The sequence below is a fragment of the Mucilaginibacter sp. genome (genome assembly GCF_039925265.1).
GTDB lineage: Bacteria > Bacteroidota > Bacteroidia > Sphingobacteriales > Sphingobacteriaceae > Mucilaginibacter.
The window spans coordinates 1-52,439 of the sequence record NZ_JBDSZG010000061.1; the positions used below are offsets into that span (position 1 = coordinate 1).

Below are 52,439 nucleotides of genomic sequence, written 5' to 3' on the forward strand. Positions count from 1 at the left end.
TGGAGATTCTGATGAACCAGACCACCTGATTCCGGGGCAAGCTGACCACCAATTCCGGGGCAAACTGACCAGGGGATTCCGGGACAAACTGACCACCCTCGACGTGTAGCAAATGCTGTAGAAGCAACCATCTTTCGGAGGCAACATATACCTCCAAACATGGCCAATTCGACGATCAGCATGAGTAAGATTAGAAAGATTTTGAGGATGTACAGCCAGCAGCGGCCCATTATGACCATCGCTGCCCAGACTGATGCATCTCGGAATACAGTAAAGAAGTACCTGGCAGCCTTTAAAGCCAGCGGCTTTACCTTTGAAGAGATCGATGCCCTTAACGATAAGGAACTCGAAGATCTCTTCGGTAAAAGCAAAGAACACCCGCCTACCAGCCGTATGCAGTCCATGCAGCGCTGTTTCCCCCACGTAGATAAAGAACTCAAACGCACCGGTGTCAACCGTTATATGCTATGGGAAGCCTACCGCAAAGAGTTTCCTGATGGCTATCAGTACAGCCAATTCTGCTTTTATTACACACAGTGGAAAGCCAGGGTCAACCCGACCATGCACATGGATCACAAAGTCGGCGATAAGCTTTATGTGGACTTTGCAGGTGAAAAGCTAAGTTATGCCGATAAAGATACAGGTGAAGTTATTAACGTAGAAGTCTTTGTGGCTATACTTGGGGCCAGCCAGCTCACTTATGTAGAGGCTGTTATGAGCCAGCAAAAGGAAGACTTTATTGCAGCCTGCGAGAATACGCTGCACTTTATCGGCGGCGTTCCTGCCGCTATTGTACCTGATAACCTGAAGGCAGCAGTAACCAAAAGCAGCCGTTATGAACCCACCCTGAACGAAACGTTTGAGGACTTTGCAGAGCATTACGGTACAACCATACTACCAGCGCGGGCGTACCGCCCGCGTGATAAAGCATTGGTAGAAGGTGCTGTTAAGATCATTTATACCAAGGTCTATGCACCTATCAACCGGGTTACCTATCATTCTTTAAAAGAACTGAATACGGCCATCTGGGAAGCATTGGAAACCCATAACAGCCAGTTGCTTAAAGGACGTAACTACAGCCGCAGGCTACAGTTTGAAGAGATCGAGAGGCATACCCTGATGCCGCTGCCTGTCCTGCTTTATCAGTTCAAAAAGCACTTCTATGCTAAAGTAATCAAGAACGGCCATGTCAATCTCGGCCCTGATAAACACTATTACAGTGTGCCGTACCGCTTCATCGGCAAGCGGGTTAAGCTGTTGTATTCCCGCACTATCGTTGAGATCTATTCTAACTATGAACGTATCGCTTTACATAAACGAGCAAAGAACCCCTACGGTTATACGACCGATAAAGATCACATGGCCACTACGCACCGCTTTGTAACGGACTGGACACCTGATAAGTTCCTGGATTGGGCTGCATCTATCCATGAGGATGTGAGGCTGTATATCCTTAAGATCCTTGACCGGAAGCAACACCCGGAACAAGCCTATAAGTCCTGCCTGGGTGTGCTTGGCTTCGCCAAGAAAGCAGGGAATGAAAGGCTAACGATGGCTTGCCAGCGTGCACTCAGCTACGGCCTTCATAACTATAAAACGATACAAACCATTCTGGAAAACAAGATGGACGGCTATGAAGAAAGCCTCTTTGCCGATGAGCTGCCTATGCCCAATCACGATAATATCAGAGGAAAAGACTATTACAAATAACCATTAACAACAATAATAACATGAACACAAGTACATTAGACAAACTGCGGAAGATGAAGTTCTTCGGCATGTTCCATGCCTTCAAAAGCAGCATGGAAACGGGTAAAACGAATGATTACACAGCGGATGAACTGCTGGCTCACCTGGTAGATGCCGAGTGGGATGACCGACAAAACAGGCGTATCGAACGGCAGATCCTTTATGCCAAGTTCCGCTATAAAGCCTCTGTAGAGGACGTTCATTACCATGCTGACCGAAGTATCGACCGTAACCAGATCATGCGCCTGGCGGACTGTACCTTCATTGACCGCAATGAAAACATACTGGTTACCGGCAGTACCGGTATCGGTAAAAGCTATGTGGCTTCTGCTATCGGCTATCAGGCCTGTATGCTCGGCTACAGGGTATTTTATGCCAGTACACCTAAGCTATTCGCTAAACTGAAGATGGCTAAGGCAGACGGCTCCTACATGAAAGAACTGGCTAAGATCGAACGGCAGCAACTGCTTATACTGGATGATTTCGGTATCCAGCCCTTTGATGCGCAAAGCAGGGCTGCCCTGATGGAGATCATTGAAGACCGGCATGGCAAGACCTCACTGATCATTACCTCACAGTTACCGGTGAGCAAATGGTTTGAAGTCATTGGTGAAAAAACGATTGCTGATGCGATCCTGGACCGGATCGTTCATGATGCGCACCGCATCGAACTGAAGGGAGAATCTATGAGAAGAAAACGTAACGTTGAACCGGAAACCAGCTACTAATGAAAATACCTTTTAAATAACTATTTTTGTACACGCTTTTATAGCGTTTGCTGCACGCCCCACGTCAGCTAATTGCCTGGTCAGTTTGGCCCGGAATCAGGTGGTCAACATCTCCATAACATACACTATAGCAATGTTAGAACTATTTATCGAGTTAACCAACCAAATATTTTGGGAGGGTTATGCCCAGCAACTGGCACAGGAGCAACCTGCACTATACCAGTACGAACTGGCAGAGTTTATCCATAACTATAATACATAGGTGATGGACGATACGATTTTTTTACTGGTGAAAGTAACGATAGCGACCACGCACCGCAATGTGCGGGAAGCGGTTACTGAATTGCAACAGCAATCTACCTGCACCATTAAGAACACCCGAAAAGTAAGGGTAAAGAGAACCGAGTTGATGGACTACAAATTAAAATCTTAAAGACATGGCACACGATATTAATTATAATGAGCAAACGCAGCAACACAGTTTTTTCAGCGTGAAGGAAAAAGCCTGGCATAACTTAGGGCAAATCATTGAGCAGTACCCGACGAGCGCGGAAGCTATCGAACATGCGGGGCTGAATTTCGAGGTATTAAAACGCCCGAATATCCACCCGCTGCCAAGCGGGCTAAACATCATATCAGATAACAGTTATTTCACTTTCCGCACGGATAACGAGGCGGTTTTAGGTGATAAGATCGGCAGCGATTACGAAGTGGTACAGAATACCGAGGCGTTCAGCTTTTTTGACAGCATCGTTGGCGGTAAGGATGGCATCCTCTACGAGACGGCGGGAGCGTTGGGCAATGGCGAGATTATATTTATTACCGCCAAACTACCCGATTATATCCGTGTCGGGCGTAACGACTGCATTGAAAAATATTTGTTCCTGACCTCATCACATGACGGCACAGGCAGTATTACGATCGCTTTTACACCTGTGCGGGTCGTTTGCCGTAACACCTTAAACGCAGCGATGCGCAACCAAATAAACTGTATTAAAATACGGCATACCGCCAGCGCTGGGGACAAACTGAAAGAGGCCTATAAACTCTTAGGTATCACCAACCAGTTATCGGTAGAAATGGAAGCCATTTATAACCGCTGGGCGAGGGTAAGGATATCAGACCCCGAATTAAAAAAGCTGATACAACGGGCGATGGTGCCCAACAGGGAGGTATTGGAGAAATTAAGAACGGGCAAGGAGGAAGAATTAAGCAGCCATTTTACCAATATGGTGAGCAGTGTTTTTGATTATGCCATGACCAGCCCGACCCAGCAGGAGGACACCACCAAAGGGACTTTGTTTGGTGCTTACAATGCGGTTACGGGCTACTTTCAAAATGTGCGCAATTTCAAAACGGACGAGAGCAAATTCAAATCCATCATGTACGGGACAGGGTTCGACCGTTCGCAAACGGCTTTTAACCTGTGTGCGGATTTTGCGAAGGAAGGCAGCAGCGCCTTATTATTCAATTGAAGTTTAACAGGCAGGTGCGCAAGGGCCTGCTTTAATTTTAGGTTATGGCGAACTGGTGTTCAAATATCGTGAGTTTCAAGGGCGATAAGCAAAGTTCCCTGCAAATCACCAAGCTGTTTAATCAATTGATGGCGCAGGAAAAAGCGCAGGAGCGGGGGCAATTGCCCGAATTTATTACCGACGAAGACGGTTATATGTTCGAAATATGGCGCATCGCCAACGTGGTGACCTATGAGACCCGCTGGTCGCCTAACACGGCGATTGTCAAAGCGATTGCCGACCATTTTCAGGTTGATTTTATCTATGAATATGTAGAACCCATGAACAGCATACACGGTAAATTATCTTATAGCAACGGGGAACTTAAAACCCTTAAATAATTAAAAATGGAATTTAAATCAGCAAATCCCGATAAGGTATATTCAAAAATCACCTATAACGGGACACATAGTTTAGTGAATGTGCAGGATGTTTCAGGCGAGACCATCAAGCAGGTGATGGAATTATGTGATAATAATCATTTAAACACGAATGCGGGTTTCAAGTGCAGACGGGTTTATTATCTGCGTGGCGGACGTAACCAAGCCCCTTATGAACAGGTATTGGTCGGCTTTTGGAAGCCGATATTTTGCCTGCCGAATTATTTGAGATTGTGCATTGCCTGTCATTTTGGAATCAGGAAGCGCAGAAAATGTTTGCCATCAACGATGAAAAAGGCGAAACCATGCGACAATTCGTTTTGCGTTGTATCGCCGCTGATTGCAGGGCGTTTGTTAAACCGCATAGTGATTTGTTTATGACCGGACGGGATGAAAGACAGGTTTGGGTTTCGCATGGGGAAACCGAAGAAAGAATTTTATTAAATCAATTTACGGAGGAAAAGATATGAGCTTTATTGTGATTGAAACACATGGCGGTGCGGAATATGCCGCCATTGTAACCGATGAGGACGGGAATAATTTGGTATTTGACGAGTGTGACGAAGCCGAGGCGGAAGCTTCGGATTGCCAGGCTGGGTTAGTAGTTGAGTTATAGAACAGGTTATTATTTTATAGAATGTTTAAAGTCCCGAAAGGGACTTTTTTGTGCGGCAACTTCTGATAACTCTCGATAGCTTTTGCCAAGTGATTTGGTAATTTTTTCAGAGCCCAATGATAGCACAAGGCGGTCGATATGGAAATTTCAAGGACTAGTAAAAATTATTCGATCTTAAATGATATAATAGAACGAAAAGTTAAAAAATGTATTTGCCGACACTGGCGCCTTTGTAAAAAATGCTAAAAATAAAAAAAATGAGTTTTTTCCGGGATTTTCCGGAATTGAAAATAGATTTTTAGTTATGTCATTAAGAACGGATAAATAAAAGGAATTTCATTTTTAAACTTAAAACCATGCTAAATATTCAAGAAGGTGTTTTACTCATAATAGGCTTCGGTGCCGTTTTGAAATTAATTGTTTGGTATGTCCACAAAAGACATGGGACAAAGACCGATGCATTCCTTATTGCGAGTAGGAATGTTTCCAGTTTTAGAGGGTCCCTAAGTATTTCTGCTGCTTGGATCTGGGCTCCCGCAGTGTTTATAGTTTGCCAAAAAGCTTATGAACAAGGCATTGCAGGAGTATTCTGGTTAACTGCACCCAAACATCCTTTGTTTCTTCATTTTTGCGCCTTTCGCGGTTCGACTTAGAAAATATATACCTAACGGATATTCCTTCCCTGATTACATTTATTATAGATATAATAGTAAAGCACTGCATATCGCTTCATTATTTGTTTACATGGGCTACCAGCTTGGTGCGATAATTATCAATTCAACGGCAGGTGGTATTTTGCTTAGCTTACTTACCGGGCGGCCATATCCTTTGTCTGTCCTTTTAATGGCTGGAGTTGCATTAAGTTACACCTTAATAAGTGGATTAAGGGCGAGCGTGTTGACGGATGTTATTCAAATGTTTCTGATTTTATCAATTGCATTCGTTCTTGTTCCATGGGTAACATCGGTTTCCGGCGAATTTCATATGATCAGTGATCATTTAGGCGGTGTAACCGGAAAATATACGGACATGTTTAATCCAACCTATAGCAGGCGACCTGCTATAGTAAAATTGCCAAAGTACGTCATCAAGAACATGATAGAAACAGCCTGAGACCCCAAACAACTGGTGGATTTTAATAGCAGTTTGCTATAATTGTTCAGACAGAAGAATGTAAATCGGTAAAAAAATTAAAAGTTTCAACACCTAACTAACTTTTTGTCCTTTATGCAATCGTAACTATTTGAGTGTCAGCTACGGTTACTTTCTGTCCTGGAAGTGAAAAAAAATATCATTTAAAGATTTGATATTCAAACTATTATGCGTAGTTTAGGTGATTGTCCCCTATTTGACCCCGATGTAAATAATCAAACTGAAAATCAAATGACTTCACTTTCTGTATCGGCAAATAACCGATGTAACTAATTAATAATCAATTATTTATGAATTAAAAACAGAAAATAGAAATCGCCGTTTTAATTTCTTAAATCTCATGATATCAGGCCTTTGTAATAAAAACAATCGGTAAATTTATGTTTTTTGTTACTATTAGAAAGTAAATTCGTTGCTTTTTTGGTTCTCAGATTATCTTTTGTTCCTCATTTTTCGGTTACTTATAAATCGTTGTAACTATAGGTAACTAAATAGCACTAAACGATACTAAATGCCACAAAAGACTACAATTTAGGGAGAAACAACAACGGATATCGTTGTGATAATTTTCTTGGGGTGAGTGTTAATGTGGATAATTAGATTGTGGAAATTTTAAATATATGAGTTCAAATTTCACGATCTAAAGATAATGTGTTGCAACTTATCGATCAGGTTTTTGGTGAGGTGGCTTGCAACGGCTGGTATAAAAAAAATATAACATTCCATGGCTTAACATACTTACGCAAACTTTCAGCTTGAATTTGGATGCTGAAAGTGTAGTTATCAACCGCTTAATAATGAGTAAAGTATTTACCGTTAACAAGAAAAAGACTGCTTTACTTTGATACCATTACGGCAGCTACGAATTCAACTTTGCACTTAATTTTCTTAAAAATATTTTTTTCATTGAGCTCTGCGACTAAGGGTGAACTATATCTCGGTGTACTCCTTTATGTGCGTGTGTAATACCTCTGCCTCGCCAGGTAGATAGCTAACACAAGTACATTATTTAGATTCTTGGAAATTTTACTCAAACTCAATTTAAAATGAAAAAAAGATTTACTGAACTTTATTTAGTCCTGGTAGCCATTGCTTCCATCTTGGCCTCGTGCTCAAAAACGGGCGATAATTACTACTATAAAAATATGTCCACATCATTGGAATTGCCAGTTGCCGCTCACGCCGGCCCTGCTATGTTTGATAACGGGGGCTTTAAATTCAATATAGCTAAAAGCATTAGCGATACCCCGCAGCCCCTTGTTACCACAGTGCTTTTATCTGCTACAAAGCCGCTTACTAAAGATTTAACAGTTACCCTAAATGTTGACAATGGATCAGTAACGGCCTTAAATGCCATGCATAAAGCGCTTTATACAACGGATAGTTTGGCTGCTGTAAAAGCTGACACGGATTTGCCAAGTTCGGCAGATTTTAAATATGAGATATATCAAAGCCTCCCGGCCGATGCTTACAGTTTATCTGGTACAACGGTAACTATCCCGGCAGGGCAAACTGCTGCTGATTATATTATAAATATAATTACCTCTAAATTAACGCTTGGAGTTAAATATATGCTGCCGGTAGCCATTACGGATGCCCAGGGAGAAAAGATTAACTACTATAATAAAGTATATTATATAGTAGGCATAAAAAGTGAATATGAAGGCGAGGCTAAGGCTAATGGTTCAATTGCTTTTCCCGACCCATCAGTTGACCGGTCATGGACGGACAGGACGAAAACTTTGACGACTGTAAACGGCAACATTATTCGTACAGAGGCGGCTGACTTAGGGGGGAGCAATTACTTTATGTGGTTAATAGTAAATCCCGACAATTCTGTAACTGTGATCTCTGCACCTGGTAGCGCTAATCCAAGTATTCAAAGTAATGGCAACTGTACTTTTGACCCGGCCACACGAACTTTCTACCTCAATTATAAATATGTAGGCGGTACGGGAGACAGAAGAATAACGGAAACCATCAAACTCAATTAATTTCGAAAAAAATATTAAGAGCTGCTTCAATTTGAAGCGGCTTTTTTCGTGAAATGATCTTTACATCCGGTATTGAGCAATATTTTTGCTCGTTAGGCCAAAACGGCAATAAAAACAACATATTGTTAAGAAATTATTAATAATTTAGTGGAAACATTGCCATGTCTGATGAAAACTAATGTGCAGCTAACTGATATCGAGTTACTTGAACTTTTTACTACAGGTAATGATGGTGCGTTTTCTGAAATTTATAACAGATATTGGAAAAAACTCATTGCGCTATCATACAGCTATACAAAGGATAAATTTGCGGCCGAGGAGATTGTCCAGGAGGTCTTCGTTAGTCTTTGGAACAGAAGGGGCGTTTTAAAAGTTGAGACACTTAGTTCTTATTTGGCAACCGCCATTAAATTTTCTGTATTCAAATCTGTTTACACCAAAAATCGGCACGAAAAACTGTTGGAGTATATGCCGGGCAATTCGCCGGCAGAACTGCCCGAAGACTTGGTTCATGCTAAATTCCTGGAAGAATATGTAAACGGGCTTGTTGAACAACTACCCGAAAAATGCCGCCTGGTTTACCAGTATAGCAGGCAAAAAGGTTTCTCACCTCAAGAGATAGCCGACGAAATGAACATTGCCAAAAAAACTGTTGAAGCGCATCTCACCAAAGCGCTTAAGATGCTCCGCTTTAATCTTAAAGAAATGATGGTGCTCCTTATCGTTCTTAAACAACTTTAAAAGCATTGCCAATCGGTGCGGCCAAATAAAAAACAACCATTTCAATTTTCTTGCATATAAACTAAGGGTGTAACCTTGTTTATGGTACTTCTTATTAATTGCGCTTAAAATGGACGAATTAAGACAAAACTATTTAATTAAAAAATATATCGACGGCACAGCCACCCCGGCCGAGAGGGAAGAGCTGTTGTTATGGTATCGCCAAAAAGGTGATGAAGACGGTTCATGGCCTTATATAAGTGAGCCGGAAGAAAGTGAAGCAAAAGCGCGGATATTTAAACAAATAAAACAACAGGTAAACAGTACCGGAATTAAACCCGGTCGCATTCGCAATCTTTTTTATAAGATGGCCGTAGCGGCTTCAGTAGTTGGAGTGGTTTGCTCAATTGTTTTGTGGCGCCTTAATACAAAGGAGACGTTGCCCGAATTGGTTACAGTGAGTACAAGAGCAGGCGAAAGCAAGAAACTTGAACTAACTGATGGGTCTGTGATATGGCTAAGTGCAAAAAGTACGCTTACTTACCCAGCAAGTTTTAAAGGAGCAACCCGCGATATTAATTTTTCAGGAGAGGCTTTTTTTGATATCGCTAAAGATAAAGAACACCCCTTTATTGTTCACACTGGTAATACCAGCACCCGTGTGTTAGGCACCAGCTTTAATATTACAGCAATAAAAGAACACGATAACATTACCGTAGCCCTAATTACAGGTAAGGTTATCTTCACAGGCAGCAAAGCCCCAATAAACTTGTTGCCTAACAACCAAATTGTTTATAATAAGGAAACCAAAGAAGCCAGGTTATTACCCATCCCTGATGTTGATGCGGTAGTTGGCCGGCATAATGGTTATTATGAATATAGAAATATCCCGGTTAAGTATGTGGCTGAAGATCTGAGCCGTTTGTATGGTATGAATATAAAGGTGGTTGGTAACGTAAAGAATTGCACTTTTTTTGGTCGGATAAAGCCAGGAGAAAGCCCTGTTCGGTTCTTAAAAAAGATGGCGTTTATAGTTAATGCAGAAGTAACCGCAAGAGATAGTTTATGGATCATTAAAGGAGGAGGGTGTAATTTGAATTAACGATACCCGCTCATCTAAAGATCAGTAACGCCCCGTGCGAAGGGGCGCCAACTGAATCAAAAAACATCACAGTAAACAGCTATACCTCAATGGAGTGGAACCCAGGGTACCTGCTAATTTTTAACGTTTTATCGAAGTGAATATATGAAAAATAATGTATCCCGCAATAAGGGACGCAAGTATATGCTTTTTATGAAGATAAGCACCCTCATACTAATAATAATAAGCAGTTCAACCATCTTAATGGCAGCGCGTCCTGCAGATGCACAGGATGTATTAAAAAAGCACATTACTGTTAATTTAAAAAACAGTTTATTGGTAAAAGCTCTTGATGATATTTCGGCGGCTTCTGGCGTAAAATTCACCTATAATGGTGCCGTTACCAACAGCAAAACCCGAATATCTGTAAAAGTTGTAGACCAGGAACTTGGCAGGGTTTTAAACAAGGCCCTAAGTAACACCTCCTATAATTTCGTAGTTCTTGATGACGAGATCCTGATCAGGTACGAGGAAAAAATTCCTGTTGCCAAGCCCAAAGCTGTGCAACGAATTGTAACCGGTAAAGTGGTTGATGAAAAGGGCGAGGCTTTACCCGGTGTTACCATAAGAGTTAAGAACACTACTCGTGGAGGTATTACTGATGTTTCAGGAAAGTACCAGATACAGATCAACGATGACGCCGAAACGCTGACATTCGCTTTTATTGGCTATCAAAGCCAGGAGGTAGTGGTTAACGATGCCAAAATTATTGATATCAAAATGGTACCCAACCCGCAAAATGAGCTGAAAGAGGTTGCAATTGTAGCTTACGGTACCCAGCGTAAAGTTAGTTTGGTTGGTGCACAATCTACCATTGATGTAGGCGAATTAAAGCAACCTGTTGCCAATATATCAACCTTACTGGCAGGCAGGTTATCAGGTATTGTTGGTGTGCAACGTTCTGGCGAGCCCGGCGGAAATAGCGCCGATATCTGGATCCGCGGTATCTCTACTTTTACTAATAATGCCACCGGCCCACTGGTATTGGTGGATGGGGTTACACGATCTATAAACAATCTCGATCCACAGGATATTCAATCTTTCACCATTCTAAAAGACGCATCTGCGACTGCAGTTTATGGTGTAAGAGGTGCTAACGGTGTTATATTGGTACAAACCAAACGCGGAAAAGCCGGCAAGCCAAAAATTGATGCCGATTATTACGAAGGTTTTACCTCTTTTACCCGCGTACCAGAAATGGCGGATGGTATTACTTTCATGAACGCCGTTAACGAGGCGAATACCACGAGGGGAGGGGTGCCTAAGTATTCTCAGCAATACATCCAAAACACGCAGAACAATGTGGACCCGCTGCTATATCCGAACATTAACTGGATGGATGCTGTGTTTAAAAACACAAGCCGTAACAGAAGGGCAAACGTTAATATTAATGGTGGCGCGCCCAATGCCAGGTATTACGTATCGGCAAGTTATTACAACGAGGGCGGCCTTTTAAAAACCGACAGGCTATCTACGTATAATTCAAACATTGATTATAGCCGCTATAATTTTACCAGCAACATTGATCTGGATGTTACCAAAAGCACTAAGGTGGCTTTAGGCGTGCAGGGTTATGTAGGCAAGGGGAATTATCCTGCTGTATCATCAGGCGATATTTTCCAACAGGCAATGATCGTATCTCCGGTGGTATTCCCGCTCGAATATCCGGGTGGTTTTGTACCGGGTGTAAACCCCAACGGCGATCAGCGTAATCCTTATGCCGATCTCACCCGCAGAGGCTATCGTACTAATTTTGAGAACCAGCTTTACTCTAACATCCGGGTTACGCAAGATTTGGGCTCTATTATAAAAGGGTTAACTTTTAACACTTTGTTTGCATTTGATGCCTTTAATTCAAATAGCATTACCCGCTCAAAACGCGAAGATACCTGGTATCCGGATCAAAACACGCCATATAAAATAGATGGCACCTTAAACCTGGTTAGAACATATACGGGGCAGGGCAACTACCTTAATTACGGCGCCGGGGCCGGTGGCCGTAACAAGGTTTACACGGAGTCATCTTTAAACTACGATCGCGCGTTTAGTAAGCACCGCATTGGTGGGCTATTGTTGTTTAACCAGGAAGATGAATCACGCTTCCCGGCCGGCGACTTTACCACTTCTATTCCTTACCGTTTACGCAGCCTGGCCGGCAGGTTTACTTATTCTTACGATGATAAATACTTTGCCGAATTTAACGTGGGCTACAATGGTTCTGAGAACTTTGCGCCGGATAAACGGTATGGCTATTTCCCTGCATTTGGTTTAGGTTGGTTAGTATCTCAGGAGAAATTTTTCGAGCCGCTTAAAAGCACGATATCCTTCTTTAAGATCCGGTACAGCAACGGTATTGTAGGCAGTGCGGATATTGGTCTGGGCCGCAGATTTGGTTATTTAACCCTGTTGTCTGATGGCGCATCAGGTTACACTTACGGCCTTAACAACACCAACGGAATAGGAGGCATCAATATTACCGATTACGGTGTTGATGTAACCTGGTCCAGATCGCACAAACAGGATCTTGGTATAGACATCCGTGCGTTTCACGAAAGCTTCTCTTTAACATTCGATTTGTTTAAAGAGCACCGCAGTGGCATATTCTTACAAAGGGCAGCTGTACCAGGTTACGTAGGTTTATCATCTGCGCCATACGCCAACCTTGGTATTGTTGAAAACAAGGGTTTCGACGCGACTATAGAACAACGCCTTAACATAGGTGAAACGGTAGTTAACTTGCGTGGTAACGTTACTTACAATAAAGACGTTGTAATTGAGAACGATCAGCCGTCTCCCAAGTATCCGTGGAATGATCAGCGCGGGCACAATATCCTGGCTGACTTTGGGTACATAGCAGAAGGGTTATTTACAAGCCAGGAGGAGATAAACAGCAGCGCTGTACCAGGTTCAAAAGAGAGTATTCGCCCGGGTGATATTAAATACCGCGATTTAAACGATGACGGAATTATCAACGCTTATGACAAGACCGAGATAAGCAGGGGAGATGTGCCGTTCTTAACATACGGTGTGGGCTTTAACGTTGCTTACAAAGGATTTAATCTTGGTGCGTTTTTCCAGGGTACCGGCAGTGCATCACGTTACATATCAGGTAATGCTATACAGCCATTTGCAACTAATGGCGGTATCAGTAACGCTTACGCCAACATCACCGACAGGTGGACAGAGGAAAACCCAAGCCAGGATGTGTTTTATCCGCGTTTAGCTTACGGCGACGGCGACAATACCAATAACACACAACATAGTTCATGGTGGGTTAAAGATGTGCAGTTCATACGCTTAAAAACGCTTGATATTGGTTATACTTTCCCTAAAGTGACGTTCGCCAAAATAGGGATGAGCAATGCCCGAATTTATATAATGGGCTACAACCTATTCACCATCAGTAACTTTAAGTTATGGGACCCGGAACTAAACACCGGCAATGGCACCACTTATCCTAACGTAAAAACGATTTCCTTAGGCATTAGCGCCCAGTTTAATTAACGGACAAACATTATTTAAAGCAATAAAATGAAACGAATTGTAATAGCAGCCCTTGTGACATGCATGTTAACATTTAGCCTTTCATGCAAAAAAGGTTTCTTAGACCAGGTACCAGATGATCGCCTTACGTTGGAGGAAACATTCAGGAACCGCAACTCCGCAGAAAAATTCCTGGCAAACGTTTACTCGACCATACCGGATGAGGCTTCACAAAGATTTCCTGGATCGGACAATAATATAGGTGAGTGGACCGGCGGTTCCGATGAGGCAGAGTACGACTGGGGATTTGTAGCAACACAAAATATTAATAATGGTACCTACGATGCATCAAGCGGTTTTGTAAGCGGTTTTTGGACAACTTACTATCGCGGCATCCGCTCTGCGGGCATTTTTATAGATAACGTTGATAAAGTATCCGATTTGCCAAGCTCATTAAAAGTACAGTATAAGGCCGAAGCAAAAGCATTAAGAGCCATTTATTACTTTTGGCTAATGCGCATTTACGGCCCGGTTGTAATAATCGGCGATAAAGCTATTAACCCTGATGCGTCATTTGCAGATGTACAATTACCCCGCAGTTCGTTTGATGAGTGCGTTACCTACGTAATAGGGGAACTGGATGCTGCAATGGCCGATTTGCCTTTAAAGGCATCAAACGCCAACAACTACGGCCGTATAAACAGGGCTTATGCAATGGCTATAAAATCGCAGGTTTTGCTATATGCTGCCAGCCCGTTATTTAACGGCAACAGCGATTATAGCTCTATGATTAACACTGATGGTAAAAAGCTTATCAACGACCAGTACGATGCAGCTAAATGGAAAAGAGCGGCAGATGCTGCTAAAGCATTCATTGATCAGTTTGTTCCTTCGCAATTTGACCTTTACCGGGTAAACGATGCAAGTGGAAATTATAGCCCATACCTTTCAACCCGTGATGTGATGCTGGTGGACTGGAACAAGGAAGTTATTTACGCACGCATTGATGCTGGTATAACCAACAGGGCCTATGAGCTGGCACCATACCACTCGGGTTATGCCGATGAAGTAAGGGGAAGCGGTGGCTTAGGTGCTACCCAAACAATGGTGGATGCTTATTTTATGGCCAACGGGCGGTCCATTGATGACCCTGCTTCCGGCTACGTAAAAACAGGGTTCTCTGACTTTCAGGCACCGTATGATGATAAGGCAAGACGTACCTACAACCAATGGACAAACCGCGAACCGCGCTTTTATGTAGGTATTACCTATAACGGCAGCAAATGGTTAAACACAAACAGCGGCGAAGTAATTACAGAAACATATAATACTGGTAACTCCGGCAAACAAACCGGCGGTAACGATTACTCGCCAACCGGCTACATAGTACGCAAAAATATAGTAACCGGCGATTGGAGACAAGGCGGGAGATCATGGATAATGCTAAGGCTTGCCGAGATCTACCTAAACTACGCGGAAGCTTTAAATGAAGCAGAGCCGGGCAATGCCGATGTGTTAAAGTATGTAAATCTGATTAGAAACAGAGCAGGTGTACCGGAATATGGTAGCGCCGATCTGCAGCTGCCGACTGGACAGGCTGTCATGCGCGAGGCTATCCGTAAAGAGCGCAGGGTAGAACTTGCTTTTGAGAATAGTCGTTTTTTTGATACTCGTCGCTGGAAAATTGCGGAAACTACCGATAATGGCCCGTTCAAAGCGCTAAACATCAGCGCCAACTTACCCGAGTTTTACAATTTGGTAACCTTTGAGAACCGCGTGTTTACAAAAAGGCATTATCTATACCCAATTCCTCAGAAAGATGTTGATAGTGATAAACAACTAATTCAAAATACCGGCTGGTAAACACCTTTTAAAGTTGGGGGGCAGTTAAGTGCCCCTCAACTTTAAATACTATTAACCTACGCTGCCCCTAAAGGCGGGGTATGCAAACATCCCTTTATATGACTTTAAAAATAGGTTTAGCACTGTGTGCAGTACTTTTTGCTGCTGTGATAGAAAATTCGTGCAGTGAAACGCGACTTGAACGCCGTAATGCAGCACTCGCATCGGCAGATACTGCTAAAACAGGTGTGCCGCCCTTAAAATGGAAAGAGCATTGGTTTGAGCATGATTTAACCATTTCAAGAACCTTTTACGATAACAACGCCGCTATTTACTACGATGATAATATGCCGCGCAACGTTACCTGGCCTAATAAAGTAATATCTGAGGCCTGGGCTTATGTGAAAAAAACCTACGGTAATTTTGGCGATTCTACCAGGATCTATGCAATCTTTCATAAGGTGGTTAACGGAAAATTAGGCGGCGGGCATCCTGCATCATATTTTGACGAAAGCCATGATTACCGTAATGTTATTGATTGCGGCCTTGACGATTGGACAAACCCCACCGGGCAGCAAATAGGGATGCCTATTCATGAACTCGGGCATATTGTATGTGGAGCCAGCCACGGAGTAAAAGGTTCTCCATCAGACGCTTTGTGGGGCGATAGTAAGTTCATGGAAATATTTATTTATGATGTGTACCAGCATATTGGTTATGAAGCTGAAGCCGCTAAGGTATTTGAAGAGATGCAAAGCAAACGCGACAGTTTCCCGGCAGCTAACACCCAGTGGTTTAAAAATTGGTTCTATCCAATTTATGATAAGCACGGTAAAGCGGCCGTGTTAAATAAATATTTTGAACTGCTTGCAAAATACTACCCTAAAAAGAACGGTAACGAATTTGATCATGACCTTAACTGGGGAGAGTTTGTTCATTTCTGGAGCGGTGCCGCAGGCGCGGACCTAAAAGCCCAGGCTACTAAAGCATTTGGCTGGAAGGATAAATGGGAAGCGCAATACAAAAAGGCGCAAAAAGATTTCCCGGCCCTGAAGTATTGATACAAGCTAATTATACAAACTCTACATCTACCTATGAAAACATTTAACAGAATAACAGGCATCGCAAGTTTAGCCATCATGTTGCCGTTTTTAATAAAAGCGCAGTCGCCTAATTTCAAGCTATCGGGCAAAATCGGCAACCTTAGTAAGCCCGCAATGGTATACCTCGATTATATGGATAATGGCAAAAGCCATGAAGATTCTACTGAATTGGTAAACGGCTCATTCAGTTTTTCGGGCAACATACTGGATATAGCTACAGCAAGAATGGCATTAGCACCAAACGGCGGCGGCAAGCAATTCGCCATTTACAGAGGCGGCGATGCTATTTATTTTTACTTCGGGAAAGAACAGATTGTAATGGCATCTAAAGATTCATTAAGTAATGCCACTGTTACCGGCTCAAAAATTTACGATGAATTTACTGCTTATACCAAAACCGTTGGCGGCTCTATTATGGCGCTCACCAAAGCCGTAAACCTCGATTTTTCCAGTGGTACACCCGAGCAGCGAAACGATACCAATTATGTAAAAGCAGTGGATGCACGTTTTAGGAGGGCCATAGCCGCCAGGAATGATAAGCAGCTAAAGTTTGCTAAAGAAAACCCTAATTCCTACTTCGCCCTGGTGGCACTATCGGAAGCGGCTGGTACCAAAGTAGATTTAGCTGTAGTGGAACCCATATACAAAGCGTTGAACAGTAAATACAAACAAACAGATATGGGTTTAGAACTGGCTCAACGAATAAAAGCGGCCAGCACCATTGTAGTAGGCAACCAGACACCTTTGTTTACGCAAAATGATGTAAGCGGCAAGCCTCTCGCACTATCCGCATTGAGAGGTAAGGTAATTCTGATCGATTTTTGGGCAAGCTGGTGTGCACCATGTCGCGCAGAAAACCCTAACCTCGCAAAACAATATCAATTATATAAAGACAAAGGCTTTGAGATACTGTCTGTTTCGTTAGATAGCGAGAAAAAGAATTGGGTAAGCGCTATACAGCAGGATGGGATGCCATGGAAGCATGTATCCGATCTGAAAGGGTGGAACAATGTGATTGGCCGCTTATACGGTATACGGGCTGTACCGGCCTGTTTCCTTGTAGATGCTGAAGGTAAAATAATAGCTACTGATGTAAGGGGCAAAACACTTAACGCCAAACTTGCCGAAATCTTTAATAAATAACTATAGAGCGGTAAAGCCGCGTTTTAATAAAAATACAATGTTTAAACTTAGGGCCCTTGGCTTAATACTCTTTGCTTCAATTTCATTAAATTTAAAGGCACAGCTGGCACCTAAAGAGCCGGTAAATACCCTTGCCCAATTACAACAGGATTTTGTCGACCTGCGTTTTGGAATGTTTATACACTTCAATATCCCTACTTATATGAATCAGGACTGGGCCGATCCGGAAGCATCGCCCGCCTTGTTCAATCCAACTAAACTCAATTGCGATCAGTGGGCTAAAGCCGCCAAATCTGCCAATATGAGTTATGGTTGTATCACCACCAAACATCATAGCGGCTTTTGCATCTGGGATACCAAAACAACTGATTACAATGTGATGAACAGTCCATTAAAAAAAGACGTAGTTAAGGAGTATGCAGACGCTTTTAGAGCCAACGGGCTTAAAGTATTCCTTTATTATTCGATATTAGATACACACCATAAGCTACGGCCGAATGCGATTACTCCTAAGCATATCGATATGGTTAAGGCCCAAATTACCGAGCTTATGACCAAATACGGCAAGGTTGATGCATTGATCATTGATGGCTGGGATGCGCCGTGGTCGCGCATTAGTTATGACGATGTGCCATTTGAGGAAATATATCGGCTTATCAAATTTCTACAGCCCAACTGCCTGGTGATGGATCTTAACGGAGCTAAATATCCTGCGGAGGGAATGTATTACACCGATATAAAAACTTACGAAATGGGCGCCGGGCAACGCGTAGCTACAGATAACAATAGGATGCCAGCCCTCGCTTGCCTCCCTTTGCAATACAACTGGTTTTGGGAAACCAACCACCCAACGGATGCTGTAAAAGCGCCTGCTAAAATTGTGAATGATATACTTATACCACTAAATAACGTGAGCTGCAATTTTATTTTAAACGTGGCGCCAAACCGCGACGGCCTTTTCGACGATAACGCATTGGTTGCGCTAAAGGAAATTGGCGTGCTATGGAAAAACGCAGGTCCAGGCGCAAAACTTCCGGTAATAGATGCGCCTATTATATCGCACAACTTCGCCAGAAAGGCATTTGCTAATTCCAGCTGGAGCGATGACTCCGCCATTATGGACTATGCTAACGACGATGACTTTGGTACTTCTTGGGTTTCTAACCCAACCGTTAAGGCACCATGGTACGAGGTGACCCTGAAAAAGGGGCAGGTTTTTAACGCAGTGGTTGTTGCAGAGCAGATAGCAAATATATCCGACTACAGCATAGATTATTTCGCAAACGGTACCTGGATAACTTTATTTAACGGGGAAAATACCAATAGGATTAAAGTGCACCGCTTTACTGCTGTAAAGGGCGATAAAGTAAGAATCTCTATCAGGAAAGCGAGCAGCCAGGTCTCGATAGCCGAATTTCAGGTTTACAACGAAAAGAAGTAACACTGAAAGTGCGTCGGCATGTAATCGCAACAAACATTTACGAACAATCAATCAGTTCTCATAGTTAATTACCCGAAGCCGGCTTGTTACCGGCTTCATTTTCATAAAGTCTTCGGTATGAATAAATGCCAGGTGTTACTAATTGCTGCAGTTCAATCTCTGGCAGTTTCAGCAGCATACACACAACCAAAAGGATCAATTGCTAACGAACTTTCTGGCTATGTATCAGGAGCTGTGGCAAAAGGCTATAAAGCGTCGGTTTTGATGTGGGAGATTGATGCTATTTCGCACACAAGGCAAGGTGCTCAGTTTAGTGGCGTAGTGGTTAGTAAAAATGGCGATATATTAAGCGCAGCGCACGTTGTAACACCCGGTAAAAGTTACCGGGTGATGTTTCCAGATGGGCAGGAATGCGTAGCAAAGGGCCAGGGGCGGATCTCCATCCCGCCCGCTTTTATGTTGCCTGATGCAGCCATGCTAAAAATTGTTGATGAAGGCTCCTGGCCGTTCGCAGAAATGGGTTGGGTATCGTCTTTAACAGCAGGCGCGCCTTGTATCAGTATAGCTTATCCGGAAACTTTAGAGCAGCGCAAACCAAGTGTTAGGTTTGGACACATATCAATATTGCAAAATAAATACGGTTTTTTGCAGTCGACATGCGTAATGGAGCCAGGCGACTCGGGTGGGCCGTTATTTGATTTGCTTGGTAGGGTTATTGGTATTCACAGTGGTATTGAAGTTGCAGAAAACGTGAATTATGAAGTCCCGATTGACACTTATCGCAAATATTACAGTGCATTAAAAAGCGGTGGGAACTTTACTTTATTACCGGCAGATACTGACGTTCTTGGAAGCGATTCACTATTCTCAGCTATTCGCAAAATTCCATTAGAATACCAATTGGACCTTCAGGTAAGAAGTGACAAAAAATTAAAGCAAAGTTGTGTACGGATAAGCAGTTTAATAAATGGCACCAGGCGTTATATTCTGGGTGCTGTATTATCCTTGGATATATCGCATGCAAACAATGCAGTGGCTAAGAGTTTTATAGTCAGCAAAAGTTCTATGGTAGGTGAAACACCGATGATTGCATTGGAGAACGGCAATATTGTTAAGGGCATTGTGCTTAAGCGAGACCGTGCTAATGACCTTGTACTTATTGGATCATCAGTAATGGTAAACCAAGGCATTAAGTTCGGCAGTGATGATACGGGTAATACAGCGTTTCAACATCTTGGTCGGCAATTAAGATCGCCCCGTCCGGACTCAATAGCACTAAGAGGTGTTTTAAGTACCATGCAAATCAATCTTCCTCCAAAAACAAGCCATGGATATATTGGTGCAAGCACAGGTTTTAAACGCGATAAACTAGTATTTACCTTTATTCAACCCGGCAGCGCAGCAGAAATCAGCGGTTTCACGATAGAGGATATAGTTGAATCTGTTGATGGCCTTCCTGTTGCAGATGAATTAGATTTTGTAAAGGCTTTTGGCAAATATCAAGCAGGTGATACTGCAACTGTCGCCATCACAAGGGCCGGGCAAAAGATAACAAGGCTTGTAGTATTGAAATACCCGCCTCAAAAAGTTGGTAATCATCCGGCCGAGAACTTTGTCGGTGGAAAAAGTATAAGACGAGATGGATTTCACGCCGTTTTTGTGCAGGATGCCAGTGTTCAACCGAGTAGTTGCGGCGGCCCGGTATTCGATATTGATGGCGTATTTATAGGTATAAATATTGCGAGGTTAAGCAGAACTAGCACGGTTATAATACCAGCTTTAATTATAAAAAAATTTTTAGACGTGAATTGAATAAGTAGTGTCTCGACTTGGTAACTGTGGTATAACTCTACTACAGGCGGATCAATTAGATGGTCGGACTGCAATGTCGGCCTCGTTAATTATTATTGGAGACTCCTTTTAATCATGCTGTTTTGGTAAGCTCGTAGTCGTACTATTTCTTAGCCGCTATAGTACCCAACAGGTAAGCAGCAAGGGCAATACTATAGGTTAGATTGCTACAATGTAATCAACCAGTGGCTGTAGGCGCGCACTTGAGGACAGTAAGCTGGCAAGCACCTAACAGTATCTTGTTATCACTAATTAAGCAAGCGATTCATGTAAAGGGTTCTTCACATAGATACTTATTAATCCATTATATTGAAATGTTATTAGCAGTTATAAACAATTGATACTTTACCTGACAAAAATCAAGAGATAACCCAAAAGGTCTGTTCCCCGCCAGTATTTGCAATCCTTCTTCTATTATTCCGTACAGCGGTGAATAGTTGATTTGTTATATTTTAAAGTTATGATAACAAACCGTTCTATAGAATGTAGTAACAAGTAAGTCCATCTTATATGTTATACTATCCCTATTTAATTTTGAGTAAACCATTGTCATAAACTACATTTCCGTTTACCATGGTCAGTATGCTTTGAGTTCCCATTAATTGCGGATCGATAAAAATATCTTTCGACAGAACAGGCAGGTCGGCAACTTTGCCGACGGTTGGCGTGCCTTGTTATGTTCTTCAAATTCGGCGTACGCCGCCGTACGAGTGTAGGCAATTACAGCCTGTTCGCGGTTAGCGCTTCGCTACTCTACGACAACCTTATCATGCTGGAAAATATTAAGTTCTATGGCGGTGTTTATGGCGTATCCCGCCCGGAGATCAAACAGCGCAGCAGCGTATTGGTAGCTACCCTGGGTTTGGAAAAAGAAGCCAAAAAGCTGGTTGGCGAATTACCGCTGGGCTGGAAGCAAAAACTGGCTTTTTCTGTAGCGATATTTGACCGGCCCAAGATCGTTTTCCTGGATGAACCGATCGGCGGGGTGGACCCGCTTACTCGCAGGCAGTTTTGGGATGTGATCTACCGCGTTTGATCGTGCTTTAAGGCAGCGGTTTCCCGGAGGTGGGAATTGAATTAGTATACCTTATTAGCTTTGCCATTGTGCTTAATTCACTGGCCATCTTAAATTATAGAAAAACAAACTAAAGGTGTATTGGTTGTTTTTCTATTCTCGATCTGTTCGTCTGTTAATTAGTTTGCCGTAACAGGTTGATGTATAAATCAAAAGAAACATTAAGGGCCGCTTTGCGGCCCTTAATAATAATCAACTACCCAATCTCAAAAGGCAGTTTCATTATCTTATAAATCAATTATAAAGCATAAAGGTGAAACATTTAAATTGCTTTAGCAATCGATTGCTAAAATAAATTATATTTGTTGTTAAATTATAAACGCCAATATTTTGAATGAAGTTAAAATACCTAATTACAGGTGGGTTGTTTGTGCATTAATTTTCTTTGCAACCACGGTAAACTATCTCGACAGGTCTGTCATCAGTCTGCTTAAATCTCACCTTACCAAGGAATTCAACTGGAATGATGGTGATTACGCCAATATTGAGATCGCCTTTAAGATAGCATACTCACTGGGCTTACTTGGCGTTGGCCGGATCATAGATCATTTAGGTACCAAAAAGGGCTATTTGCTCTCAACTTTTTTCTGGAGCATTGCTGCGGTTTGCCATGGGTTCGTAAGCAGCACATTCGGTTTTGGTGTGGTGAGAGCCGCGCTCGGAGTAAGTGAAGCGGGGAATTTCCCGGCGGCAATCAAAGCCGTCGCCGAATGGTTTCCCAAAAAAGAACGTGCTATGGCTACCGGGATCTTTAACTCGGGGGCTAACATTGGTGCTATAGTTGCTCCTTTAACAGTGCCCTTTATCGCTGTGTTCTGGGGTTGGCGATGGGCTTTTATACTAACAGGCGCTATCGGCTTTATATGGATAGTTCTTTGGCTTATTTTTTACGAGATCCCCTCACGGCAAAAAAGGCTGACCGTGGCCGAGTTTAATTACATTAATGCGGATGAAGAACAATTGCCTTCGGATCATCAGCCGCAACAACTAAGCTGGCTTAAACTATTAAGCTATCGGCAAACCTGGGCGTTTTCCATCGGTAAATTACTTACTGACCCTATCTGGTGGTTCTACCTGTTTTGGCTGCCGGATTTTTTAGAGAGCCAGTACAAAATAACCGGTACCGCTATAGCTTTACCGGTAGCCCTGGTATACACGCTTTCGGTATTTGGCAGTGTATTAGGTGGTTATATCCCAAAACGATTAATGGAACGCAACTGGCCTGCTTTTAGGGCCCGAAAAACATCTATGTTGTTTTATGCGATAGCAGTTGTACCCATCGTTTTTGCGCAGGTATTAGGTGGTGTAAATATGTGGCTGGCGGTGTTTATCATAGGCCTGGCAGCAGCCGCGCACCAAGCATGGAGCGCTAATATTTTCACTACGGTATCAGATATGTTCCCAAAAAGCGCGGTTGGTTCTGTAACAGGTATTGGCGGGATGTTTGGCTCTGTTGGCGGCGTTTTGCTTTCGTTATTGGTCCAAAAATCATTATTTATCCATTACCGCGCTATCAATCAAATAGAAACCGCTTACTACATTATGTTTGTCGTCTGCGGCAGCGCCTATATTTTAGCCTGGGTAATTATGCATTTTATGATTCCCAGATTAAAACCTATTAAGTTTTAACCGGCTTTTAATAAGTCCGTTACGGCATTGGGATAACGGATTAGCTTTTTTGGGTGGAAGAACGGGTAATAAGTTTTGGTTTGATGCTGATAATTTTTGGTACCACCATCGTATCGGTATTTTCCATTTCCTGGAAGTACAGGTTGGCTACTGTTTTGCCCATGTAGAAACTGAACTGATCGATAGTAGTAATAGATGGGCTGGTTATCTCCGTAAAGTCTTCGTTGGAGTAACCGCAAATGCCTAACTCCTCTGGCACCTTAACATTCATGGCGGTTGCTACTTCTAAAACACCCAAAGCCGAAAAATCTGATGTGGACGCGAAGATCGCATCGGGTGGTTGCGGCAGGCTTAGTAACTCGCGGGTTGCGTTCGCGCTTAGCTCTTTGGTCCAGGCGTTTTCAATCATTAGTTCGGGTATAGCAGGTATGCCGTTTTCTTCAAGTGCGCGCAGGTAGCCGATCTTTCGCTGCCTGAAAATATTGAGCTTTTGCGGCCCTTCCAATAAAGCAACGCGTTTATAGCCTTGTTTTATCATGTGGCTAACAGCCTCAAAAGATGATTGCTCGTTATCATTGGTTACTTTCAAGGTTTCCAGTTCATCGGCAACACGGTCGAACTGTATAAGTTGTATACCGTGGTCCATGATGTTTTGCAGGTGTTTATGATCGATAGTTTCAACCGAAATAGAGATCACGATGCAATCTACATGTTGGTTGATGAGCGTGTTCACACACTGCACCTCTTTATCGTACAATTCATTAGATTGGCAAATAATGAGGTTATAACCCTGTTTATAGGTAGCATCCTCTATGCCCGCTATCACATTGGAGAAAAAGTTTTGGTTAATGCGGGGCACCACTACGCCAATTGTTTTTGAATGGCCCTTCCGAAGATTTGATGCAAGAGTATTACGGGTATAATTCAGCTCTTTAGCCGTTTTTAAGATCAGTTTTTTGGTAGCATCATTAACCGAATTGCTATTATTAAGGGCTCTCGATACTGAGGAAGGGTTAAGGTTAAGCTTTTCGGCAATATCGTAAATAGTAGTTCTTTTTTTTGGTTTCATAGTAAATGATGACTTGTAAAATAAATTAAAACAATCGATTGCTTTTTAATGAATTTAATTTAATTTCGTTTCTGCAATTATAACCAAAAACAGCTACTATTTATGCTATTGTTAGGTATCGATTTAGGTACATCATCCGTGAAGATCAGCGTTGTCGATATCGACGGGCAACGCCTTGTGGCTTCGGCACAATACCCCGAAACAGAAGCGCAGATAATTACCCTGCAAACCGGCTGGGCCGAGCAATCGCCAGACAGCTGGTGGGAGCAAACAGAGCGGGCGATAGCCTTATGCCATCAAAAAGGCGTTTACGATCCCAAAGATATTACCGCTATTGGCATTGCCTATCAGATGCACGGTTTGGTACTGGTGGATAAAGACCAGAACGTTTTGCGCAACAGCATCATCTGGTGCGACAGCCGCGCGGTAGAAATTGGCGACAAAGCCTTTGAAGATATCGGGCACGAAACCTGCTTGTCGCATATGCTCAATTCTCCCGGTAATTTTACAGCGTCAAAACTGGCTTGGGTAAAACAGAACGAGCCCGAGATATATGATAAGATAGATAAGATCATGCTCCCCGGCGATTATATCGCCATGAAGTTAACGGGCGAGATCACTACATCGGCTTCGGCCATGTCCGAAGGAATCTTCTTCGATTTCCAGTTCAACGGGCTCTCTAAAGAGATCATAGAGTATTTCGGTTTCAGTGATAGTTTGTTCCCTGCTGTTAAACCCGTGTTTTCGGCACATGGCAGGGTAACACCGGCTGTGGGTGCCGCGTTGCAACTAAAAGCGGGTGTACCGGTAACGTACAAAGCGGGCGACCAGCCCAATAATGCTTTATCCTTAAACGTATTAAAACCGGGGGAGGTAGCCGCAACAGCTGGCACATCGGGTGTTATCTACGGCGTAAGCGATCAGCTTGCGTATGATCCGCAATCACGTGTAAACACCTTTGCCCACGTAAATTACACCGATGACAGCAAGCGACTTGGCGTTTTGCTTTGTATAAACGGTACGGGCAGCCTTTACCGTTGGGTTAAGAATACGTTTGCGGCAAACATGAACTATCAGCAAATAAACGCCGAAGCGGAGAAAGCTCCATTAGGCAGTGGCGGCCTGCGCATAATGCCTTTTGGCAACGGTGCCGAACGAATGCTGAGCAATAAGCAGGTGGGGGCACACTTGCATAATATCGACCTGAATTTACATACCCCCGCGCACATATTCAGGGCGGCGCAGGAGGGTATTGCCTGCGCTTTTAGGTACGGGCTTGATATTATGAGGGAGAATGGCATGTCGCCAACGATAATACGCGCTGGCAAAAACAACCTGTTTTTAAGCAGCCTGTTTACCGAAAGTTTTGTAAACGCTACCGGCGTACCAGTAGAACTTTATGACAACGATGGCAGTATGGGCGCGGCGCTTGGCGCGGGTATAGGTGCAGAGATATTTTCACCGGCTGAGGCATTTAGTAATGCAAAACCTATCCGGCAGATAGAGCCGCAAGGCAGTGATTTTGAAGAGGTTTATCAAAGCTGGAAAGCCATCCTTAACCAGCATTTAGCAAGTTTATCATCAATTTAATAAAATATAAAAATTAAAAGCTATGTCAATTGTAACGGGAGAAAAAGAGTTTTTTAAAGGGATAGGCCAGATAAAATTTGAGGGGCAACAATCTGATAATCCACTGGCATTCCGCTGGTACGATGCCGATAAAGTAGTTGCGGGCAAAACCATGAAAGAGCATTTGCGCTTTGCTTGTGCTTACTGGCACTCGTTTAATGGTAATGGTGCCGATCCGTTTGGCGGTGCTACCCATGTTTTCCCCTGGGATGCTAAAGCTGACGCGGTAGAACGCGCTAAGGATAAAATGGACGCGGCCTTCGAATTTATCACCAAAATGAATTTGCCGTATTATTGCTTCCACGATATTGACGTGGTAGATTATACCAATGATGTGGCCGATAACGAAAGACGCCTGCAGGCCTTGGTAGCGTATGCCAAACAAAAACAAGCTGCAAGCGGCGTAAAGTTGCTTTGGGGTACCGCCAATGTATTTAGCCATGCACGTTATATGAACGGTGCATCTACTAACCCCGATTTCCATGTACTGGCACATGCCGGCGCACAGGTAAAAGCTGCTATTGATGCTACCATTGCTTTAGGTGGCGAGAATTATGTGTTCTGGGGTGGTCGCGAAGGTTACATGAGCCTCCTGAACACCGATATGAAACGCGAGCAAGAGCACCTGGCCAAATTTCTGCATACCGCTAAGGATTACGCACGCAAACAGGGCTTTACCGGTACTTTCTTTATCGAACCAAAACCTTGTGAGCCAACCAAGCACCAGTATGATTATGATGCGGCAACGGTATTTGGCTTCCTGCAGAAATATGATCTGCTGAACGATTTTAAACTGAACCTGGAAGTGAACCACGCTACTTTAGCTGGCCACACCTTCCAGCATGAACTGCAGGTTGCTGCTGATAGCGGTTTGCTGGGTTCGATAGATGCCAACCGTGGCGATACGCAGAACGGCTGGGATACTGATCAGTTCCCGAACGACATTACCGAGGTGGCAGAATACATGCTCATCATTTTAGAGGCGGGTGGTTTATCAGGTGGTGGTATCAACTTCGATGCGAAGATCCGTCGTAACTCAACCGATCCGGCAGACCTGTTCTACGCGCATGTTGGCGGTATGGACGTTTTTGCAAGGGCGCTGCTTATAGCGGATAATATTCTGCAAAAATCCGATTACAAAAAAGTGCGGACAGACCGTTATGCTTCTTTTGACAGCGGCGCTGGTAAAGACTATGAAAACGGTGCGCTTTCTTTAGAAGATCTGCGTAACTACGCTGCTGGTAATGGCGAACCGACTGCTAAGAGCGGAAGACAAGAATATCTGGAAAATTTGATAAACCGTTATATCTAATATTCATTCGCTATAAACTTAATATTAAACTGAGCAGATAAATGAAATCTCTTTCATACGGCGATTATGCCGTGTTTTTGATCTATTTTTTGATCGTAGCGTGTTACGGGTACTGGATATATCGCCGTAAGCACAATGCCGACGCGACTTCCAAAGATTACTTTTTAGCCGAAGGCTCACTTACCTGGTGGGCCATAGGTGCTTCTTTGATCGCCTCTAACATCTCTGCCGAGCAGTTTGTTGCCATGAGCGGGAACGGCTTTACCATGGGTTTGGCCATCTCTACTTACGAGTGGATGGCGGCTTTAACGCTGGTTATTGTGGCGGTATTTTTTATACCGGTGTATCTTAAAAATAAGATATTTACCATGCCGCAGTTTTTGCACCAGCGGTACAACAGCACCGTTGCCATGATCATGGCGGTGTTTTGGCTGTTGCTATACGTTATTGTAAACTTAACATCTATCCTGTACCTCGGCGCCATTGCCATCAACGGCATCTCGGGTATCGATTTTAAGTTGTGTATAGCCGGCCTTGCCATCTTTGCTATCATCATTACCCTGGGAGGGATGAAGGTGATAGGTTATACCGATGTTATCCAGGTGTTTTTCCTTATCCTGGGCGGGTTGGTAACAACCTATATAGCGGTAACCAAAGTAGGTGAATTTTACGGTCACCCCGGCTTGCTAAACGGCCTGTCGGACATGTACACGCACGCTAACGACCACTTTGAGATGATCCTGAAAAAGGATAATCCAAGCTACGGCGACCTGCCTGGCCTTACCGTGCTGATAGGTGGTATGTGGATAGTGAACCTTAACTATTGGGGTTGTAACCAGTACATTACGCAACGTGCATTAGGCGCTAATCTGAATACGGCGCGCAGTGGTATCCTGTTCGCGGCTTTTTTAAAGCTTTTAATGCCGCTTATAGTGGTATTGCCTGGTATTGCCGCTTATATTTTGTACAAGCAAAATGTATTTAACCCGGAAATGATGGGCAGTATTACCAGCAACCATGATAATGCCTACCCGGTATTATTGAATTTGTTGCCAAATGGTGTTAAGGGACTGGCATTCGCAGCATTAACCGCCGCGGTGGTTGCTTCGCTGGCGGGTAAGGCAAATAGTATTGCCACCATCTTTACGTTGGATATTTATAAAAAGAAGATCCGCAAGGATGCTACCGACCACCAGTTGGTTGTGGTGGGCAAAATTACCGTAGTAGTAGCCATGATACTGGGCGTTGCCATTTCACCGTTTTTAGGGATCGATAAAAAAGGCGGCTTCCAGTTTATACAGGAGTATACGGGCTTTGTATCTCCGGGTATATTCGCCATGTTTATCCTGGGCTTTTTCTGGAAAAAGGCATCGTCTAACGCGGCGCTGTTTGCTACCATCGGTGGTTTCGCATTCTCGGTATTCTTTAAATTCCTGCCAAAGATTGTCGATCTGTCCTCATTAGCAGCAAGCGGATTTGCTACTAAGAACGCGGAGAGCGGTCTGTATGAGATCCCATTCCTGGATAGGATGGGTTTTGTATTTATCATTTGCGTAGCCGGAATGGTTATCATCAGCTTAATAGACGCCGCTAAAGGCAAAGAAACCAATGGATTGGAAATAGATGCTAAAATGTTTAAAACATCCAATGCTTTTGCAGTAGGGGCGATGCTCATCTGTGGGATATTGGTAGCACTGTATACCATCTTCTGGTAGATAGCTGAGTAGTTTTTAAAACGCAAAAGGGTCTGTTCAATTTAAACAGACCCTTTTGCGTTTTATTTTATTTGCGTTAAAATCCGATTGAATTGCCGCCATCTACCGGCAATATTACACCGGTAACATATTTTGCCGCATCTGATGATAGGTAAAGTATGGCCTCAGCAATATCGCTTGGCTCGCCCAGCTTACCCATCGGGGTTCTTGACAGTACCTTTTGTTTCCTGTTCGGATCATTGTCCAGTGCTTTGGCCGACATATCTGTGGCGATGAAACCCGGCGCCACACAGTTCACCCGTATGCCCTGCGGTGATAGTTCGGTCGCCATAGCCCTTGTCATACCCTCAATGGCTGCCTTGGTTGCGGTATAAGCAATTACGTACGGTATGCCGTACTGAGATGCCATAGAACTGATGTTAACGATGCTGCCACTGCCTGCCGCGGCCATGTGTTTAACCACTTCGCGGCTCAATACAAAAACTGCTGTAAGGTTGGTTTGAATGATCTGCTGAAAATCGTTGTCGGTAACCTCAACAAAGGGTTTCTTTTGGTTGATGCCAGCGTTGTTCACCAATATATCCGGTGTACCAAACTCACTAACAATATCGGCTACCAGGCCCGGGATTCCCGCTATGTCGTTCAGATCGAAAGCGCGGTAGCTGCAAAGTTCGCCCAAAAGGCTTACGGCATTTTTTAGTTTAGCTTCATCGCGACCTATAATAACGGTCCTGATGTTATTTTCTGTTAATTTTTTTGCGGTAGCAAAACCGAGACCGGATGCGCCGCCGGTTACGAGGGCCACTTTTGTGCTTAAGTTCATTTGTATAGAGGCGGTTATGGGTTTATTTCGCAGTGATGATTCCCTGACAACGCTTGTTTCGGTTAATAAATATACGCGAGCGTTTACAATATTAATGAAATATTACAATCGATTGCAAAAACTCTTCCAACAGTGCGATTTTTTTTAAATCTTTGGTAAGGGAAGGGATAGATATTCGCTCCCTTTAAATTGAGAAGTAAATGATACCTGATTTAGAACAAACATTTCGTTGGTTTGGTCCTGCCGACCCGGTTACCTTGCAAGCCATCGGGCAAACAGGCGCAACGGGTATTGTTTCTGCCCTGCACCACATCCCTTGCGGGGAGGTATGGAGTGCCGCCGAGATAAAAACTTACCGGGCCGATATTAATGCGGCTGGGTTTAACTGGGCGGTGGTAGAAAGTGTTAATATCCACGAAGCCATAAAAACCGGCGCGGCAGAACGCGATAAATATATCGAGCGGTACGTGGCGACTTTGGCTAACCTTGGCAGCGCGGGTATTAATACAGTATGCTACAACTTTATGCCGGTGCTCGACTGGACCCGTACGCATCTGGATCACCGGCTGGTAAATAATGCTTCGGCTTTAAGGTACGATGCCATTGCTTTGGCCACGTTTGATCTTTATATTTTAGAAAGGGCAGGGGCTTACGAAGAATTTAGTGCCAGCCAACAAATAGTAGCCAAACAATACCTTGATGGACTAAGTATCGACGAAATAACACTATTAACAAATACAGTGTTAGCGGGCCTGCCCGGAACGGATGAGGTGTTTACGATTGCCGAATTTAAAGCGCATTTGAAACGATACAGCGATGTGGATGCTGCGAAACTAAAGGACAACCTAACTTATTTTTTAAAGGCTATTGTACCCCGCGCAGAGGAATACGGCATTAAAATGTGTGTCCACCCGGATGATCCGCCTTTTCCGATATTGGGCTTGCCAAGGGTAGTATCCACCGGGCAGGATCTGCAGGATGTTGTAGATGCCTACCCTTCGCCGAGTAACGGCATTACGCTTTGTACCGGCTCGCTTGGTGCCCGTGGTGATAACGATATCCCAGCGATCATCTCTCGTTTGGGCAGTCATATACATTTCCTACACCTGCGTAACGTTCTGCGCGAGGCAGATGGTAGCTTTTATGAAGCAGAACATTTAAGCGGCAGTACCAATATGTTTGAAGTGATGAAGGCAGTAGTTGCCGAACAGGCAAAACGCCAAAGTGTCGGCAGGACCGATATCGCCATCCCCATGCGGCCGGATCATGGACATAAAATACTCGACGATTATAATTACAACACCTATCCCGGTTATTCGGTAATAGGGCGACTAAAAGGGCTGGCAGAATTGAGAGGGCTTGAGATGGGCGTTAAACGTGCATTATTTTATTAGATCAAAAGAACCAGGAAGAATGTAGCAAAGACTGGGCGGGTAACCCGCCCAGTTGGGTATAATCCTCTTAATAACTATTTTGGTTCCCAGAGTTCAATGATGTTCCCTTCCGGATCCAGCACGTGGATGAATTTGCCGTAGTCATATTCCGCCATTTCATCAACAATGGTCACGTTCTCTTTTTTTAGTTCCTCTACCAGTTCAATCAAATTCTCCACCCGGTAATTGATCATAAATGGTTTGGTCGACGGATTGAAATATTTGGTATCCTGCGGAAAGGTGCACCAGGATGTGGAACCTTCTTTCGAGGTATCTTCCGCCTCGCGCCACTCAAATGTTGTTCCGTATGCACTGGAAGGCAACCCAAGGTTTTTGGCGTACCATTCGTTCATCCCCTTCGGGTCATCAGATTTAAAAAATACACCGCCAATGCCTGTTACTTTTTTCATATTTATCAGTTTTAATTTAGTCTATAAGTTTGCTGGAGCTGGTTTAGGATTATTTTTAAGGATCAGCGCGGCTATTAACGATATCACAATGCCAACCGGCGCAATTTCCAAATAGGTGAACATTGCTCTAAAGGTGAAGCTCGCTTTATATTGAGCCATCATAGGCGATATGTCGGCCGTCTTCTTTTGTATTTCCGCCGTGCTCGCCCCGCTTGCCTTCATTTCGGCTATTACTTGGGCATGGTATTTTTCGCCATAATCGGGAACGAAATATTGAAAGTCGATCAGCCAGATCACCACGTACACCGTCGACGCGATAAGCGTTATCAAGAGGCCAATACCGAGCGCTTTACCAAAAGTTATCTGGCCGTTGTTGTAAGTATCCCTATAATTTTTAATCCCCACAAAAATGACAGAAAGTGCCAATATCATGGTGGCATATCCAAAGATCATCCGGGTGTTCAGGCTTAAACTGTTGCTCTGTAGTCCCTCATTAATAACGGGCCACAATACACTTATCACGCCGGCCACTAATCCGCAGTTCCAAATTATCCTTTTCATTTCTTGTGTTGTTTTAAAGTTTAAATCTTTCCCAAAATTGGCTTAATGGATCGTGTTTTCGGTCATACTTTCGGGTGATTTTTAAAAAAGACAGCAATAATTTAATGTACAGGCACAACCTATTCAGCAATTTCTATCTATTTTGAGTATTTACCAAATCCGTTTTCAAATCATCTGTCAACTCCGCCAGTCTTCATTTCCACATTCAAAAATTGCATTTCACTGTTTAATTGAAATAGCTGACCCTCATTAGCTTAACCAGCTCAAGGCATTAAACCGGTAAATAAATAACATCCCACTGTTTCAATCTTCGCGTTCGGCCCGTTCCACAGGATAAACACATAAACAATTTATAATTCAATCCTATGAACATTCTTAACAACAAAGGCTCATTTGTTTCCCGTATCGCCGCCGCTTTATTAACAGGCGCAGTCATGTTATCTTCCTGCACTAAGGATGATAACGGTACATCATCTTTACCCGCAGGCTTAGCCATCGCGCACGTTTCTCCGGGTTCACCAGAATACACTTTTAAGCTTAACGGTACCAAAGTAAACCTTAAAGCGCTTACTTACAACACCTTTAATACCTACGGCGCACTACAGGCAGGCAGCTACGAATTCAGCATTACCAAAAAAGATTCGGCCAGGGTGATTACAAAATCAAATATTACCGTAAAAAGCGACCAGGCCTACTCTGTATTTATTGCCGATATTCCTTCAAAAGCAACTTTAATTGTAACCGAGGACGACCTGAGCGCGCCTGCTACCGACAAAGCAAAGCTTCGTTTTATAAACCTTAGTCCCGATGCCGGTAGCCTTGACCTGGGTATAACAGGTAAAGCGGTTGTGTTTTCTAAAACAGACTTTAAAGCAACTACCGCGTTCACTTCAGTTGACCCAGGTGCCGAAGTGGGTTTTGAGATAAAAGAAAATGCCGGAACAACCATATTGGCAACACTCCCTAAAGTAAAAGTAGAAAAAGGGAAGATCTACACCATTTTGGCTAAAGGTTTAAAAGCGGCTACAGATAGCACTAAGCTGGCTTTAGGCGTAATAACCAACAAATAAACGGCGATATTTTTTTAAACCCCTCTTACATGCGCAAGAGGGGTTTAATTTTTTGATGATGGTGTAGCAGGAATTGCGGATAGGTAGGTGATCAAACAAATAAAACGACTTGACGGTGTCATCACCGGCTGTATTGCCGGGGATGAAAAATGTAAAGAATGGCTTTACAGATCCTACTACGGGTATCTGAAGGCTGTTGCAAGGCGCTACATTGATAATGCCAGCGACCTGGAAGAACTGGTGAACGACTCTTTTGTAAAGATTTTTAAACATCTCAACAGGTTTGGCATAACCGATGACCCTATTGTTTTATCCCGGTCGTTCAAAGGCTGGGCAGCCAAAATAACATCGCGTACCGCGATCGATTTCCTCAGGGTCGACAAAAACTATTTCAGGGTGGAGGAGTTGACAGATTCTGCGGATGCGGAGCCGGTTAGCGTTACCGACAAAATGAATGTACAGGATATTTTGGCACTGCTGAATAGCTTACCTGCTATGCAGAAGGTGATTTTTAATATGTACGAGATAGAAGGATACAGCCACGAAGAAATTGCCGAAAGCCTCCAAATTCCTTATGCCAACAGCCGCGTGTACCTGGCCCGCGCTAAGAAAACTTTACGCACGCTTTATCAAAAAAGTATAAACAGCATTAGCTATGCAAGTTGAATTAATAGATCACATCAAAGATGAGTTGCAGCATTTTGAGCTGGACTATGAGGACGGTGCATGGGAAAACTTTAAGAACCACCAAAATAAACCAAAAAATAGCGTTTGGTTTTTGCTGGCTAAAGCAGCCGTAGTCTTAGTGGTATTCTGCCTTTTTTTGTGCGGGCTTAAACTGGGCGGGGACAAGCACAAGGTTGTAACTTTTGCACGCGGGAAGGTAAGCCACAGGGGAGAGATCAAAAGGCATAACGAACCACCGCATCGATTTATGCTTGCGCGGCTGAAACCATCTGACGATGTGCAGGTAGCGTTCGGGGCAAGTGAACAACCAACGGACAATGTGGTTGTGACTGATAGAACTACTGGTCCCGAACAGGCGTCTGTTATTACTATTGCTCCAATACTGCCCGCACCAGCAAAAAAAGCTACCGCAGCTAAAACCATGCAGGACCTTCTACAGGAAGAAAATGGTGTAAAAGACATTGCTGCAAACAGTTTACCGGCTAAAGGCCGCTGGAGCTTCGGTTTTGCGGTAGGCGGGGCACTGGATTCGAGGCAGAAAGGTAATATCAATGTAGGGGCGGAGGTGAATTTTAAACTCAACGAAAGGCTCTCCATTAATACAGGGGTGTTCTTTAACCAAATGGGAGCTAAAAAAGCGAATGGCGGAGCGATGGCAACAGCAACACAGGATAAAACACTGATCAGCGCCGAGGCAAATATGTCGGGGACGGAACTACCGTTGCAGGTAAGTTATCATGTAAACAAGAAATTTTATGCCAAAGCAGGCATCTCGGCATATGCTATTGGCAGGCAGGCACAAACGCTGCAATTCAGTGAGCAAAAGCCCATAGTTTCCAGCTATATTGATGAAAAGGGAGCAGTTCAATACGAAAATAGGACGTTTAACCAGATTTCCACCGAAGCGGTAACACCCGAAAAGCTGAAGCAAAACAAGTTTGTCGCGCTTTACAACCTGTCGTTTGGCTTTGTACAACACATTGCCGGGGATAAATCTTTGTCGCTGGAACCGTATTTAAAGATCCCGGTTCAGGATTTTTCAGAGCAGAAACTCAACCTGTCGCAGGCCGGGGTACGGGTAGTTTTTAACTTTTGATGCTTGTTCAGCTTGCCTAAAATAAGGAAAGCCTGCCACGTGTTACCAGGCAGGCTTTTCTATAAGTTGACAGGTTTAAATAATATTGGTCACTACATCTATATTGCCGCGTGTTGCTTTTGAATACGGACAAGTTAGGTGAGCTTCTTCGGTAATTTCGCGGGCCAGTTCGGGTGCTATGCCGGGCAGGCTAACATTTAGGCGAGCCTGCAGGGAGTACGCTTCGCCGGTTAATACCAGGTCAATTTCTGCATCAACTGCGGCATCCTGCGGAAACCTAACTTTTAATTTAGCCGCGGCTTTTCTCATAGCGCCGATGAAACATGCCGACCAGCCCGCTGCAAAAAGCTGCTCGGGATTAGTACCGGTTCCTGCTGCGCCCGGTACCGAAAGTTTAACATCAAGATTATTGTCTGAACTAATAGCCGATCCACCATCGCGGCCGCCTGTGGTATGTGTTTTACCTGTGTAAAGCACTTTGCCAATTGTTGTATTTTCCATTTTATTGTTTTTGTTTGTTGATCAAAGGTACCTCAGTAGCGCACTTTATTCAATCAGTAAACAGGTTAAGTGGACCAAGCAACTGCCGAAGCCGACATTTTGAACGCCGAAAAAATAATTTGGCACAAGCGTGGTAGGATTTGGTTTTGGATACCGGGTGGAGAAGCGCTGGTTTAGCGCTGCGGCATTATGCTATGCAATTCGGTGCTGAGGATCCTGGTTTCAAACTCGGTGATGGGGTACTTGCTTTCAATTAGTTTAAGCAGCATGTTTACGGCTATTTCGCCCATCTCGAAGGCCTTTTGCCTGATGTAAGATAATTCCGGTTGTAACAGGTCCACAACATCAGAATTGGAAAAACCCAGTACCATAATTTCCTGCGGATCGAACTTTAGCTTCTTTAATGCCCTTATGCAGGATATGCTGATCCTGTCGCTGGTGATGAATATCGCGTCCGGCTTATCCGGGCCGGATAGTAACTGTTTTACAGCGTCCTCCACTTCCTGGTCATCGCTACCACCTTTAAGGCAGTTCCGGATGAGGTCGGGCCTCAGGGGTATGTCGTTTTCAAGCAATGCCTTTTGGTACCCGGCGAAGCGTTCGTTGGTGATGGATAACTGGGGCGCATTGGCCAGTAAGGCAATTTTTCTGCAGTCTGACCGGATGAGCGATAGCGTAGCTTCGTACGATGCGTTAAAATTATCGGAGGTAACTTTATAGGTATCTATCCCGGGAATTATCCTGTCGAAAAAAACAATCGGTAGACCATCCTGATGGAGCTTTTGCAAAAAGGCATAATCGGCAGTGCCCGATGACATTGAGATCAGCAAGCCATCAACAGAACGGTTGGCCAGATGATTTACGTTGATCAGTTCTCGTTCGGATGAATCGTGTGTTTGCGTAATGATGGTATGATATCCTCTTTCATAAGCAACGGACTCGATACCGGCTATAGCCTGCGAAAAAAAGCTGTTAGCCAGTTCGGGCACAACAATGCCGATGGAATAACTGCGCCTGTTTTTGAGGCTCACCGCATTAGGGTTCGATTTGTAATTTACCGACTTCGCATAATCCACCACAATCTTTTTGGTACCCGCGCTAATTTCATACTCATCCCTTAACGCCCTCGAAACGGTTGAGGGAGAAAGCTTCAGCGCAAGCGCGATATCTTTTATGGTGGCAGGTTTATACATTCCTAACTAACTGAACACAATTATATGGATAATAATAAAACAGGCCAAGGTATTCCGGAGAACCAAAAATGCTTAAATATTTGAGAACTAAAAACTCCATAAATAGCAGGAGTAAATGTTGCCTTTTATTTGTTGTTTTAAAATTGCATATCTTTAGGGGAACTGGAGTTAGCCACACTAACTGCGATTTTTGCCTGATTATGAGAGGATTATTACTCTGTTTTTTTGTTTTGACGCCGTTTTTTCTACTCGCTGATTCTGATACCAATGATTCGTTTGAAGAATTGAAGGTAGAATTTGGCCGGAAAGGTATTTACGACGGGCAAAAAGAAGCGCATATCCGTGTACTTAAAAATACGCTTAACCAGGTACGCGCCGATAACCTCAAAGGCCAGTTTGACGCCTGTAATAAGCTTTATGAAGAGTATAAATCGTACCAGTACGATTCCGCCTATGTATACGCCAATAAGCTGCTGTCCATAAGCAACACCCTGCACGATAAACCAAAAGAAGATTTCAGCAAAATAAAGGTTGGCTTCATCCTGCTATCGTCGGGCATGTTTAAAGAAACCTTCGACAGTATGCGGGGGATCGATGTGCACGATCTGGATAACGGTGCCAAGGTGGAGTACTATTCCATCGTCATGCGTGCTTACTATGACTTGGCCAACTATAACAGCGACAGGCATTATGCACCGGCTTATACCGCCACTGCCAATAAGTATATCGATTCGGCCATTGCATTAAGCAAACCTGGCTCGTACGATAATATTTACTTTACCGGATATAAAAAGTTTAAGAATGGTTTTAATGATGAGGCGGCCGTTATTTTTTACCGGCTGCTAAACTCCAAAACACTTACCGAACACCAGAAAGCCATTGTTACATCCACATTAAGCAATGTTTATCTGAATACGCCGCAACAGGAAAAAAGCATCAAACTGCTTATCCAGGCCACCATCAGCGATATCCGTTCATCAACCAAAGAAACTATAGCCCTGTTTTGGCTGGCAGAAATACTGTATAAAAAAGGGGATATCAAAAATGCCTATGTAGCGCTGGAACACGCCCTTGCCGATGCCGAATTTTATGGAGCCAGGCAGCGTAAAGTACAGATAGGTACCTTGCTACCCATTGTTGCATCCGAAAAGCTTTTGTTTATAGAACGGGAAGAGAAGCTTTATATCCGTAGCCTCAGTATGATCACGGTTTTGGCGGTTTCTATCATCGTGGTGTCTATTCTGCTTTACAAGCGTAATAAGAAACTGAAGACTAAAGAAAAGATAATTGAAAAAGTGAATGAGAAGCTGATGGAAGGCACCAAGATAAAGGAAGACTACATCGGGTATTTTTTTAACGTTATCTCGGGCTATATACTCCAGCTGGAACGGATCAAGAGATCTGTAGATACCAAACTGCCTGCAAAAAAATACGACGACCTGCAGTTAATGGCCAATAACATTAACATCAAAAAGGAGCGCGAAACCCTATTCAATACCTTCGACCAGGTGTTTATTAAGATCTTTCCGAATTTTGTGGAGGAGTTTAACACCTTGTTTAAAAAAGAAAACCAGATCTGGCCTAAGGAGAATGAGGTGCTTACTACCGACCTGCGCATCTTCGCCCTGATGCGTATGGGCATCACCGATACCGAGACCATCGCCAAAATACTGGAATACTCTGAGAAAACCATCTATGTGTATAAGATGCGTATCAAAGCAAAAGCTATCATTCACGGCGACGAGTTTGATCACCGCATAATGGCTATCAAGGCTGTCGATATAAACAGCAAATCGTAACCCATACCTGAACTTAGTCTTCTTTCCAAAGGTTATTAATTCTGTTGTCATTTAACCACCCGCTCAGATACCACTTTCTACAGTGTCCATTTTGTTGGCGAGTCTGCCCTAAAACTTATCAAGGTTTTTTTCGCGACACTATGCATCCGCAATTCCTTAAGATAATAGCTGCTTTTTCGGTAAAAAAACACAACTTAAACCTTATATAAATACCCTGATTGTACTGAAAAAGTGCTACACTAATTAAATTTTCTAAAAATTATATTTTGTAAGTTATTGTTTATTAGCATGTTGATTTTTTTTAAATCACTTTTCTGTTAAATTTTAAGTAAATAAGTAGGTTGCCGTTTTTTTGCTCGTTTACTTTGTCATGTCGTAATACACTATCCCGCAACCGGGGCGGTACTGCGAGCATTAGCCAATTATAATTTTTTTACAGCATTTTTTTTGATCGTGGGCCAGCTGGTTTTTGCACCAAACCCCTGTGTTTTGTCGCCGCACTGCGTGCCCCAACGATTGGATCTCTGCTGAAGGGAACAACAGTTTTTACCGGAGAGATAAATTATGGAGATCATTCAACCAGAAGAGGATTTATTAACAGGCTTTAGGGCGCTGTAACCAGTATTTGTGAAATTTTACCAAGCAACTTACTAACCCAACTATTAACCCAATTAATTACATGAGAAACAATTACCTAAAAAAGTATCTGCTCTTTTTTGCATTGCTGTTTATATCGCAGGCGATATTTGCACAAACAAGAAGCATTACCGGTAAAGTGGTTGACGAGAACAACCAATCTTTACCCGGGGCAACGGTATTAATATCGGGCACAAACACAGCAAGCGCTGCCGATGTTAATGGCATCTACCGCATTACCGGCCTAAGAGCCGGTACCTACACCTTAACGGCCAGCTTTATTGGCTACACCTCACAGCCAAAAACGGTAACTATTGAGGCCGATAACGCGACCGTAAACTTCAATCTGCAACCTTCATCAAAGTCGCTCAGCGAAATTGTTGTGATCGGTTACGGTACGGTTAAGAAGAAGGACCTTACTGGTTCTGTTACCACCGTAAGTTCAAAAGACTTCCAAACGGGTAACATCACCTCGCCGGAGCAGCTGATCGCGGGCAAGGTTGCCGGTGTATCTATCACTTCAAATGGCGGCGCGCCGGGTGCAGGTAGCACCATCCGCGTTCGTGGCGGTGCCTCGCTAAACGCAAGTAACGACCCTTTAATTGTGATAGACGGTGTGCAATTAAGCAACGATGGTATTGCGGGCGCACCAAGCGCGCTAAGCCTTATCAACCCGAATGATATTGAAACCTTTAGCGTATTGAAGGATGCGTCAGCAACGGCTATTTACGGTTCAAGGGCGTCAAACGGTGTAATTATCATTACCACCAAAAAAGGCACTGTAGGCAAAGCACAGGTAAACTTTAACACACAGGTTTCAATTTCAAAATTATCTAAGGAAGTACCTGTGTTAACCGGCGATCAGCTGAGAGCTTACGTAAAAGCAAATGGCAGCGCGGCTTTCCAGGCATTACTGGGTGATGCTAATACCGATTGGCAAAAAGAGATCTACCAAACAGCTATCAGCAATGATAATAACCTGAGTGTTGCCGGTGGATTTAAAAATTTACCTTACCGCGTATCTGTTGGCTACCTCGATCAGAAAGGTATCCTCAGAACAGGATATTTAAACAGGGCGTCAGCGTCCATCAATGTAACACCGAAGTTTTTAGATAACCATATCAAATTAGATATCAACGTAAAAGGTTCGGCAAGCAAGGCACGCTTTGCAAACCAGGGCGCTATTGGTGCCGCGGTTAGTTTCGATCCTACCAAACCGGTGCAATCTGGTAACGACAAGTACGGCGGTTTCTACGAATACCTTGATTCGGACCCATCCTCTGCAACAGGCTTAAAACAACTGGCGCCGCGTAACCCGATAGGTTTGTTAGAGCAGCGTTACGATAAAAGTGATGTTAAAAGAAGCATTGGTAACGCTCAACTGGATTATAAGTTCCACTTTCTGCCAGACTTGCACGCTAACGTAAACTTTGGTTACGATGCATCTGAAGGTAAAGGCACCATTGTGATTCCGTCTACCGCGGCGGCAAGCTTTAACAGGTTTAAAGATGCCAGCAACGTATTGCACGGTGGTGTAAACAACCAATACCGTACTACTATCCTCAACACTACTTTCGAAGCTTATTTAAATTATGCTAAGGATCTGAAATCGATAGATAGCCGGATAGATGTGGTTGCCGGTTACGCTTACTACGATTATGCCACCAAAAACTATGGTTTCCCTGATATTACCTCAGACGGCACAACAGTAAGCACACCAACTTTTCCGTTTGATAAACCGGAGAATACGCTGCTATCATACTACGGCCGTTTAAATTATACTTACGCTAATAAGTACCTGTTAACCGGTACAATCCGCCGCGATGGTTCATCAAGGTTTAGCCCGCTTAACCGTTACGCGGTGTTCCCTTCGGGCGCATTTGCATGGAAGATCAAAGAGGAGTCCTTCCTGAGAGATAATAAAGTACTTTCTGATTTGAAACTGCGTGTCGGTTACGGTTTAACAGGCCAGCAAGACGGTTTATCAAACTACGCCTATACACCATACTACAGCTTAAGCTCGCAAACAGCATCATACCAGTTGGGCGATACTTTTTACCAGCTTTACCGCCCGGTAGCGTATGACCCTAAACGTAAATGGGAGCAGAGTGCTACCACCAACGTAGGTGTAGACTATGGCTTTCTTAATGGCCGTATAAGCGGTAGTATTGATGCCTACTACAAAGAAACAAAAGACCTTTTAGGTGAAGTTACCGTAGCGGCCGGGTCAGGTTTCTCTAACAAATTTGTAACCAACGTAGGTAATATGGTAAATAAAGGGATTGAGTTTGCCATTACCGCGCAGGTGGTAAGAAGCAAAGATGTAAACTGGGATGTTGCATTTAATGCCACTTACAATACCAACAAAGTAACCAAACTTACTTTCGTGGATGATCCTAACGCAACAGGCTCAGCGGTGGGAGGTGTTTCCGGCGGAACAGGAACCACCATTCAGCGTAATTACGTTGGCCAGCCAAGGGCTGCTTTTTATGTGTACCAGCAGGTGTACGGCGCCGATGGTAAACCAATTGATAATGTGTATGTAGATCGTAACGGCGATGGAACCATCAATGATAAGGACCTGTACCTGTACAAGCAGCCCGATCCTAAATACATCTTTGGTTTCTCCAGCAATGTAACCTACAAGAACTTTAACCTGGCCGTTGTAATGCGCGCCAATACAGGTAACTATGCTTACAACAACGTATTCTCCAGCACAGGCACCCGCAACAGCATCCTTAATCCACTGGGCTATCTTAATAATGGTTCTGCCAACGTATTGGAAAGTGGTTTAATAGGCGCTAATGATAAGAATGTGTTATCTGATTACTACGTTCAAAATGCATCTTTCCTGAAAATGGATAACGCCAGCCTTGGTTACAATTTTGGTAAAGTGTTGCGCAGCAGCGCGTCATTAAGCATAAGCGCTAACGTGCAAAACGTGTTTACCATTACCAACTACCAGGGTGTGGACCCGGAAGTAGGCGGTGGTATTGATAACAACATTTACCCGCGCCCGCGCACATTTGTGTTCGGCTTAAACCTTAAATTTTAATCAGCTAATAAATAAAGCGATATGAAAAAGAACTTGACCATAAAAGCATTCATCGTAGTAATGCTAACAGGCAGCCTGGTGTCGTGCACCAAAAAGCTCGACCTGTTGCCTACGAATGATATTACCTCTGCTACGGTATACGCGTCGGCCGAGGGCTATAAGCAGGCATTTGCCAAGGTTTACGGCGCGTTTGCGTTAACAGGCAACCAGGGCCCTGCAGGTAACGGCGATGTACAAGGTATTGACGAAGGTACTTCAGACTTTTTGAGATTGTACTGGAAAGCACAGGAACTGAGCACCGATGAGGCCGTAATTGCCTGGGGCGACGTAGGTATCCAGGATTTTCACAACATGAACTGGTCTGCCGCTAACCCTTTTCTTAAAGGATTATACTACCGCAGCCTTTACCAGGTTACGCTTGCTAATGAGTTTATCAGGCAATCTGCCGATGACCAGTTAAGCAGCCGCGGAATTTCTGGTGCTGATGCTGATAAGATCCGCCAGTTCCGTGCCGAGGCGCGTTTCTTAAGGGCGTTCCAGTACTGGGTTTTGTTAGATATGTATGGTAACGTGCCATTGGTGACGGAAACCGACCTGATAGGCGTAACCGTACCAAAACAAGCGGATCGTAAAACAATTTTCGCTTACGTAGAATCGGAATTGAAAGCTATTGAGCCTGCTTTGGCAGCGCCTAAATCAAACGAATATGGCCGTGCCGATAAGGCAGCATCCTGGGCATTATTAGCACGGTTGTACCTAAATGCAGAAGTTTACACCGGCACCAAAAAGTACGCGGAAGCTATCGATTACGCTGGTAGGGTTATTGGCGCGGGTTATTCCCTGATCAATAATTATCAATACATTATGCTGGCAGATAACCAGGCAAACACCAGCGAGAACATCCTTACCATAAACTACGACGGGCTGCGTACACAAAGCTACGGTGGTACTACCTTCTTAACCCATGCGCCGGTTGGCGGGTCGGAGTCGGCAAGTAATTTTGGTATCAGCGGCGGCTGGGGCGGTGCACGCACAACAAAGAATTTGCCAAACCTGTTTCCTGATTATACAGGGACTGCAGACAAACGTTCACAGTTTTACACCACCGGCCAAAACCTGGAGATAAAAGATCAGAGCGTGTTTACCGATGGCTTTGCAGTTACCAAATACCGCAATGTAACCCGCACCGGCGCGGCAGGGCAGAGCCTGGATTTCTCTGACGTCGATTTCCCGCTTTTCCGTTTATCAGAAATGTATCTCATCTACGCGGAAGCAACTCTGCGCGGCGGTACAGGTGGCGTTACGGCCACTGCTGTAAACTATATTAACCTTATCCGCAACCGTGCTTACGGTAATGCAAGTGGCAACGTAGCAACTATTTCGCTCGATTTTATATTAGACGAGAGGGCGCGAGAACTATATTGGGAAGGCTTCCGCCGGACAGATCTGATCCGTTATGGCAAGTTTACTACCTCGACTTACCTGTGGCCGTTTAAAGGTGGCGTTACAGGTGGCAGGTCTGTTGAAGACTTCAGGAATATTTATCCTATCCCAACAGATGATATTACGGCCAACCCTACATTGGTTCAAAACCCAGGATACTAAATAAATAACAGGCCCGGCGTAAAACCGGGCCTGTATATGGCAATAACATAAAACTTATTTAACATTTAAGTATTAACGATGAAAAAATTAACTACCAAACTTTTAGCATTCAGCTGCCTGGCTTTATTGGCATTGGCATCATGCAAAAAAGATGAAGTACGCACCGTGGCCCAAACTGGCACCCCCGGCTCATTAACTACATCAACCACTTCACCGGCTTTATCAAAAGCTAATTTAACCGAAAATGCCATCACCATTACCGGTACGCCGCAAGCTTACGGTTACAGTGCAGCAACCATCAACACCCTGCAGATTGCGGTTAAAGGCACCAGCTTCGCCGCTCCAAGGGAAGTATCATTGACAGCAGGCGCGCTTACAAAAAGCTATACTGTGCAAGATTTTAACAACCTGTTACTATCTATGAACCTGGCTACAGGTGTACCATCGCAATTAGAGATGCGTTTAAAAACCTCATTAAGCACTATTGCTGGTATCGAATATTCAAACGTAGTTACCGTAACAGCCACGCCGTTTGCGTTGGTGGCTTATATTTACGTGCCGGGTGCATACCAGGGCTGGAACCCCGCAACTGCCGATAGTCTGCAGTCGGCAACAGGCAATGGCGTTTATACCGGTATCATCAATTATTTACCGGGTAAGTTAGATTTTAAAATCACCCCGGAAAAGAAATGGGATGTAGCTTATGGTAAAACAAGCGGCAACGGCATCAGCACATCGGGCGACGATATTACTGCGCCGGGCGCGGGCCAGTACTTTGTAACGGTGGATCTGAATTTAAACACCATCACCATGGTACCGGTAGACGCTTATTACAGCCTTATTGGCGATGCTACGGCCGGCGGCTGGGGTTCTGATACTGACATGAAATTTAACAACGGTACCCGCGTATGGGAAATAACTATCCCATTGGTGTCAACCGGGAAATTTAAGGTAAGGAAGAACCACGATTGGGGAACCAGCTATGGCGTGCCAAAAACAGGTGCTGATGGCGCAACCCTTGCTTCGAGCGATTCAAATGATATCCCCGTTGCTGCAGACGGAACTTACCATTTCACTTTTGCACCAATTGGTACTGATAATGCTAAAGCGGCTTACACTTTAGTAAAACAATAATACCTTAATGGCCAACCCTTATTTACGGGTTGGCCATTTTATTTGCTTCCTGTTCTTTATCTGCAGCTATTAAACGCTGTTATTTTGCCAATTAAAACAGATATGAAATTAAGGTTAAAAATTACACTTGCCTTCCTGATGTTTGCGGCTGGCGCGCTTGCTCAGATCCCCGCGCTTGAGCGTGTGGAGCCGGCCTTTTGGTGGGTTGGTTTTAAAAACCCCAAGGTGCAACTTATTGTACACGGCGAAAAAATTGCCGGCAGTACTGTTAGCCTCAGCTATCCCGGCGTAAAGCTAATTGCCGTACATAAAGTAGAAAACAGCAACTATATATTTCTCGATCTTACCATCAGCAGCGTAACCCGCGCGGGTAAATTCCCCATTACCTTTAAAAAAGCAGGGCAGAAAGCGCTGGTTTATAATTACGAATTAAAAACCCGTAACAGCACGCCGCAATGGGCACAGGGCGTTACCAGTAAAGATCTTATTTACCTGCTTATGCCCGACCGTTTCGCAAACGGCGACCCGTCAAATGATGTGGTACCCGGTATGTTGGAAACCGGTTTGCACCGCGATTCGATGTATTCGCGCCATGGCGGCGATATCCAGGGCTTAATTGATCACCTGGGATATTTAAAAGACCTGGGCGTAACCACCATTTGGATGACACCAGAAATTGAGAACGACGAGCCACATGCATCGTACCACGGCTACGCCGTAACCGATTATTACAAGATAGACCCGCGCTACGGTACCAACGAACTTTTTAAAACTTACGTGAATAAAACTCACGCAATTGGTTTAAAGGTGATAAAAGACCTGGTGCATAACCACATAGGTACCGAAAGCTGGCTGATAAAAGATATGCCGATGAAAAGCTGGGTACACCAATGGCCAAAATACACCAACTCAAACTTCAGAGATGCCGCTGTAATGGATCCGCATGGCACAGCTGCCGATAAAAAACAAATGCTGGATGGCTGGTTTGACCGCAGGATGGCAGATGTTAATCAAAGCAACCCATATGTGCAAAACTACCTTACCCAAAACCATATCTGGTGGGTAGAATATGCCGGTATAGATGGTTTCCGCCTGGATACCTACCCATATAACGATCCTGTTTATATGGCCGATTGGGCAAAAAAAGTAAAAGCCGAGTTTCCCCGTCTCTCTATTTTTGGCGAAACGCTGGTATGGTCGGTAGCTAACCAGGCTTATTTTACCCAGGGCAATACCGTGAACCGCGGTTTTGATACCCAGTTGCCCGGCATTACCGATGCGCAGATAAAAGATGCCATTACCGAAGCCCTAAACGGAAAAGAGGGCTGGACAGACGGTGTTAACAGGTTATACAATATAGTGGCGCAGGATTTTATGTACCAGGACGCCACCCGCAATACTATCTTTTTAGATAACCATGATATGAGCCGTTTTTACTCTAATGTAAACGAGGATTTTATCAAGTTTAAATCTGGTATGGCTATGTTGTTGACGATGCGCGGTGTGCCGCAAATGTATTACGGCGACGAGATATTGATGAAAGGTTACTCTAACCCCGATGGTTTAGTTCGCGAGGATTTCTCCGGCGGCTGGGCAGCGGATAAGAAGGATAAGTTTACCGCAGCCGGGCGCGACAAGAAAGAGAACGAAGCTTTTGATTTTGTGCGCACGCTGGCTAACTACCGCAAAAACACCACGGCCCTGCAAACCGGTAAACTAATGCAATACATCCCGCGTAATGGTATTTACACCTATTTCAGGTACGATGCGCAAAAAACGGTAATGATAACCTACAATGGTAACGAGGAGGAAAAGGCACTGGATACCAGATATTTTAACGAGCGGACGGCGGGATTCAAGGGCGGCGTAAATATAATTACCCACGAAAAGTTAGCTGATGTGAAACAGCTGATCATCCCTGCTAAAACCGCTATCATAATTGAATTAACTAAATGACAGCTTTAAAAGAAACTACAAAACAGCCCCTTAAGGCCGCTGTTGCCGAACGCCCCAAGCTCAGCTTTTGGCAAATATTCAACATGAGCTTTGGCTTTTTGGGCATTCAGTTTGGCTTTGCATTGCAAAACGGGAACGCTTCGCGCATCTTACAAAGCTTTGGGGCCGATGTAGAGCATTTATCGCTTTTTTGGTTGGCGGCACCCATCACCGGGATGATCGTGCAACCCATTATAGGCCACTACAGCGACCGCACCTGGAATAGGCTGGGCCGCCGCAAACCGTACTTTTTAGCAGGGGGCATCCTCTCGGCAATCGCATTGTTTTTTATGCCGAATGCATCCCTGTTATTATTTCTGCCCCCAGTAATGGTGGGTGCAGGCGTGCTCATGATCATGGATGCATCGTTCAACGTGGCCATGGAACCCTTTAGGGCGCTCATTGGCGATAACCTGCCCGATAGCCAGCGCAGCCTTGGTTTTTCGGTGCAAACCTTTTTAATAGGTACTGGTGCGGTAGCAGGCTCCATATTGCCCTGGGTAATTACCCAGTTTACCGGCACCCAACAGGTAGCAGCAGGCCATGTGCAAAATAACGTGATATACTCCTTTTACGTGGGTGGTATAGTGCTTATTTCTTGCCTGTTGTGGACGATCTTCAAAACAAAGGAGTACTCCCCTGCAGAATATGCGGCTTTCCACCCTGAAGAGCCGGAGGAAACAGAAAAAGGCCTTTCTGTTATTTTTAAAGATTTTTCGAGAATGCCCGTGGCCATGCGCCAGTTGGGGCTGGTGCAGTTCTTCTCCTGGTTCGCGCTGTTCTCTATGTGGGTTTTTGCTTCCCCGGCCATCGCGCAGCATGTTTTTCATGTAGCGCCAAAGGATACTACGTCGGCAAATTTTGCCAAAGCCGGTGATTGGGTTACGCTGATGTTTGGTGTGTACAATGGCATCTCGGCTATTTATGCGCTTTGCCTGCCATCTATAGCCAGGTTAACCAGCCGTAAAATAGCACACGCGTTTTCGTTACTGGCCGGTGGCGTGGGTTTAATATCCATATTTTTTGTGACCGACCCAAAAATGCTCATCGTGTCCATGACGGGTATAGGTTTGGCCTGGGCCAGTATTCTGGCTATGCCGTACGCTATTTTATCGGGTTCTATCCCCGCGAAAAAGATGGGGGTTTACATGGGCATCTTCAACTTCTTTATCACTTTCCCGCAAATTATCAATGGCTTTTTTGGTGGTTGGATAGTGAAAAGTTTGTTTGGCGGGCAGCCTATTTACGCGTTGGTGCTGGCAGGTATTTTTATGCTTTGCGCGGCAGTATCGGTATTGTACGTACAGGATGGCCGCGACATCCACATCTCAAAAAAATTAACCACTATAAAATAAAAACATGAGGAAGATATTGTGGATACCTTTAGTGGTACTTTTATTTACAACCGCTGCCTGCAGCAAAAAAGCAGTAGATCCAAACCCGCCAAGCGGCGGCGGCGGCCCGGTTTTGCCGCCTGTAACCAATGGTAAGGCATTACCTGCAGGCGCCGGCGATGGGGTTACTTTTATAAATTCGGGCACATCGGCTATATTTAATTTATACGCACCCGGAAAAACATCGGTAGCGGTAATTGGTGAGTTTAACAGTTGGGGCGCAACCGCTATGAACAACACGCCGGATGGCAAAAACTGGTGGATCCAGATAGATAACCTGGATGCCAGCAAGGAATACGCTTACCAGTTTTTGGTTGATGGCAGCCTGAAAGTGGCTGACCCATATTGCGAAAAAGTACTCGACCCGGATAACGACAAGTATATCCCGGCATCGGTTTACCCCGGTTTAAAAGCGTACCCAACAGGCCAAACCGGTATTGTGAGCGTAATGCAAGGCAACCAGCCAACTTACACCTGGAAGAGTCCGGCTTTTACCCGCCCGGATAAAAGCAAGCTGATAATTTACGAATTGCACATGCGCGATTTTGTGGCCACACACAGCTACAAAACTTTAAAAGATACCTTAAACTACCTCACTAACCTCGGCGTAAATGCCATTGAACTGATGCCGGTAAACGAATTTGAAGGCAATTCTTCGTGGGGATACAATCCTTCGTTTTATTTTGCGGTTGATAAGTATTACGGGACTAAAAACGATCTGAAGGCCCTGATAGACGAGTGCCATGCACGCGGGATGGCTGTTATTTTAGATATGGTGCTTAACCATTCCTTCGGCCAATCGCCGATGGTGCAGCTGTATTTTGATAAGGCTACCAATAAGCCAACGAGCGCCAACCCCTGGTTTAATGTGAACCCTACGCACCCCTATAACGTGGGTTATGATTTTAACCACGAAAGCGCAGCGACAAAATATTTCGCCAAAAATGTGATGAAGTTTTACATGCAGGAGTATAAGATTGACGGTTACCGTTTCGATCTTGCGAAGGGCTTTACCGAGAAGGTAAGTTCGGATGACGCTTCATTCGCCGCTTACGATCCAAGCCGTGTAGCTATCTGGAACGAGTACAACAGTTTTATAAAAACTATCGACAATAATAATTTTTATACTATACTGGAGTTTTTTGGCGGCGATAGGGAAGAAAAAGAACTGTCGGATAATGGCATGATGCTGTGGAGCAACAATAATTACAACTTTAATGAAGCTACCATGGGTTGGGTGCCAACATCCAATTTCTCCCGCCTGTATTTTAGCAATCACACCGGTTTTACCCAGCCCGATAACATTGTAAGCTATATGGAAAGCCATGATGAAGAACGCCTGATGTTTAAGAACAACCAGTACGGCAACACAACAGGGGCAGGGGGCTATAATGTAAAAACGCTATCGACAGGACTTGCACGCCAGGAAGCGGCAGCCGCGTTTTTACTGACCGCGCCGGGCCCAAAAATGATATGGCAATTTGGCGAACTGGGCTACGATGTATCCATCGACCAAAATGGCCGCACTGGCGAAAAGCCTATCCACTGGGATTATAACAACGATCCGCAGCGCCGCAAACTGTACAGCGCCTTTGCTAAGCTGATAAAAATGAAGATCAAGAACCCTATTTTTAATACTTCCACCATCACCGCTAACGCTTCCGGGTCGGTAAAAACGGCTTATTTAAGCAGCGGTACGCAAAACGTGGTAGTGGTGGGCAACTTCGACGTGAACAGCCAATCGGTTACCGTGGCGTTCCCTGCTGCCGGAACCTGGTACGATTACGTATCCGGAACCAGTATCACGGTAACCTTGCCATACAACGCTACTTACTTGCCCGGCGAGTATCATATCTACAGCGACGCCGTCTTAAAATAAACAATAACAAAAGGCGGCTGAGCTTCTAAAATTCAGCCGCTTTTTTGTAATAAAAATAATCCCCCCGCTTTTCCCATTGGCAGTTTTCATACGCATTCACCGCACCAAGCAGTTTAGCGGTTTCGTTCGCAAGGAGCATCTCAAAAGCTTGCAGTTGTTCTTTTGTATTAAGTGATACGGACAATACTTCGTCGAAAAGCGTTTTATAGTAATTGATGGTATTCGCGCATCCGTTCTATCAATTCGGCGCCAACAACAGACATTTACCGATAACAGGCCGTAGCGTGCTACTTTAAGAGGGTGTAGATAGAAAAACCTAAACCTAAAACAGGGATGTGGAATGTATGGCTCATAGGCCAAAAGCACCGCAATGGCGGTTAACGAAATGTGACGAGCGTCACTTGCTAAGCCATCGCCGGTCATTAATCGACGGTATGCAATACCCCACCTTTGCCCTATAAAATTTAGCACCATGGCAACTTTAACAAACAACACCGCTCATTGGAACAACGTAACTCTTACAAACAATATTAACCATAGCGCATTGGCAAATCTCACTGCCTGGGCGGATAAGCAAGCACCTAACCGCACGCTATGGTTTATGGTATCATTAATAGCCCAGGGTGTTTTATTCCTGCCTATACCGGCTGTTTTGCTCTTTTATTTTAACGCGCCGCTTGCTGTTTTGGCAATAACATTGGCACTTTTCTTCTCTAATATTATTGCAGGTATGGGTGGCGCGGGTATCCGCGTAATGCTTGGCTTTTTTGCCTTCAGCATAATTGTGCACCTGTTAATGATCATAGCATCTATAATATAATGATGGTGCCAAAAATGATGAAGGCCGCAGTTGTACATGAATTTGGGCAGCCGCTGGTAATTGAAGAAGTACCGGTTCCTACCCCCGGCGATAACGAGGTGCTGGTAAAAGTGATCACCTGTGGCGTTTGCCACACCGATCTTCATGCCGCCAGTGGCGACTGGCCGGTAAAACCACAGTTGCCCTTAATACCCGGGCACGAGGCTATAGGTTATGTGGTAGCTTTAGGTGAAGGCGTAAAAAACGTAACCATAGGCGATATTGTAGGCGCACCCTGGCTGCACAGCGCCTGTGGCTGCTGCGAGTTTTGTATAACCGGCTGGGAAACCCTCTGCGAAGAACAGAAGAATGGCGGCTACAGTGTTAACGGCGGTTTTGCCGAATATGTGCTGGCCGATTCGAGATATATAGCGCACTTTCCAAAAGGAATAAACTTTGCGGAGATGGCACCGATAATTTGTGCGGGCGTAACCGTTTATAAAGGCCTCAAGGAAACTGAAGTAAAACCCGGCGAATGGGTGGCCATATCGGGCGTTGGCGGTTTAGGGCACCTGGCTGTGCAATATGCAAAAGCAATGGGTATGCATGTTGCAGCCATTGATATTGCCGATGATAAACTGGCGCTGGCGAAAAAACTTGGTGCCGATATTATTTTCAACGCAAAGTCGGCAGATCCCGCGGAGATAAAGGCGCAAACCGGCGGAATGCATGGTGTGCTGGTAACGGCTGTATCGCCCATCGCGTTTGAGCAGGGCGTTGCCATGTTAAGGCGTAAGGGTACCATTGCGCTTTGCGGCCTGCCCAAAGGTAGTTTTGATCTCAAGATCTTCGAAACCGTACTTAACCGCTATACTATTCGCGGTTCCATCGTTGGCACGCGTAAAGATATGCAGGAAGCCATCGCCTTTGCTGCAGAAGGCAAAGTAAAATCAACGGTGCAGACAGCTAAGCTGGAAGATATCAACCAAGTATTTGAGGATATGAAAAAAGGAGATATTACCGGCAGAGTAGTATTACAAATAGCAAATCCCTACTAATAAATAGCAAGTAAAAAGGGTCGCT

42 protein-coding genes are annotated in these 52,439 nt (G+C 44.2%); 36 read left to right on the forward strand and 6 right to left on the reverse strand.

Annotation, left to right across the window (positions count from 1 at the left end):
• The first annotated feature begins 180 nt into the window (after positions 1-180).
• The 20 genes from istA to ABIX36_RS26255 all read left to right on the forward strand — a co-directional run bounded on the left by istA (position 181) and on the right by ABIX36_RS26255 (position 23,561).
• Entirely contained in the window at positions 181-1,710 is a 1,530-nt protein-coding gene (istA, locus tag ABIX36_RS26160) for an IS21 family transposase (protein WP_348085117.1), read from the forward strand.
• 20 nt (positions 1,711-1,730) lie between these two features.
• Complete coding sequence (istB, locus tag ABIX36_RS26165) at positions 1,731-2,477, forward strand: IS21-like element helper ATPase IstB (protein WP_348085118.1); 747 nt, start codon at positions 1,731-1,733, stop codon at positions 2,475-2,477.
• 133 nt (positions 2,478-2,610) lie between these two features.
• Positions 2,611-2,739, forward strand: a complete 129-nt coding sequence (locus ABIX36_RS26170) for a hypothetical protein (protein WP_348085119.1) — start codon at positions 2,611-2,613, stop codon at positions 2,737-2,739.
• A gap of 3 nt (positions 2,740-2,742) precedes the next feature.
• Positions 2,743-2,910, forward strand: coding sequence for a hypothetical protein (locus ABIX36_RS26175; protein WP_348085120.1), 168 nt, complete (start codon positions 2,743-2,745; stop codon positions 2,908-2,910).
• A 4-nt stretch (positions 2,911-2,914) separates the two neighbouring features.
• Entirely contained in the window at positions 2,915-3,952 is a 1,038-nt protein-coding gene (locus ABIX36_RS26180) for a DUF932 domain-containing protein (protein ID WP_348085121.1), read from the forward strand.
• 44 nt (positions 3,953-3,996) lie between these two features.
• Positions 3,997-4,332 (forward strand): hypothetical protein, encoded by a 336-nt coding sequence (locus ABIX36_RS26185; protein WP_348085122.1) that lies wholly within the window; start codon positions 3,997-3,999, stop codon positions 4,330-4,332.
• Positions 4,333-4,565: 233 nt separating this feature from the next.
• Positions 4,566-4,841, forward strand: coding sequence for a hypothetical protein (locus tag ABIX36_RS26190; RefSeq protein ID WP_348085123.1), 276 nt, complete (start codon positions 4,566-4,568; stop codon positions 4,839-4,841).
• Positions 4,838-4,987 carry a hypothetical protein gene (locus ABIX36_RS26195; RefSeq protein ID WP_348085124.1) on the forward strand — a complete coding sequence of 50 codons (150 nt, stop codon included), beginning with the start codon at positions 4,838-4,840 and terminating at the stop codon, positions 4,985-4,987. The genes ABIX36_RS26190 and ABIX36_RS26195 overlap by 4 nt, the downstream gene beginning before the upstream one ends.
• 624 nt (positions 4,988-5,611) lie before the next feature.
• Positions 5,612-6,100: a hypothetical protein gene (locus tag ABIX36_RS26200; protein WP_348085158.1), complete on the forward strand. Its 489-nt coding sequence runs from the start codon at positions 5,612-5,614 to the stop codon at positions 6,098-6,100.
• A gap of 1,085 nt (positions 6,101-7,185) precedes the next feature.
• Positions 7,186-8,133 carry a DUF1735 domain-containing protein gene (locus ABIX36_RS26205; RefSeq protein WP_348085125.1) on the forward strand — a complete coding sequence of 316 codons (948 nt, stop codon included), beginning with the start codon at positions 7,186-7,188 and terminating at the stop codon, positions 8,131-8,133.
• 168 nt (positions 8,134-8,301) lie between these two features.
• A complete protein-coding gene (locus tag ABIX36_RS26210) occupies positions 8,302-8,874 on the forward strand; it encodes an RNA polymerase sigma-70 factor (RefSeq protein WP_348085126.1) in 573 nt (190 codons plus the stop codon).
• Positions 8,875-8,983: 109 nt separating this feature from the next.
• The gene (locus tag ABIX36_RS26215; protein ID WP_348085127.1) at positions 8,984-9,955 is read left to right on the forward strand and encodes a FecR family protein; all 972 of its coding nucleotides are present in this window, start codon (positions 8,984-8,986) and stop codon (positions 9,953-9,955) included.
• A gap of 243 nt (positions 9,956-10,198) precedes the next feature.
• Complete coding sequence (locus ABIX36_RS26220) at positions 10,199-13,498, forward strand: TonB-dependent receptor (protein ID WP_348085128.1); 3,300 nt, start codon at positions 10,199-10,201, stop codon at positions 13,496-13,498.
• Positions 13,499-13,525: 27 nt separating this feature from the next.
• Entirely contained in the window at positions 13,526-15,340 is a 1,815-nt protein-coding gene (locus ABIX36_RS26225) for a RagB/SusD family nutrient uptake outer membrane protein (RefSeq protein WP_348085129.1), read from the forward strand.
• Positions 15,341-15,438: 98 nt separating this feature from the next.
• Positions 15,439-16,380 carry a hypothetical protein gene (locus ABIX36_RS26230; protein WP_348085130.1) on the forward strand — a complete coding sequence of 314 codons (942 nt, stop codon included), beginning with the start codon at positions 15,439-15,441 and terminating at the stop codon, positions 16,378-16,380.
• A gap of 33 nt (positions 16,381-16,413) precedes the next feature.
• Positions 16,414-17,565, forward strand: coding sequence for a TlpA disulfide reductase family protein (locus tag ABIX36_RS26235; RefSeq protein WP_348085131.1), 1,152 nt, complete (start codon positions 16,414-16,416; stop codon positions 17,563-17,565).
• A gap of 37 nt (positions 17,566-17,602) precedes the next feature.
• Positions 17,603-19,006, forward strand: a complete 1,404-nt coding sequence (locus tag ABIX36_RS26240; protein WP_348085132.1) for an alpha-L-fucosidase — start codon at positions 17,603-17,605, stop codon at positions 19,004-19,006.
• Between the two features lie 117 nt (positions 19,007-19,123).
• A complete protein-coding gene (locus ABIX36_RS26245; RefSeq protein WP_348085133.1) occupies positions 19,124-20,818 on the forward strand; it encodes a trypsin-like peptidase domain-containing protein in 1,695 nt (564 codons plus the stop codon).
• 715 nt (positions 20,819-21,533) lie between these two features.
• Positions 21,534-21,893, forward strand: coding sequence for an ATP-binding cassette domain-containing protein (locus ABIX36_RS26250; protein ID WP_348085134.1), 360 nt, complete (start codon positions 21,534-21,536; stop codon positions 21,891-21,893).
• A gap of 369 nt (positions 21,894-22,262) precedes the next feature.
• Positions 22,263-23,561: an MFS transporter gene (locus tag ABIX36_RS26255; RefSeq protein WP_348085135.1), complete on the forward strand. Its 1,299-nt coding sequence runs from the start codon at positions 22,263-22,265 to the stop codon at positions 23,559-23,561.
• A gap of 40 nt (positions 23,562-23,601) precedes the next feature.
• Here the strand turns inward: ABIX36_RS26255 and ABIX36_RS26260 are convergent, their stop codons facing one another.
• On the reverse strand, positions 23,602-24,630 hold the full coding sequence (locus ABIX36_RS26260; protein ID WP_348085136.1) for a LacI family DNA-binding transcriptional regulator: 1,029 nt from the start codon (positions 24,628-24,630) through the stop codon (positions 23,602-23,604).
• 102 nt (positions 24,631-24,732) lie between these two features.
• Between ABIX36_RS26260 and ABIX36_RS26265 the strand changes: the two genes are divergently transcribed.
• From ABIX36_RS26265 to ABIX36_RS26275, 3 genes are read left to right on the forward strand one after another with little or no spacing between them, the layout of a single operon-like run.
• Complete coding sequence (locus ABIX36_RS26265; RefSeq protein WP_348085137.1) at positions 24,733-26,220, forward strand: FGGY family carbohydrate kinase; 1,488 nt, start codon at positions 24,733-24,735, stop codon at positions 26,218-26,220.
• A gap of 22 nt (positions 26,221-26,242) precedes the next feature.
• Positions 26,243-27,571, forward strand: a complete 1,329-nt coding sequence (xylA, locus tag ABIX36_RS26270) for a xylose isomerase (protein WP_348085138.1) — start codon at positions 26,243-26,245, stop codon at positions 27,569-27,571.
• Between the two features lie 41 nt (positions 27,572-27,612).
• The gene (locus tag ABIX36_RS26275; protein WP_348085139.1) at positions 27,613-29,286 is read left to right on the forward strand and encodes a sodium/sugar symporter; all 1,674 of its coding nucleotides are present in this window, start codon (positions 27,613-27,615) and stop codon (positions 29,284-29,286) included.
• Between the two features lie 76 nt (positions 29,287-29,362).
• Here the strand turns inward: ABIX36_RS26275 and ABIX36_RS26280 are convergent, their stop codons facing one another.
• Entirely contained in the window at positions 29,363-30,109 is a 747-nt protein-coding gene (locus ABIX36_RS26280; RefSeq protein ID WP_348085140.1) for an SDR family oxidoreductase, read from the reverse strand.
• Positions 30,110-30,309: 200 nt separating this feature from the next.
• Between ABIX36_RS26280 and uxuA the strand changes: the two genes are divergently transcribed.
• Positions 30,310-31,503, forward strand: coding sequence for a mannonate dehydratase (gene uxuA, locus ABIX36_RS26285; RefSeq protein WP_348085141.1), 1,194 nt, complete (start codon positions 30,310-30,312; stop codon positions 31,501-31,503).
• Between the two features lie 74 nt (positions 31,504-31,577).
• Here the strand turns inward: uxuA and ABIX36_RS26290 are convergent, their stop codons facing one another.
• Positions 31,578-31,952, reverse strand: a complete 375-nt coding sequence (locus ABIX36_RS26290) for a VOC family protein (protein ID WP_348085142.1) — start codon at positions 31,950-31,952, stop codon at positions 31,578-31,580.
• A 21-nt stretch (positions 31,953-31,973) separates the two neighbouring features.
• Positions 31,974-32,513 (reverse strand): DUF4199 domain-containing protein, encoded by a 540-nt coding sequence (locus ABIX36_RS26295; protein WP_348085143.1) that lies wholly within the window; start codon positions 32,511-32,513, stop codon positions 31,974-31,976.
• A gap of 365 nt (positions 32,514-32,878) precedes the next feature.
• On the opposite strand from ABIX36_RS26295, the gene ABIX36_RS26300 reads away from it, so the two are divergent.
• The 3 genes from ABIX36_RS26300 to ABIX36_RS26310 all read left to right on the forward strand — a co-directional run bounded on the left by ABIX36_RS26300 (position 32,879) and on the right by ABIX36_RS26310 (position 35,366).
• A complete protein-coding gene (locus tag ABIX36_RS26300; protein WP_348085144.1) occupies positions 32,879-33,583 on the forward strand; it encodes a DUF4397 domain-containing protein in 705 nt (234 codons plus the stop codon).
• Between the two features lie 87 nt (positions 33,584-33,670).
• Complete coding sequence (locus ABIX36_RS26305; RefSeq protein ID WP_348085145.1) at positions 33,671-34,249, forward strand: sigma-70 family RNA polymerase sigma factor; 579 nt, start codon at positions 33,671-33,673, stop codon at positions 34,247-34,249.
• Positions 34,239-35,366, forward strand: coding sequence for an outer membrane beta-barrel protein (locus ABIX36_RS26310; RefSeq protein ID WP_348085146.1), 1,128 nt, complete (start codon positions 34,239-34,241; stop codon positions 35,364-35,366). The genes ABIX36_RS26305 and ABIX36_RS26310 overlap by 11 nt, the downstream gene beginning before the upstream one ends.
• A 75-nt stretch (positions 35,367-35,441) precedes the next feature.
• Here ABIX36_RS26310 and ABIX36_RS26315 read toward each other — a convergent pair whose 3' ends face one another.
• Positions 35,442-35,867 carry an organic hydroperoxide resistance protein gene (locus tag ABIX36_RS26315; protein WP_348085147.1) on the reverse strand — a complete coding sequence of 142 codons (426 nt, stop codon included), beginning with the start codon at positions 35,865-35,867 and terminating at the stop codon, positions 35,442-35,444.
• A 173-nt stretch (positions 35,868-36,040) separates the two neighbouring features.
• On the reverse strand, positions 36,041-37,060 hold the full coding sequence (locus tag ABIX36_RS26320; RefSeq protein ID WP_348085148.1) for a LacI family DNA-binding transcriptional regulator: 1,020 nt from the start codon (positions 37,058-37,060) through the stop codon (positions 36,041-36,043).
• A gap of 230 nt (positions 37,061-37,290) precedes the next feature.
• Here ABIX36_RS26320 and ABIX36_RS26325 point away from each other — a divergent pair, with 230 nt between their 5' ends.
• From ABIX36_RS26325 to adhP, 9 genes are all read left to right on the forward strand, one after another.
• On the forward strand, positions 37,291-38,859 hold the full coding sequence (locus ABIX36_RS26325) for a DUF6377 domain-containing protein (RefSeq protein WP_348085149.1): 1,569 nt from the start codon (positions 37,291-37,293) through the stop codon (positions 38,857-38,859).
• A 679-nt stretch (positions 38,860-39,538) separates the two neighbouring features.
• Positions 39,539-42,550 carry a TonB-dependent receptor gene (locus tag ABIX36_RS26330; protein WP_348085150.1) on the forward strand — a complete coding sequence of 1,004 codons (3,012 nt, stop codon included), beginning with the start codon at positions 39,539-39,541 and terminating at the stop codon, positions 42,548-42,550.
• A gap of 21 nt (positions 42,551-42,571) precedes the next feature.
• Positions 42,572-44,155, forward strand: coding sequence for a RagB/SusD family nutrient uptake outer membrane protein (locus ABIX36_RS26335; protein WP_348085151.1), 1,584 nt, complete (start codon positions 42,572-42,574; stop codon positions 44,153-44,155).
• Positions 44,156-44,233: 78 nt separating this feature from the next.
• Positions 44,234-45,289 (forward strand): SusE domain-containing protein, encoded by a 1,056-nt coding sequence (locus tag ABIX36_RS26340; RefSeq protein WP_348085152.1) that lies wholly within the window; start codon positions 44,234-44,236, stop codon positions 45,287-45,289.
• A gap of 102 nt (positions 45,290-45,391) precedes the next feature.
• Complete coding sequence (locus ABIX36_RS26345; RefSeq protein WP_348085153.1) at positions 45,392-47,245, forward strand: glycoside hydrolase family 13 protein; 1,854 nt, start codon at positions 45,392-45,394, stop codon at positions 47,243-47,245.
• On the forward strand, positions 47,242-48,639 hold the full coding sequence (locus tag ABIX36_RS26350; protein WP_348085154.1) for an MFS transporter: 1,398 nt from the start codon (positions 47,242-47,244) through the stop codon (positions 48,637-48,639). The genes ABIX36_RS26345 and ABIX36_RS26350 overlap by 4 nt, the downstream gene beginning before the upstream one ends.
• A gap of 4 nt (positions 48,640-48,643) precedes the next feature.
• Entirely contained in the window at positions 48,644-50,557 is a 1,914-nt protein-coding gene (locus ABIX36_RS26355) for an alpha-amylase family glycosyl hydrolase (RefSeq protein ID WP_348085155.1), read from the forward strand.
• 472 nt (positions 50,558-51,029) lie between these two features.
• Positions 51,030-51,377, forward strand: a complete 348-nt coding sequence (locus tag ABIX36_RS26360; RefSeq protein ID WP_348085156.1) for a hypothetical protein — start codon at positions 51,030-51,032, stop codon at positions 51,375-51,377.
• 14 nt (positions 51,378-51,391) lie between these two features.
• Positions 51,392-52,414, forward strand: a complete 1,023-nt coding sequence (adhP, locus tag ABIX36_RS26365; protein ID WP_348085157.1) for an alcohol dehydrogenase AdhP — start codon at positions 51,392-51,394, stop codon at positions 52,412-52,414.
• The last annotated feature ends 25 nt before the right edge of the window (positions 52,415-52,439 follow it).

Coding starts and splice junctions, on each gene's coding strand:
- istB (WP_348085118.1), top strand. CDS start 1,731: ATGAACACAAGTACATTAGACAAACTGCGGAAGATGAAGTTCTTCGGC.
- ABIX36_RS26290 (WP_348085142.1), bottom strand. CDS start 31,952: ATGAAAAAAGTAACAGGCATTGGCGGTGTATTTTTTAAATCTGATGAC.
- ABIX36_RS26170 (WP_348085119.1), top strand. CDS start 2,611: ATGTTAGAACTATTTATCGAGTTAACCAACCAAATATTTTGGGAGGGT.
- ABIX36_RS26315 (WP_348085147.1), bottom strand. CDS start 35,867: ATGGAAAATACAACAATTGGCAAAGTGCTTTACACAGGTAAAACACAT.
- ABIX36_RS26320 (WP_348085148.1), bottom strand. CDS start 37,060: ATGTATAAACCTGCCACCATAAAAGATATCGCGCTTGCGCTGAAGCTT.
- ABIX36_RS26310 (WP_348085146.1), top strand. CDS start 34,239: ATGCAAGTTGAATTAATAGATCACATCAAAGATGAGTTGCAGCATTTT.
- ABIX36_RS26225 (WP_348085129.1), top strand. CDS start 13,526: ATGAAACGAATTGTAATAGCAGCCCTTGTGACATGCATGTTAACATTT.
- ABIX36_RS26295 (WP_348085143.1), bottom strand. CDS start 32,513: ATGAAAAGGATAATTTGGAACTGCGGATTAGTGGCCGGCGTGATAAGT.
- uxuA (WP_348085141.1), top strand. CDS start 30,310: ATGATACCTGATTTAGAACAAACATTTCGTTGGTTTGGTCCTGCCGAC.
- ABIX36_RS26215 (WP_348085127.1), top strand. CDS start 8,984: ATGGACGAATTAAGACAAAACTATTTAATTAAAAAATATATCGACGGC.
- ABIX36_RS26330 (WP_348085150.1), top strand. CDS start 39,539: ATGAGAAACAATTACCTAAAAAAGTATCTGCTCTTTTTTGCATTGCTG.
- ABIX36_RS26250 (WP_348085134.1), top strand. CDS start 21,534: ATGTTCTTCAAATTCGGCGTACGCCGCCGTACGAGTGTAGGCAATTAC.
- ABIX36_RS26210 (WP_348085126.1), top strand. CDS start 8,302: ATGAAAACTAATGTGCAGCTAACTGATATCGAGTTACTTGAACTTTTT.
- adhP (WP_348085157.1), top strand. CDS start 51,392: ATGATGAAGGCCGCAGTTGTACATGAATTTGGGCAGCCGCTGGTAATT.
- ABIX36_RS26355 (WP_348085155.1), top strand. CDS start 48,644: ATGAGGAAGATATTGTGGATACCTTTAGTGGTACTTTTATTTACAACC.
- ABIX36_RS26240 (WP_348085132.1), top strand. CDS start 17,603: ATGTTTAAACTTAGGGCCCTTGGCTTAATACTCTTTGCTTCAATTTCA.
- ABIX36_RS26260 (WP_348085136.1), bottom strand. CDS start 24,630: ATGAAACCAAAAAAAAGAACTACTATTTACGATATTGCCGAAAAGCTT.
- ABIX36_RS26220 (WP_348085128.1), top strand. CDS start 10,199: ATGGCAGCGCGTCCTGCAGATGCACAGGATGTATTAAAAAAGCACATT.
- ABIX36_RS26275 (WP_348085139.1), top strand. CDS start 27,613: ATGAAATCTCTTTCATACGGCGATTATGCCGTGTTTTTGATCTATTTT.
- ABIX36_RS26180 (WP_348085121.1), top strand. CDS start 2,915: ATGGCACACGATATTAATTATAATGAGCAAACGCAGCAACACAGTTTT.
- ABIX36_RS26360 (WP_348085156.1), top strand. CDS start 51,030: ATGGCAACTTTAACAAACAACACCGCTCATTGGAACAACGTAACTCTT.
- xylA (WP_348085138.1), top strand. CDS start 26,243: ATGTCAATTGTAACGGGAGAAAAAGAGTTTTTTAAAGGGATAGGCCAG.
- ABIX36_RS26265 (WP_348085137.1), top strand. CDS start 24,733: ATGCTATTGTTAGGTATCGATTTAGGTACATCATCCGTGAAGATCAGC.
- ABIX36_RS26175 (WP_348085120.1), top strand. CDS start 2,743: ATGGACGATACGATTTTTTTACTGGTGAAAGTAACGATAGCGACCACG.
- ABIX36_RS26230 (WP_348085130.1), top strand. CDS start 15,439: ATGACTTTAAAAATAGGTTTAGCACTGTGTGCAGTACTTTTTGCTGCT.
- ABIX36_RS26300 (WP_348085144.1), top strand. CDS start 32,879: ATGAACATTCTTAACAACAAAGGCTCATTTGTTTCCCGTATCGCCGCC.
- ABIX36_RS26205 (WP_348085125.1), top strand. CDS start 7,186: ATGAAAAAAAGATTTACTGAACTTTATTTAGTCCTGGTAGCCATTGCT.
- ABIX36_RS26335 (WP_348085151.1), top strand. CDS start 42,572: ATGAAAAAGAACTTGACCATAAAAGCATTCATCGTAGTAATGCTAACA.
- ABIX36_RS26345 (WP_348085153.1), top strand. CDS start 45,392: ATGAAATTAAGGTTAAAAATTACACTTGCCTTCCTGATGTTTGCGGCT.
- ABIX36_RS26340 (WP_348085152.1), top strand. CDS start 44,234: ATGAAAAAATTAACTACCAAACTTTTAGCATTCAGCTGCCTGGCTTTA.
- ABIX36_RS26195 (WP_348085124.1), top strand. CDS start 4,838: ATGAGCTTTATTGTGATTGAAACACATGGCGGTGCGGAATATGCCGCC.
- istA (WP_348085117.1), top strand. CDS start 181: ATGAGTAAGATTAGAAAGATTTTGAGGATGTACAGCCAGCAGCGGCCC.
- ABIX36_RS26245 (WP_348085133.1), top strand. CDS start 19,124: ATGAATAAATGCCAGGTGTTACTAATTGCTGCAGTTCAATCTCTGGCA.
- ABIX36_RS26185 (WP_348085122.1), top strand. CDS start 3,997: ATGGCGAACTGGTGTTCAAATATCGTGAGTTTCAAGGGCGATAAGCAA.
- ABIX36_RS26280 (WP_348085140.1), bottom strand. CDS start 30,109: ATGAACTTAAGCACAAAAGTGGCCCTCGTAACCGGCGGCGCATCCGGT.
- ABIX36_RS26350 (WP_348085154.1), top strand. CDS start 47,242: ATGACAGCTTTAAAAGAAACTACAAAACAGCCCCTTAAGGCCGCTGTT.
- ABIX36_RS26235 (WP_348085131.1), top strand. CDS start 16,414: ATGAAAACATTTAACAGAATAACAGGCATCGCAAGTTTAGCCATCATG.